Source organism: Acinetobacter sp. NS-4 (assembly GCF_037402435.1).
Taxonomy (GTDB): domain Bacteria; phylum Pseudomonadota; class Gammaproteobacteria; order Pseudomonadales; family Moraxellaceae; genus Acinetobacter.
Genome location: NZ_JBBEUE010000002.1, coordinates 171826 through 229496, shown reverse-complemented (window position 1 = coordinate 229496; position 57671 = coordinate 171826). Strand labels below are relative to the sequence as shown.

Genomic DNA, 57671 nt, shown 5'->3' with positions numbered 1-57671 from the left:
TTCTTTAAAGTTAATGTCATAGCCGCCTAAAGCCGCTGGGCCACCATAAGCTGCACCACGTAAAGAAACTTTACCTTCAACGGTTTGATAGACAGGGCCTGCGTAGAAATTCCAGTTTTTATTCGGTTGATAGCCTATTAATGCTGTTACATTATTGGTTTTAACTTCTACACGCGTACCTTGATTTACTGTTTTATCCGCAAATACACTGTTTTCCACAGCATATGTCGCATCAGCACCATAAGGTTGATCATATAATAGACCTAATGAAATTTGATCTGTTGCTTGAATTTTCACAGCTGCAGTAGGGAAATAATAGTCATCACCCATATCGCTGACTTGATTTCCAACAATGTCTTTACCTTCTACAGTTGGATCAATAACTGTAAAACCTGCTTCAGCATAATTTCCTGGCTGTAAAAAAGCAGAAATTGATTGGCCTGAACGGTCTAAACCACCCGCAATTACTGAAGTAAGTGGAAGAGTGCTAATAAAGATAGCCATAGATAAGGTGTTGAGCTTCATAGTTCTTTCCGTGATGCCATTTTGTAACTAAAAGTCATGGAAAAGTAACATAAATAAAAAAAGAGTAAATATTTAGTACCGTTTAAGAAATGAACTGATGAATCCAATGAAATGACTTGAATAGAGTAAAAATACTAATAAACAGTTGTATATTAATGATTTTTATATGAAAAATTAGAGTAATTAATTTAAATTCATGGATTTTGTGGAGAGTAACTGGTTGTTTAAATTACAAACATATAGTCATGTATCAATTTGAATAGTTGATCAATCTTAATTTGAAAGTGTAGAAAAAGACCATTGCGAACAATGGTCTTTACTGTTTAGCTCAATAAAATTAGAAGCGGTAACCAATTTTAAGACCGTAAGCCCATGCATCATTATCTTTGAAGTCTGCAATCGCTTTACTTGTTCCGAACATAGATGCTGGTTGAGCCTTAGCATCACCTAGCATAAAGTATTTTATACCACCTGCGATGAAGTAGTTTGGTGCTGGGCTGAATTGTAAACCTAAACCTACATTCCAGTAACCTTCAGTTGGACCAAGTGTAGATACTGGATTACCAGCACCAGTATCATAACCTACGGATACATTTCCTGCCCACTGATCATTCACTTTACGACCAACACCAACGGTTGCTGAGATTTGATCATCTGTATAAGCGACCAAGTCAAAGCCATTCGGATTATCAGGAGTTTGACCGGCAGCACCTAATTTTTCAGAAACTTTACCAAATTGTTCTGGACGAATGGAAAAATCTTTCCAGTTCACCCAGCGTAAATTAGCAAAAGCCACTGTATCTGCCATGATGCCTGTTTGAAAGTCAAGGTTTACAGATTGTGGCGTAGTAATCTTTGTATTGGTTTGGACGTCATAGGTAGGTAAAGCTGCTGGTGAACCTGGCAATGCGACACCAAGAATATTACTTTGACCATATTCACGAGTCGTCGATTCATGATCGATTTCTGATCGATAGGTTAAAGAAGCTTTTAATGCAATCTCTGGAATCTGGTAGGCAAAACCTGCTAACCAACCAACTGCAGAATCTTCTTTCATTGAAGCATTATATTTGCCTAAAGCATTTGCAGAACCATAGGCTGCACCACGGAGTTGTACATCACCTTTTACAATTTGATAAACGGCACCACCATAAATATTAATATTTTCAACAGGTTGGAAGCCTAGAATGAAAGATAAATTTTGTGTAGTAACCTCTACTTCTGTACTTTCGCCATTAAGATGGAATAAGCCAGTACCTGCTGCAACTAAGGGATCTGAACTTGAGTAAGCAGCATCTGCCCCAAATGGATGGTCATATAAAATACCTACCGAGAATTTTTCAGTTGGCTGGAACTTCAGGGCTGCTGAAGGAAAATAATAATCACTGGCCATATCAGATAATGAGCCACCCCCAGAAGTTGGTTTGGCTTTTCCGGATACATTCGGATCTAAAACAGAAATACCCGCTTCGAAATAGTTACCAGGTTGTAGAAATGCTGAAATAGATTGACCTGAACGGTCCAAAGCAGCTGCGAATACGCCTGTCATTGGTACGGTTGCAAGAATTATTGCTGTACTAAGAGTTTTTAATTTCATTCTTTGTCTTTCCTTGAGGTACAAATTTTTTTACTGCGGCTTTATGTTATTTATGGCTCAGTATTCATTTTTGGTAACAGTGGTTTTTTGACCGACTATCATTTGTTACTCCATGTGACAAAAATAGCACAATAAAAAAAAGAGTAAATGCTCTATAAAAAACTATTCAGTCTAAAAAAGCAGCTAAATAGAGTTTTTATACTAATAATTATAAATTTATGAATATAAATAATTGATTTTTATTGTAATAAAATAATAAGATGAAAAAGTTTTTTTGTTTAAAAAATATCCAAAACAATATGAAAATTAAAATTTTATTATGTGATTTTAGTCATGTTTTTATATTTATGACCTTAAGTATCCTTGATCTCAACTTTTGCATATCGAGCTAAAATAGAATAATCGTGAGTACTCTATTAAAGATCTCATTGTATAGAAATTCTTAATTGATAATAATATTCAATATTATTTAGCAGTATTCCTAATAGTTTTTTCCTCACTTAAAATATTAATTATTTATAAGTTGGATTCATATTAAATTTCACGTAATTCATATTATTTGAGATGTAAGTCACCTTATTGAATTGGCCTACAAATACCGATTTACTTGAAATCCGAGTAGTTTTATTGCCTTTATTTGCTGTGAAGTAGTTAATTTTATTTAAAAAAGTTATGTACGAGGCTATAAATCAAGCGTATATTCCACGGCTTAGCTTACTTATGAATACTTTTAATTGATTCTTGAGTGAAGTAAATCTTAATACTAAGGTAATTATCATGAAAAATTTTCTGTATGTTTCTCTTCTTGCTTCATCAATTTTAAGCGCAAGCTCAGTTTATGCCGTTGAAAAGACCACCACTTTTGAAGTGAAACTAACAATTAATGAATCATGTGAATTTGGTACTGCATCTGGTATTGATTTTGGAACATTCGATCGTTCAACACAAGCTACTAAAACTGCAAATGGTACCTTAGCAGCGACGTGCACTATGGGCACACCTTATAAGATCGTATTAGATAGTAATCGTGAAATGGCGAATACGAATGATGCTAGCTCAGTCGTGGCTTATGATTTATTTCAGGACTCTGCTAATCAGGTAATTTGGGGTAAAACTGTTGATCAGGCCGTGGCAAAAACCGGTACTGGTTCAGTCGAGAATTTAACCGTTTATGCACAACTTAAAGGCAATACAAACGTCAAAGCCGGTAATTACATAGATACAGTGACAGCCAGAATTAGCTATTAATTTAGAAGTTAAATAAGAGGGAAAGTCGGGATGCTGAAAACTGAGCTGCTCAATACCTGGAATAAAAAAAGCATACATATTTCTGGTATTTTGGCTATTTTAGCATTTTTGCCTTTATCTCAGGTGCAAGCTGCAAGCCTTCAGGTTGCACCTATCCTGATTGAGTTTTCTTCCGCTGATAAGGCTAAAGAACTTTGGCTCACCAATACTGGAAGTACCAATATTCGTGCTCAAGTTCGAGTGCAGCAATGGACCCAACAAAATAGCCAGGATAATTTAGCGGCCACAAAAAATCTAATAGCCAGTCCCTTGATTACTGAAGTTAAGCCAGGACAAAGACAACTCGTACGTCTGATTAAACCTGCAGCTACTCCTATCAATCAGGAACAGGCTTTTCGCCTCATTGTAGATGAGTTGCCTGATAATAAGTCGAATAATAATAAAACGGGATTAAATATACTGCTTCAGTATTCAATTCCTGTGTTTTATAAGACAAATCAGAAACCAATGATTAATCAGGGAATAACTTCAATTGATCGAGTACAGTTTAAATATGCCAAGGGGCAATTGACTGCTACTAATTTATCTAATTCATATATTCGCTTGAGTCAGCTTAGTTATGTATCGGGAAATGGGAAAAAATCACCACTATTTCCAGGATTAGTAGGCTATGTTTTAGTTGGACAAACCATGTCATGGATTTTACCCGCAGCGATCCCTTCGGATTCATCGGGCAAGTTTCAGGCGGTTATTAATTCCGATTTTAAAGAACAAACCTTACCTGTCCAAAAATAAATATATATGATGCGATGAAAAAGCCCATAAGCTGGTGGGGCATAGTCCTCATTATATTTTGCAGTATTCATAAAGTTCAGGCAGAAACGGCTTCTGTCTCCTCATCTCCTAATTTTATAAAGCAAGAATTAATTCTCGATATCATTCTGAATCAATCTCAGCAAGATATTTTAGGACAGTTTCTGCAAGAAAATAATCAGTTGCTGATTTCCCGAGAAACCTTGGAACAGCTCAAGATTCGTCTGCCTAACCGGACTGATAGTACTTCAACGCCTTATGTTCTTTTGGAAGACATTCCTTCTCTAAATTATGAATATGACAGTCTCAACCAGAGAATCTACTTAAATGTAGATGTGGAGGCATTAAACAGCATATCTCGCTATCAAGCCTATACTGCTATAGAGCCGGCAAAAATAGATCCCAATCAGGATAAGCCAGGTACGCTATTAAATTATGATTTTTATGGACAATATTCGGCTGATGCTTTCACTTTAAGTGGGGCAAATGAGTATCGTGTCTTTGGACTGGGGGAGGAAGGCATTTTTAGTTTATCGGCCAACTATAATTATAATCGTTCCGGTAAAGAGTCGAACTTTAATAGCCAAGTATTAGATGTTTTTTGGCAAAAGGATTTTCCTGAAGACATGTTCAGTTTAAAAATCGGAGATGATCAATCTCGACAATTGAACTGGTCTCGATCAACTCGTATCAGCGGATTAAGCTTGGCTAAAAATTTCTCATTACAGCCTTATCGAATTACTACGCCCTTAGAGTCGTTTAAAGGTCAGGTGGCTTTACCATCTACTGTCGATCTATTTATTAATGGTTTAAAACAAACCACCCAGCAGGTTGTTCCAGGACAATTTGAAATTGAAACCTTGCCTGTACTCAGTGGAACAGGAGAGGCGCAATTAATTTTAACCGATATAAATGGTCAACAACGTGTGATCAGCTTTTCCTTGTATGGTACGAATGAGTTGCTACAACAAGGTCTCGATGACTGGTCCCTGAATCTTGGTTATACCCGTTTAGATTATGGACAGCGCTCATTTCAATACGATCGGGATTTGGTCGCAAATGGAACCTATCGTTATGGTTTAACTCATGATTTAACCATTGAAAGTCATATGGAGTTTGCACCTGAACTTGCTCTGCTTGGAGGGGGCGTGATTCAGAAATTGGGGAATCGTGCCGGTATGCTCAATGCAGCATATTCATATAGCCAATACCAAAATACAGAAGGCTATATCTATCAGTTGGGTTATAACTGGTCATCCCGATATTTGAATTTCTTTTATAATACCTTGCGTCAGTCGGGGGAATTTTATGACATTGCGCGTATTCATGGGGCTACTTTCCCTGAACGTTCTGATCAGTTTTTTTTAGGATTTAACAATGCTTTAGGCCAGTTTGGTGCCAGTTATGTTCATCAGGAATATCCATCCTCTGTACCTGGTCAATATTTAACTTTTAACTGGTCTTATTCCTTTGCACATAATATTTTCCTGAATTTAAGTGCCAATCATGATTTGAATCAGCAAGATACGCGATATTTTTTAAGTCTTAATATTCCACTGGAAAAACGTCGAACCGCAAATCTGTCCTTGCAGCAAGAACAGAATCAAGAAAAATGGTCATTGAATGCAAGCCAGTCTATTCCCCGAGATACAGGCGGGTGGGGATGGCAAGTTCAAGCAGATGCAGGTCAAGATCTCCGAAATTTACAGGCACAAATCGGAAAACTCTACAATTATGGTGAATGGAGTATGGGAATTCAGGACTTTAATTCCGGTCAATCCTCTTCAACCTTCATCACCGGTACTGTTAATGGAAGTGTACTGATGATGAAAAATAGTTTGCTTCCAATGCGCCGAACTTACGATTCATTTGCACTGATTTCAACATCAGCGGTTCCAGATGTGCCGGTGAAATTAGAAAATCGTTATGTAGGTAAAACAAATAAAAAAGGAATTTTGGTGGTAGATGCACTCAATCCCTACCAGCATAACCGGATATCAATAGATCCTTTGGAACTCCCGGTAGATTATCATATTGAAACAACCAAACTGAATGCTGTGCCCCGATATGGAAGTGGCGTTTATGTTGAATTTCCGATTTATCGGGTTAAAACCGTACAGATGACTTTAAAGGATAAGCAAGGTCAGTTTATTGAGGCGGGCAGTAACGTTTGGGCATCGGATGACATGAATTCCGAGACCCAGCAACCTCTGACTATTGTGGCGCATGAAGGTATTGTATATTTGGAAAGTCCAACAGTTTCGAAATTATACATACAGCAAAAAAATAGTGTATGTCATGTTGAATTGCCAGATTTAAGTCAAAAAAGTGGTTTAATTGATTTAGGAGAGTTGCTATGCCAATAAAAAAACAGACAAATCCAGGCAATTTCTTTTGGTCAGCATCTGTTCTTAAAATTGCTTTTGGACTTTGTATTGCAGGTCTATATTCAAATTCAAATGCCGCTGAATGCAACATTTCTTCTTTATCTCTAGATTTTGGGGAGGTCAGCACAGCAGCAAATTTTGCCAGTACCAATGTCACTGTCACTTGTAACCCACCCAATAATGGTAAAACCAATTACACCCTATGTTTAAGCGCAGATAGCTGGGCCTATGCTAATAACTCACGCTATTTATATCGCGGTATTCCCTTACTGTCAGACAGTTTAAGATATGACCTGTTTTACGATGCAGCACGTACCCAATTAATAAAATCAAAAAATGAAACGGGTAGTTTGCAATGCTCAAACTTTACGGTGACTGGAAACCAACAATTAGCCATTCAAATTCCGGTTTACGGATTGGTTTATTCGGGTCAACAACCCGCAATGGGTCAATATACTTCTTCAACATTAAGTTTGGAGCTGTTGTATGCATCGTATAAGGGGGGGAGTCTTTATCCTGCTCTAAATGAGGTACTCACTTCAGGAAAAATTGCCTCAAGTAGTGGTTTGGTAACGGCCTACTATGAAAATAGTTGTGTGCTGCATAATGCGACAGATTTAGTTTTTGGCAGTTTTGATAATTTAAATACCGATAAAACATCATCTGCCCAGATTTCATTGCAATGTCCCAATAGAACTGCGTGGAAGGTCAGTTTAAATCAAGGTAAATATGCTCTAGGCAACGGTCAGCGACGTATGTGGAATGGTCAAGATTATATAAATTATGAATTATATTCTGATCCTGGCTTGAGTCGTATTTGGGGAGCAGATTCAAATAGTATGGTTCAGGCGAGTGGTACCAACCAAATTCAAACTATTGCGGTTTATGGCAAAGTACCCAAACAAAACGTGCAAAGTGCAGGTGATTATCAAGATACCATTACTGTGACCTTGACGTATTGATTAATAAGTTACTGTCGCTACCACAGTGTCGCTATAGGTGCCGGCGGGTACATTAGTTTTGCCATCTTCAATTTTTGCCCACACTTTAAATGGCTGGTCAGTTCCGGTACCTGATTGGGTGAAACTTTCCTGAGAACTTTCTCCCCATACCACTTTATAAGCTGCATCCTGATATAACTGGTAAGGAATTTGAATCGAGTTATCCTGGGTATTTTTTAAAGCTTTGTCGCTATGCAAGGTAATGGCATAAGGGGTACCTTCAGTACAGACGACATTTAATGACCCAGACGAGGTGAGTGCGCCTGAAGACCTTTGAATTGTACCAAAGTCGACATTTTGAGCTTGACCCGTTTCGATATCACATCGTTCAGTGACAGTCATTTGTACTTTGAAGGTGGTAGAGCTGTTATTCGAGCTTTGAGTATGGGCAAGAGTGGATAAGATGATTATGGCGAATAACGAATAATTTGATTTTTTCATAACCTTCCCTTTTTTAGTATAATTAATACTCTATACGTGAGTACGTTATTAGATGTCTTTCATGAATCATTGCTTGACCAATAACTGCTTATATTGAGCACCAGTAAAAGCAGTAATCGTGAACGCTAAGCAATAACATGGTTAGATAGATCAATAAAAATACAATTGTAAATGAATTCTAATATAAGTTACATGAATATTCTATAAATTTTTAAATAAAATTGTTCTGAAATTCACCCATAAAATATCTCAATTTGCACAAGTTTGATGCCCATATAGTATTGGGCAGGCGTTGTTATGCTGACCATTTTATTTGAATGGTTGAGCAACTCAACAATCAGATTTTAGGCCAGCCCTTAATAACATATCAACTGACTGTAAATTTCACTATCGATTTTTTAAATTGTCGCGGCATACAGTGGCTATAGTGCAATTGGCGGGCAATTGACCACAATGACCAAAGTGATAACTGGCATATGATTTGCCCAAATTTTGTTTAAAAAAATAGTTGAACCTGCATGATGGTTTTATCCAGATTCATAGAGGGTAGCGAATGGCTTCACTGTAACTGTTGTAGATGGTGTCTTTGTTGTAGGTAATATTGATATGGTGTTTACCATACAGTGATTAGTTCAGCCGGTTCAGGCTGTATGGCTACGCAGAATGCAGAAAAATCTCTGAAACAAGAACAGGGGGAAAAGCTTTGAATTATCAACAGACTGAAACTGAGGTAATCATTATTGGTGGCGGACAGGCAGCTTTATCTACGGCTTATTTTTTAAAGCGAAAGAAAATACCATTTATTATTTTAGATGATCAAAATCAAGCGGGCGGAGCCTGGCAGCATACCTGGGAGTCATTGCGCCTTTTTTCTCCCAATACCTAGAGCTCATTGTCAGGCTGGATAAAGATGCTCAAAATGTTAAAAGGAGAAATTGAACAAGATTTGCATCAGTTTAGGCTACAGGAAAGAAATAATAAAGAAAGCCTGCTGGAATATGTTGAACAGATATTCAATCACCATACAAAGGTGCTTATTGTTCGCGTTGACTTAGGGTATTTAAAGGATTCAAAAGAGCAAATCACAGTAGAGCAATTCTATCGGCATTTTGAAATTATGCGTAACCGCCTTTCTAAGGCTTTGTTGCATAAAGTTGTTCTTAAAGGCATCTTCAGCAATATAATTTCCAAATGAAGAAACCTGTATCCAAAATCTATCGAACAACTAATTGGTCCTCTTATAACCAAGCTTTAATAAACCGAGGGAATATTTCAATTTGGTTCGATCCTCAGACTCAATGGTATGCTCAGCGACAAGCGAAGCATGGAAGAAATCAAACCTATTCCGATACAGCCATTCAATGCTGTTTGATGATCAAATCTCTATTTCGACTTTCTTTACGTATGGTTACAGGCTTTGTTCAAAGCCTTATTAGGCTCTGTGGATTAGATTGGACAGCTCCAGATTATTCCACCCTCTGTAGAAGACAAAAGCATATTGATATTGCTATTAGTTATCAAAAAAGCATTCGTGGATTACATCTACTCGTTGACTCTACTGGTTTGAAATTCTTAGGTGAAGGTGAATGGAAGCGTAAAAAACATCAACCTGAATATCGCCGCCAATGGCGTAAACTTCATATTGGTATAGATGCTGAAACCCTACAAATACGAGCAGTTCAACTCACGACCAACAATGTGAGTGATTCACAGGTACTGAGTAATTTACTCGATCAGATTCCACAAGATGAGCAGATTGACTCCGTATATACCGATGGAGCTTATGACACCAAGCAGTGCCGTCAGGTAATTACAGATCGACAAGCACATGCTGTGATTCCGCCCAGGAAAAATGCAAAGCCATGGAAAGATAAGAAATTAAGCTTTTTAGAAAGAAACGAATTATTAAAAGCAGTCAAACATCTGGGTAGAACGCTTTGGAAAAAGTGGTCTGGTTATCATCGACGCAGTTTGGTTGAAACCAAGATGCATTGTATAAAACTATTAGGAGATAGACTCAGTGCTCGTAATTTTAGCAGTCAGGTCAATGAAATTCATGCACGTATAGCGGTCTTAAATAAATTTACAGAGTTAGGCCGACCTCATACCCAAGTTGTCACTTAAATTTGAGATGCTTAAAAGAACTCTATCTTTAAAGGCTTTATGCAACAAAGCCATTTCGTAGAGTCTGCTTTGATAGTTTTAATCTTGGTATCCGTAAGTGGAATAACGATTTTTGGCATTTTTACGGTAATCCATATTACCGTAAAAATTACCGCAAAAAAATATGTATTAAATTAGAATTTCATAGATTTACTTAGATTTGATTTTTATTAAGCTTATGAATTTTATTTATTTTTCATATTAACTTGGAGTGTTGTAGATAAAAATAAACCATAAAATGGTGCGCCCTGCGGGAGTCGAACCCGCGTCGGTCACTTAGGAGGCAACTGCTCTATCCAGTTAAGCTAAGGGCACAAAACGCAGCTAATTTAGCGCAAATAGGTATAAAAAAAAAGTTATTGTCGAAACAATAACTTTTTAAAGATTTTACTTGAGCGTATTTGCTTAAGATTTACTCTTATTCAATATTTTAAATAAGCCAAACATCACTACCACCCAAATTGGAATCATCAGTACGGATTCTTTAAAACCTTGGGTCCACATAATATAAAGCACAGTTGCAATAAAGATCAGGACTAAATAATTACTGATGGGTGCCCAAAGTGCAGGGAACTTGGTTTGAATTGAGGCTTGTTTAACTGCTTTTCTAAACTTCAAGTGAGTCAGGCTAATCATGGCCCAGTTGAGTACTAATGCACCTACCACTACATACATCAAGTGGCCTAAAGCATCTTCTGGAACAAAGTAGTTAAGTAGTACACAACCGAAAATTAACAGTGCAGAGAATAAAACAGCAGCAATAGGTACACCTTGTTTATTCACACCAAGGAATACTTTCGGTGCATTGCCTTGTTGTGCCAAACCATACAACATACGGCTATTGGCATACATACCGCTGTTATAAACAGACAGTGCAGCAGTCAAGATAATGAAGTTAAGTAAATGCGCTGCCCAGCCAATCCCGAGTTGACTGAAAATCATCACAAATGGACTTTTATCCAGACCGCCAAGTTCCAGCTGGTTCCAAGGCACTAAAGATAAAAGAATCGTGAGTGAACCGATATAGAAAATCAGAATACGGAACACCACCTGGTTAATGGCTTTAGGAATGGTTTTTTCCGGGTCTTTGGCTTCTGCAGCTGCCATACCAATCAGTTCAATCCCACCAAAGGCAAACATGAGGAAGGCAAGCATGTAAAATAGGCCTTCAAAGCCATTCGGGAAGAAACCGCCATGTGACCAAAGATTGCTAAATGAAGAAGTTGATCCTGCATCTGCGGTCAGTAATAAATACAAACCAAAAACAATCATGGAAATAACAGCGGTCACTTTAATAATCGAAAGCCAGAATTCAGATTCGCCATAAAATTTCACATTGCCGAGATTGACCAAGGTAATCACGATGAAGAAGAACAGTACCGAAGCCCATGCCGGAATATGTGGCCACCAATAGTTGATGTATTTAGCCACGGCAGTCAGTTCAGTCATGGCCACTAGAATGTACAAAATCCAGTAATTCCAGCCCGCCAAGAAGCCCGGGAATTTACCCCAATATTTATTGGCAAAGTGACTGAATGATCCTGCTACAGGCTCATGTACAATCATTTCACCCAGTTGGCGCATGATTAAAAAGGCGATTAAACCGCCAATGGCATAACCCAAAATGATGGAAGGACCAGCAGATTGGATGACCTGTGCGGACCCTAAGAATAAGCCCGTCCCAATTGCACCGCCCATGGCGATCAGTTGGATATGACGGTTCTTTAAGCCACGCTGAAGTTGAGAAGACTCTTTATTCAAAGTATTCAGCCCGACAATGTGTAAGGAAAGGATTGTAATAGATTGTAATAGATTGAAATGTATTAGCCTAGTACAGGGCTAGGAGGGAGGTTGTTAAAAAATAATCACAAAAAAAATATTCTATATATTTTGATTTTGAATCAAGCAATTAATTTTATTTTTAATTACATAAAATAAAATAATGGGAATTATAAAAAAAAGTTTAAAGTTTGTTTTTTATACTTAAGTCCAGAGAAGCATATATTTTATAAAAAAATCGCTATGATGCTTTTTAGCATTTTGCTGATGATGTACAACAATGATAAATGAAAGGACTAAAGAGAAATGAGTTTTGCTCCCCAGATTAAAATTGCGGCAACCTATATGCGTGGTGGTACCAGTAAAGGGGTGTTCTTTAAACTGGATGACTTGCCGGAAGCTGCACAGCAGGCTGGAAAAGTACGTGATCAGTTATTGCTGCGTGTGATTGGGAGTCCAGATCCCTACGGCAAGCAAATTGATGGTATGGGTGGAGCAAGTTCAAGTACCAGCAAAACCGTGATTTTGGCCAAAAGTGCCCAGCCAGATCATGATGTGGATTATTTATTCGGGCAGGTGGCAATTGATCAGCCTTTTGTTGACTGGAGCGGTAACTGCGGAAACTTAACCGCAGCGGTCGGTTCCTTTGCCATTTCCAATGGCTTGGTCAGTGCAGAGCGTATTCCTGAAAATGGGATTTGTACGGTACGCATTTGGCAAGCCAATATTCAAAAAACCATTATTGCCCATGTACCTGTCAGCAACGGTCAAGTGCAGGAAACTGGTGACTTTGAACTGGATGGGGTCACTTTTCCGGCAGCAGAAGTTCAAATTGAATTTCTCGACCCAGCAGATGATGGTGAAGAGGGTGGAGCCATGTTCCCGACAGGCAATGTGGTCGATACTTTCGAGGTTCCGAATATCGGCACTTTCCAGGCCACTTTTATTAATGCCGGTATTCCAACCATCTTTTTAAATGCTGAAGAGATTGGCTATGAGGGCACTGAATTACAGGATGCCATCAATGGAGATGCTCATGCACTGGCACGTTTTGAAACCATCCGTGCCTATGGCGCCAAACAGATGGGCTTGATTCAGGACATTGCCGAAGCGGAAAAGCGCCAGCATACCCCGAAAATTGCCTTTGTATCGAAACCTAAGGCCTACACATCTTCAAGCGGTAAAGATATTCAAACCACAGATGTTGATTTGCTGGTGCGAGCATTGTCGATGGGTAAACTGCACCATGCCATGATGGGCACGGCTGCTGTTGCCATTGGTACAGCTGCGGCAATTCCTGGAACTTTGGTTAATCTGGCAGCTGGCGGCGGTGCGCGTGAAGCGGTACGTTTTGGCCATCCTTCAGGAACTTTACGTGTTGGTGCACAAGCGGTGCAGGAAAATGGACAATGGCAGGTGAAGAAGGCAGTGATGAGCCGTAGTGCACGGGTACTGATGGAAGGCTGGGTTCGAATTCCAGAAGATAGCCTGAAATAACAAAGCAGATAGAGAATCTTGCGAGAAAGCAGTATCATGCTGCTTGTCATTGATTGGTAAGTTCGCTTAGCCAAAGCTTAAACGATCATGACTATCTAATTCTCATGCAGATGAGGAATCGCAAGTTCTCTGTCGATGGTGACAAGAGCATTGTATATTAGATCGGGCGCATTCTTAATTTTCCCGATCTATTAACCAAAGCAAAGTATTCGAGGCGAATGTGTCATCTTTAACTGACGTGCAAGCAAATGCATTAACCCAAGCACAACACCGTATCCAGCAGGATTTATTGACTGCATTAGACGCATTTTCCATTCCGGAGCCGCTGAAAGGTGCAGTGCATCATGCTGTTATGCTTGGGGGTAAACGTGTACGTCCGGCACTGTGTTATGCCACTGCAGCCTTAAAACCGAATGCTAATTTTGCAGCCGTTCGCCGTGCAGCCGTCGCCATCGAAATGATTCACTGCTATTCACTGGCGCATGATGATTTACCCTGTATGGATAATGATTTATTGCGTCGTGGCCAACCCACCTGTCATGTGGCTTTTGGTGAAGATACCGCATTACTGGCGGGAGATATCTTGCAGTCGATGGCCTTTGAAATTTTGGGCAGCCGCCTGTTTGATCAGGGGCCTGCGGTGAATCATTCGATTATTTTAAAACAGATGCAAATTTTGGCGACCGCCAGTTCAAAAATGGTCTGTGGCCAGGTGCTGGATTTGCAGGCTGAAGGCAAGCATGTCGATCAGCAGGCATTGGAAAATATTCATCGCAATAAAACCGGTGCCCTGATTTCTGCAGCGGTGATGATGGCAGCTGTTACCGTGTTTGAGGGCACCGATCAAGCGATTCCTAAATTGCGTGAATATGCACAATCCATTGGACTGGCTTTTCAGGTGCAAGATGACATTCTGGATATTATTTCCGATACTGAAGTATTAGGAAAAACAGCCGGTAAAGATCAGCAAGTAGAGAAATCGACTTATCCTGCACTCATGGGGCTAGACAAAGCTCAGGCCTATGCCCAAGAACTGCATGATCAGGCCTTTCAAGCCTTGGCTTTCTTTGGCGAAGATGCTGCTGAACTCAATCAGATTTCACAATTTTTACTGTCACGTAAAAGCTAATTTAATGTGAATCTAAAAAAAGAATTAAAAAATTGAATTAAAAAAAAGAGGACATATCGTCCTCTTTTTTATGCTTTAAAGATTATTTGGATTCGTTATACAAACGCTGACCTTCATCGAAACGTGCAGTGACTTCCTCTGTAGGTGCTTTACCCATTAAGCTGACCACTACAATCGCAATCATTGAACAAATGAAGCCCGGAATAATTTCATAGACTCCGGCAGGAATAAAACCAAGGCCCGTTTCCCCAATCGTATTTTTCCAGAGTACGACCATAATCGCACCCACCAGCATACCAGCCAGAGCGCCATTTAAGGTCATACGGCGCCAGAACAAGGAAAGAATGATCAGTGGACCAAAGGCCGCACCAAAACCTGCCCAGGCATAAGCCACCAGGCCTAGCACTTTAGATTCAGGATTTCCGGCCATCCAGATTGCAAGCAGGGCAATCATTAACACCATTAAGCGACCAATCCAAACCAGTTCGGTTTGGGTGGCATTTTTACGCAAGAATGATTTGTAGAAATCTTCAGTTAAGGTACTTGAACATACTAAAAGCTGACAACTCAAGGTACTCATCACCGCTGCTAAAATCGCTGCAAGAACAATACCGGCAACCCATGGATTAAACAGAATTTTGGTCAATTCCATAAATACGGTCTCAGGATTGGCTGTCACTGCGCCTGCAAGTTCAGGATGCTGCTGGAAGTAGGCAATACCAAAGAAACCTGCCGCAACTGCGCCGCCCAAGCATAAAGTCATCCATGCCATACCAATACGGCGTGCATTGGGAATCGATTTGACTGAATCTGCCGCCATAAAACGAACCAGAATATGCGGTTGTCCAAAGTAGCCCAAGCCCCAGGCAAGCAGGGACATGATGGCAACAAAGCTTAAATCCCCCATGACATTCATGGCTTGTGGACGTGCAGCTTCAAGTGCCAGGGTCATTTGCGACAGGTCCGAGAAACTAAAAATAGTCACAATTGGAGTAAGCAACAGGGCAAAAATCATCAATGATGCTTGAATGGTGTCGGTCCAGCTCACGGCCAGGAAACCACCAATAAATACATAGCTGATGGTGGCAATGGCACTGATCCAAAGCGCCGTGCTATAAGACATGTCAAACATGTTTTCAAACAGACGCGCGCCTGCAACCATGCCTGAAGCACAATAAATAGCAAAGAAAATTAAAATGATGAAAGCGGATGTAACGCGCAAAATTTTCTTTTGGTCATTAAAACGGTTAGAAAAATAATCCGGCAAGGTTAAGGCATTGTGCTGAACTTCGGTGTGTACACGTAAGCGTCCGGCAACCAGTAGCCAGTTGAGCCATGCGCCAATAATCAGGCCAATGGCAATCCACATTTCAGACAAACCTGAAAGATAAATTGCGCCGGGAAGTCCCATCAGCAACCAGCCACTCATATCTGAAGCACCGGCAGAGAGCGCTGTGACAAAACTACCTAAACGACGACCCCCCAAAATGTAATCAGAGAAGTTGGCGGTTGCGCGATAAGCCATCAGGCCAATCGCGATCATGGCGACAATATAAAAAAGAAAGGTAATCAGGGTCGGATTTAGGGAGCTCATACGGTATCCAGTTACAAGGTGGACAGTAGATCGAAACACAGGCTTTTAGGAGAGAAGCACAAATAATTTCAAAAAATAACGCGAAATTTAACCATAGATTAAAAAAAATTGCTGATATTTTTCCAGAACCCAAAAAAATAGACAGCCAGTGCTGTCTATTTTTTAATAAAGAACAGGTGCTTATGGATTACGGCCCATCACCCCACGAATGGTGCTGAGAATATCTGCAGGTAATACCACAGTTTTGGCATTCGGCGATTTCGCCATGTCTTGCATGGCTTTGACATATTGTTCACCCAGCAAATAGGCCACAGGAATTTCTTTATCCCCGACAGCCGAAGTGACCATTTCGATGGCACGTTGTGAGGATTCAGCCAATACCACTTGTGCTTCGGCATCACGACGTGAAGCTTCCAGGCGGCCATCTGCTTCTAAAATGGCGGCCTGTTTTTCACCATCTGCCTTGGTCACTGTTGCACGGCGCTGACGTTCAGCCGCTGCTTGTGCTTCCATGGCTGCCTGCATGGTCGATGACGGTTGAATATCCTGAATTTCAACGGTTTTTAGGGTAATGCCCCAGTCGGAAATATCATCGGAAATGGCAGCTTTCAGTTTAGCCTTAATGTGGTCACGTGAAGAAAGAGCATCATCCAGATCCATTTCACCGACAATAGAACGCAGTGAAGTTTGTACCAGGTTTTGAATGGCCCAGGTATAGTTTTCAATACCATACACCGCTTTTTCCGGCGTGGTGATATTGATATAGGCCACGGCATTCATTAGCAGTACCGCATTGTCACGGGTAATCACTTCCTGCGAAGGAATATCCAGCACGATATCTTTGGTGGTGACTTTATAAGCCACTTCATCAATATAAGGAATGACAAAACTGAGTCCCGGTCCCAGAGTGGTATGGTATTTACCCAGACGTTGCACGATCCATTTATAACCCTGCGGGACGATACGTACCCCTTTAAAAATGGTCACGCCGGCAAAAACCAGCAGCGCTAAAACAATAATCGTTCCACCAGACATGTTATTTCCTCACTTTATATATTTTCGTTATTTGGATTGTGGGGTTTCACCACAAGATCATTACCCGAAATTTCGATTACGCGTACCCGATCACCCACTTTGACCGGTGACAATGAACGGCAGTTCCATTCATCTGAACCTAAAACCGGCATCGGAAAACGCACGGTAATCAAGTCATGTTGCATATGAATTTGAATGACCATGCCGACTTGACCGATGGTTGCTTCACGCGATAAACCTGCTTTGGTTTTATCAATCGAAAGCGGTTTAATAAATTTAAACCACAGCAAAGTACACAGAACGGACAAGATAATCCAGGTGACCAGTTGGGTGGTAAGGCCCATCATCGGGAACATCCAGTATAAAACGCCCACCATGATGGCTGCGATGCCAAACCACAGTGCAGCGAAAGCGGGGATGACTAATTCAGAAAGCATGAGCAACACACCCAATACAAACCAATGCCAAGGTTCGAAAGCAAATTCCATACATCTACTCGTGTATTGTAAAAATGAATAGAGACCATTTCAGCCTCTATATCAATTTAGCAGATGAATAAGTCTTTGAATATTAAAAAAGCATAATTTTTAAATTCTAGATTTTGCAGCAGGCTTGAATGCAGCAGCTGATTTTTTAAAATCGCTAATCGCCTTGTCAATGGCAATGATTTTGAGCTGGGCTGCTTTCTCACCTTCCAGAATAGACTGATTGCTGGCTTTTAAATCCAGAGTTCCCAAATGCCCCACTTTAGGTTGAATCACCACATTGGCCTGATTGAGTTCTTCATTGATGCTTTGCTGTCCCATAATATTAATGGTCTGATCCAGCAGCCCCCACATATTCAGCGGTTTAGAGCCTTCTGGGCGCGCAGAAATATCCACGGCAATGACGATATCTGCCCCCATGGCTTTGGCTGTTTTTACTGGAATCGGACTGACCAGACCACCATCCACATATTGTTTTCCGCCAATGGTGGCCGGCACAAATACATTGGGGATACTGCATGAGGCACGCACGGCTTGACCGGCATTGCCTTTAATAAATTCCGCTTTAAGCCCGGTGTCCAGACGGGTGGCTATGGCGGCAAAGCGAATCGGGAACTGTTCAATCGGTTTATTGGCAATGTGCTGGTTCACATAATTCTGCAATTTTTGACCTTGTACAATGTCTTGACTGTTCAGGGTTAGGTCACGAATGTCCGATTCTTTTAAAGTAAGTGCAATTTGTTGTAATTGATACGGTGTTTTGCCACTGGCGTAAATACTGCCGACAAAACTGCCGGCACTGGTGCCAGTGACAATTTTCGGTTTAATCCCATGTGATTCTAAAACTTTCAGCACCCCGATATGGGCAAAGCCTTTGGCACCACCACCGCCTAAAGCGATGGCAATCACAGGTTCACGCGCTTTTATGCTTGTAGTTTGCGGTGGGGTTTGAGTGGCTTTATCACAGCCAATCAGGCTCAGTCCAAGTAAGCCAATACAGGAATAGTGTGCAAGTTTCATGGTTGAAATTGAACATCAAATCGCCAATGTTGCACACATCACAACAAATAAATTTCACTTTGGCTAGTTGTTTTTTAAACGATTTTGTAAAGGCTTGGCCAACCAGCCCGGATTTTTGGGAGAAAATTTTCCGGTATATTGATCCAGGATTTGTTCCAGATCCTGCTCATAATTTCCAGTCGGGTAGAACACGCCCAGGCAGTGAATGGCCTTGTTTTTGTAATCCAGTGAAAACATCACAATAGGGATGTGGGCACCCACTGCAATACGATAAAACCCGCTTCGAATCGACTCGGCCTGTTTGCGTGTTCCTTCCGGTGCCATACCGACCCAGATATGGTCTTGAGTATTAATGAAGTCAATAATTTGCTGAGTTGTACCTTGTTGAATACTGCGATTGACCGGAATCACGCCAATCCATTCCAGCAAGGGTTTAAGCGGTGTGTTAAATAAGGTGTGTTTGCCAAAAACGGTAATCTTGATACCCAGCCCAAGCAGGGCAGTAAAGCCATACCAAGCATCTATATTCGAAGTATGCGGAGAAATAATGGCCACCGCTTTAGGCAGGTTGGGAAATTCGCCATCAAAACTCCAGCCTTGGGCAAGAAATATCTTTTTGAAAATATTTCGGCTTAAATTTCCGCTACGGGCAGGAACTTGAGCAGGCAATGTAGGAAAATGTTTGATCATGGCCGTTGATTGAACTTCCTGACAAAATTTTATAGGCTTAAAAATATGCTAAGCTTTTGTAAAATAAGATGCATTGGCAAAAAGTAAACAACTATCCAACTGACTTGAGCACAATGATCAATCTGCTTGCAGTTTCACGATACGACTCTAAAGATATAATTTTAAAAGCCTGATTTTAAATGAATAACTTTAAATGAATAGTTTTAAAGGCAGGGATACTCAGGGAACAATATGCCGACTTCACCTAAGCTCTATATTTTATTGTTTTCTTTATATTGGGCCCAAGGTTTGCCAGTGGGCTTTATGACCCATGCTTTGCCAGTGATTTTACGTGCCCAAGGGGTATCGCTGGCACATATTGGCGGTTTTGGATTATTGATGTTGCCCTGGTCGATTAAAATTTTCTGGGCAGCCTGGGTCGACCGTTTTGGTCATGCAGCATTTGGACATTACCGTAGCTGGATTGTACCCACCCAGTTACTCAGTGTCGCAGTGTTGCTGGGTCTATCTTTTCTTCCCATCCAAGCTTTAAACCAACCTGAATATTTACTGGCTTTTTTTGTGGCTTTACTCAGCATGAATCTGGTGGGTGCCACCCAAGATATTGCAACCGATGGTTTAGCCGTCAATCTGCTGAATCACGCACAGCAGCATTGGGGCAACACTTTTCAGGTGATCGGCTCACGGCTGGGTTTTATTGTCGGTGGGGGAGCCATTCTGTGGGCACTGGAATGGCTGGATTGGCAAAGCACTTTTTTAATTTTGGCGGCATTGGTACTGCTTAATACATTGCCCATACTTTTTTTTAAAGAACCGCATAGACTGAAGCATACGCCGTCCATGACTGAAGCAGAAAGCTTTAGCTGGCAGAAAGTAAAAAATTATCTGGCTTATTTTTATCGGACTCCGAATCTTGCTGCATGGCTGGCAGTCCTGATCACATTTAAGATTGCCGATGGCTTATCCGGGCCTTTACTGAAACCCTTAATGGTCGATTTAGGCTTGAGCTTTTCGCAAATTGGTCTCTATGTCACCATGCTCGGTGCCGTGGCGGCATTAGCGGGAGCCGGGCTGGCCGGTTTTAGCCTCAAGTTTCTTTCCCGTGCTCAAGCACTGCTGGTCTTTTCCATATTCAAGATTTTGAGTTTGGCGGCTTATACCTGGTTGGCTTTTCAATATGAGGCTCAACGGCATATTGAGACCTGGGTGATTTATCTGATTAATGCTGCTGAAGACATGATTTCAGCGATGTTACTGGTGGTCATGCTTACCTTGGTGATGCAATACAGCCGTAAACATTTGGCCGGCACAGATTTCACTTTTCAGGTTTCGCTGATGGCAACCGTAAGTGGGGGATTGTATAGCTTAAGCGGAATTTTTGCCGATGCACTGGGCTATGCCGATTATTTGCTGGCCATTAATATTATTGCGATTCTGTCTGTTGTTTTTATCTTGCGCTGGATCAACTGTGTAACAAAACAGCCATCCTCCGCCATTTAATTGTCTGACAAGCTAAAGTACTAAAAAATATATATAAATATAAAATTAATCATTTTGTAAAATAAGATGCAGTTGTAACATTTGTTACAAGATAATTTAGGAATCTTAATAAATGAAAACCAAAATTGCAGCAGCGATTGCTTTAAGTGTATTAGCGGGATCAACTTTTGCAGCGCCAACTCTTTATGGAGAAATTGATGCAAGTATCGATTATTTACCAGAAGATAATGCGTCACCTGTTTCTGATCGTGACGTTGTTGAAGTAAGTTCAAACAGCTCATTTCTAGGTTTGAAAGGTGAGGAAAAACTTAACGATCGTTTAAGTGCAGTCTATGCGATTGAGTGGGGTCTAAGTGCAGATGGTGATAGCACCGACTGGACTACACGTAACCGTTTTGTCGGTTTAAAAGATGCTCAATTCGGTACTTTAAAAGTGGGTGCACATGACACTCCATTGAAACAGCTTTCAAGCCCAGTTGATACATTCAATAACTATGTAGCGAACAAAGCCGATGTGACTGGTATTTTTACTGGTGAAACTCGGGTTGCAAATGCAGTCATTTATGAATCTCCGGCAATTAAATTGCCTACAGGTGCCATTAAAGTGAATGCATTGTTGGCTTCTGGTGAAGATTTAGGCATTGCGAAAGGTAATGGGTCTTCAAAAACTGCAGGTCGTGGCTTAGGTGATGCATGGTCTGCATCTGTAGTATATGACAGCCCTGTGGTTGTAGCAGGAATTGCTTATGACAAAGCAATTCCAAGCACTTTTGCTGGCCGCGGTTTTTTAAATGCAGCTACACCTGAAGTAACTGCTGGGGCTGCCGGAACTGCTTTTGCTGCTGCAAATACACTTCGTGCCATTGGTCGTGTAAACCTGGATGGTGGTTTGGCACTTAAAGCGCTTTATCAAACTTCTGAAGTAGAAGATGCAGCCGGCAATGAACTACCAGCAGCAGATATCGATGATTCACAAGGCTGGTTAGTGGGTGCGGAATATAATCTTCCGACTGCGAAAGCCTGGACTGTAAAAGCGCAATATAGCCAAAATACCACCAGCTTTAAATCAGCAAAATCAGATTTTGATGCGCAGCAAATTTTTGTGGGTGCAGACTACGCATTTAACAAACAAGTAAAAGCGTATGGTTATGCCGGTTATTTAACGCTTGAACAAGGTGATTTGGAAACTAAACAACCTGTATTAGGTACAGGCTTAGAATACAAATTCTAATGAGTTAGATGCTATTATTTAAGAGAAGGCAATGTTTTTATTGCCTTTTTTTATTATTTTTTTATATTAAGTGAGTTTTAAGTTTGATATTTTAGATTAACACATCAGTAAAAAGTTTAGCCAACACTTATGTCCAATATCATCAATCCAATACGTAATAAGATAAAGCCGATTTCATTAAGCCAGTTTAATTTATTGCTGGCAATCTGGCTGGGCGCGATTTTAAATTTTGCATTTTTTCAAAAAATACAAAATCTAACGCCCTATCAAGGTCCTAAAGCCTATTTGTTTTTAATGGCAACCGTATTGGTGATTGTTGCGGCGTATAACTTTATTTTTCAGCTGATCCAGTGGAAATGGAACGCAAAAATATTTGCTTCAATTCTTTTAGTGGTCGGTGGTTTTACGGCATATTTTGTCAATAGTTTGGGCGTGGTGATTTCACCTGAACAGGTTCAGAATATGATGCAAACCGATGCACGTGAAGTCCGAGGTTTAATGTCTCTGCGCTTTGTGCTTTGGACTGTGTTCCTGGTGATCTGCCCGCTTATTTTTGTGGCTTTGGTGCGTATCAAGCCTGAAGCTTTCTTGCCTAAAGCAACAAAAAAACTCATTAATGGCATTGCTTCATTGTTATTGGTGGGCGGATTGTTATTTCTCTTTTATGTGGATTATGCTGCGATCTTTCGGGAGCATCGTGATTTAAAAGGCATGATTTCTCCTCAAAACACCATCGCATCAACACTTTCTTATTATCATAAATCTGCACCGAAACAGAATTTGCCTTTAATTCCTTATGGCGAAGATGCGCATTTGGATCAACCAGTCAGTACCCAGCATAAACCTAAATTGATGGTACTGGTGGTGGGTGAAACTGCACGTGCGGAAAGTTTTTCTTTAAATGGCTATGCTAAAAATACCAACCCTGAACTATCCAAACTGGATATTATCAATTTTAGCAATGTCAGCTCATGTGGTACGGCAACGGCAGTTTCAGTGCCTTGTATGTTCTCGGGCATGCCGCGTAAAGATTATGATGACCAGCTTGCCAGCCATCGTGAAGGATTGCTGGATGTTGCCAAACGAGCTGGCTACAAGGTGACCTGGATTGATAATAATTCCGGCTGTAAAGGGACATGTAACCGGGTGGAACAGTATCAAATTCCACAACAGTTAAAAGATAAATGGTGTGCCAAAGATGGAGACTGTTATGACGAAATTCTGGTGGACAGCCTAAAAGCCTATCTTGCAGGAATTCCGGCAACTGACCAAACGCCACGTTTAATTGTCTTGCATCAAATGGGCAGTCATGGACCGGCTTATTATCAGCGTTCCACTGCTGCATTCCAGCCGTTTAAACCGAGCTGTGATAGCAATGCCATTCAGGGCTGTAGCAGCACAGAATTATTGAACAGTTATGATAATTCGATTGTATATACCGACCATGTGTTAAGTTCGCTTATTCAAGTCTTAAAAACTAATGCCAGTTATCAAACCGGATTTTGGTATTTATCCGATCATGGCGAGTCAACCGGAGAGCATGGCTTATATCTACATGGTTCACCTTATGCGATTGCACCTGCACAGCAAACCCATATTCCCATGCTGATGTGGTTTTCACCTGAGTGGAGCCAACAAAATTCTGCGCAAATTGCTTGCTTGGCAAAGCAAAAAAGCCAAGAATTGAGCCATGATAATTTATTTCCAAGTCTGCTCGGCCTGCTCGATGTTCAAAGCCAGACCATGGATGAGCAATATAATATGTTGCAGCAATGTCAATCAAAAAAGAAACTATGAGTTGAACGCATGACTAAAATATTAATGATTGAAGATGATTTTATGATTGCTGAATCCAGCATGACTTTGTTGAAATATCAGCAAATGGATGCGGAATGGGTCAATAATGGCATTGATGGTTTAAAAAGGCTGACACAAGAAAAATTTGATATTGTTTTACTCGACCTTGGCTTACCGATGATGGATGGTATGCAGGTGTTGAAAAATATTCGCCAGCAATGGCCGACTTTACCAGTACTGATTATCTCTGCCCGTGATCAGTTGCAAAACCGTGTAGATGGATTAAATCAGGGGGCAGATGATTATTTAATCAAGCCCTATGAGTTTGATGAACTGTTGGCGCGTATTCATGCGTTGTTACGTCGTAGTGGTGCGGAATCCAGCCTGCAAGATAGTTTAAGAACCTTGGCTTATGGTGGTTTGGTGCTGGATGTTGAACAGCATATTGCCAAGTTTCAGGGGCAATATATAGACCTGTCCAATCGTGAGTGGGCCATTTTAATTCCTTTGGTCAGCCATCCGAACAAGATTTTTTCTAAAGCCAATTTAGAAGATAAGTTATATGATCTGGACAGTGAGATAAACAGCAATACCATTGAGGTTTATGTACACCATTTACGCGCCAAACTCGGCAAAGATTTTATTCGAACCATTCGCGGGTTGGGCTATCGACTGGGGCAATTATAAGGTTAATCATTGGTGCAACCACAGTATTCATTAAAAAAACGTCTGATTATCTATATTTCAATTTTCAGTATTGCTTTTGGCTGTCTGCTGGTGTTCTCGGCTTACCGGATTGCGCTGGACGAAATAAATGAAATTCTGGATGCCCAGATGCAAAATCTGGCAGAACGCGTCGCGCTACATGATCCTGAACCGATTCAAAGCCAAATCGATCAGTCCAAGCATTATCAGGAAGAAGATTTATTTATTGATGTCTGGTCTTATGCAGATCAGGATTATAAAACCCATGCCTTAAACCTGCTGGTTCAGCCCGTAAAAAAAGCCGGATTTTATACCCATAAAACCACACAGGATATTTGGCATACGTATGTCTTGCCTTTAAAAGATAAACAGATTCAGATTAGCCAGCAGCAATCGACCAGAGAGCACTTGGCTTTAGAACTGGCAGCCGGCATGTTCCTTCCTTATTTGCTGTTTATGTCTGTGGTAATTTTGGGGCTGAGCTGGATTATCAGTCGTAGTTTGCAGCCCTTAGATGACTTTAAGGCAGAATTGGCACGCCGTGATTCAGATGAATTAACGGCCATTCAAATGAATAATTATCCGGTAGAAATTGTTCCGACCATAGTTGAAATGAATCATCTGTTTGACCGTATTTCACAATCGCAACAGGAACAGCGCCAGTTTATTGCCGATGCTGCACATGAGCTGCGCACACCGATCACTGCCTTGAATTTACAGATCCAGATTTTGTTAAAACAGTCTCCGGAAGATCAGGATTTACAGAATTTAAGTCAGGGCTTAATCCGTATTCAGAATTTGGTCAGCCAGTTACTCAATCTGGCCAAACAGGATGCCTCTATCATGGAGGTTGAAACCAAACAGCAATTTTTGCTCAATCAGGTTGCGGTGAATTGTGTAGAACAACTCATACATTTAGCCATGCAAAAAGAAATTGATTTGGGGATGGAGCGACAAGAAGATCTGCTGCTGCACAGTCAGCAATCGGCTGTACATTCCATCATTTTTAACCTGATCGATAACGCGATTAAATACACTCCTCATCAAGGGGTGATCAATGTATCGGTGTTTAAACAAGCCGGTTTTGCCATGATTCAAGTTGAGGACAGTGGACCAGGTATCGCGCCAGAGATGTATGAAAACATACTTAAGCGCTTTTACCGGATTCACCATCATCTGGAAATAGGCAGTGGTCTGGGCTTGTCTATTGTAGACAAAGCCACTGAGCGTTTAGGTGGAAGCCTGTCTTTTTCCAAGAGTGCCAGTCTGGGCGGTTTACAGGTGAATGTGCAATTACCCTTGTAACAGGCTTTCGCCTTCGGTTTAAGAGGGATGTTGTACGGAAGCCGGTTTGAATTTTTTATAATTGAACAGATAAAAGCCAACATTCACCAGCCAGATCACCCAGGCAGTCCACAGGTTATGGCTAAGAAAATGTGCGCCGCGCATCATTTGTGCCCAGCCCATGGCAAAACCTAAAATCAGGCCAGCAACCAAATAAAAGTAGGCACGTTTTTTATCGGACTGTCTAAAAACAAAATATCCGGTCATTAGTGCAAAGCCAGTAGCAGCATGCCCTCCCGGGAAACAGTGACCCTTGGTGGCAGAAAAATCCCATAAGAAACCTTGAGGGGTGGGAATAGTAATATTCCATGGGCAGGCGTGAGCCGATTGTGATTTTAATAGCCCGATAATTGAGGTTGACAGGATCACCAGCCAAAAGAAATAGCCATAGCTCCAACCTAATGGTTTGAGTTTTTCAAGCTTGAATGATGCGAGCCAGAGCATACAGAAAATGACATAGACTAAAATGATTAAATCTTTAACATAGCGGTGATTTAGCTCGGCTAAATACCAGTTGTCACGGAGCAAAAATTTTCCCGACTCACTCACCCAAGGATGAATCAGTGCCAGATCCAGAGAGCCACCGATAGGGAAGCCCACCAAAAGTACACAGAAACTGATAATGAGGAAGCAGCCCTGATAGAGCATGAAGCGTTGCTTATCGTGCATAGTAAAGATGAATGAAGTAAAGTGCTCAGATTACAGCAATAAAAACTTAACTGAGACTTAAGTAATGGTTGAAGGTGAGTTAATTTTTAAATAGAGCAGGAAACCATGCCCCATTTTTCATGCAATACTGATAAGTATATCGAAGAAAGAGCATAATGGAATCAAGCTTCGGTGCTAGATTAGCGGCAAGATTTGTATAGGTATTCAAATGACTATTCGTGCTGTTTTATTCGATCTGGATAATACTTTAACGCATCGTGATCAAAGTATTCTGGCTTATAGTCAATATCTGGCACAAAGGTATCAGCATCAATTACAGCCTGAGCAAATCACGCAAATTCAAGCGATTATCCGCCGCATCGATAACGGAGGATATCCAAAAAAAGAATTTTTGACCCATCCCAGTATTGCCGCTTCTGTGGCTAATGCCTTATTGCAAGAATTAAAATGGCACAGCTTACCCGAGCTGGATGAACTGACCCAATTCTGGTTTCAGCAATTTGGGTTATCGGCAGTGGCCATGCAAGGGGCCAATCAACTGCTGATTGAATTAAAACAGCAAGGTTATAAACTGGCAGTAGTTTCTAACGGTGGTCATGCTACGCGTTTAACCATTTTACAGGGCTTGGGTTTTAGTCATTATTTTGATGAGATTGTCAGTTCGGAATTGGTTGGTATCAGTAAACCGAATCCTGAAATTTTTCTGTATACCAGTCAAAAGTTAGACATTGCGCCAGAGCATTGCCTGTTTATTGGCGATCATCCTGTTAACGATATACAGGGCGCAATTTGTGCAGGAATGAATGCATTATGGTTGCAAGGGTTTCATGACTTGGAAGTATCGCAGGAGATAGCACGCATTCAAGGTCTGGCCGAAATTAAGCAATTTTTATGATGTTAAATTTGATGCCAATGTAGGTTTTATCTCGCTATTGCATGGGGAATGAAGTTTAAAAAATAAAAAAAGCGACCCTTTCGAGTCGCGCTGAAAATCAAGATTCAGTTTAAACAGTCAAGTATTAAAAAATGGTTTCTTCTGAATTGGCTGAAATTTTATGAATCGATAAATCGGCACCACGGAATTCTTCTTCTTGTGATAAACGAATACCCATGATGGCTTTGAGTGAACCGTAAACTATAAAGCCGCCAGCAAGTGCAACAGAGATTGCAAGCAAGGTACCGATGATTTGGGAAATCATGGAAACACCCCCCAAACCGCCTAACCATTGTTGTCCAAAAATCCCCACAGCCAAGCCACCGAAAGTGCCACACACGCCGTGTAAAGGCCATACACCGAGTACATCATCTACTTTAAGTTTGTTCTGGGTATAGGTGAAAAGTTTGACAAAAATGATACCGGCAATAACACCAATAATCAGGGCGCCGACTGGGTGAACCACATCCGAACCTGCACAGATCGCCACCAGACCGGCTAAAGGACCGTTGTGCAAGAAGCCCGGGTCATTTTTACCTATGATATTGGCTGAAATGGTACCACCAACCATGGCCATGAGTGAGTTAATGGCGACCAGTCCGGAAATCACATCCAGACGTTGTGCACTCATCACGTTAAAACCAAACCAGCCGACAATTAAAATCCAGGAACCGAGGGCAAGAAAAGGAATGGAAGAAGGCGGATGTGCACTCACGCGACCATCTTTTTTATAACGACCGTAACGTGCGCCAAGTAAAATCACTGCAACCAGCGCAATCCAGCCGCCCATAGCATGCACAACCACAGAACCGGCAAAGTCATGGAAACTGGCACCAAATGTTTTGCCTAACCATGCTTGTAATCCCAAATTGCCATTCCAGGCGATTCCTTCAAAAAATGGGTAGACCAAGGCAACCAGCAATAAGGTGGCAATCGCTTGTGAACGCATTTTGGCGCGTTCCGCAATACCGCCAGAAATAATGGCCGGGATGGCCGCGGCAAAAGTGAGCAAGAAGAAGCAGCGCATCAGGTTATAGCCATGATCTGCGGCTAGTGTTGCCCCAATATGGAAAAAATGTTGTCCATAAGCAATGTAGTAGCCCACAAAAAAATAGGCGATAGCAGAAATGGAAAAATCTGTCAGGATTTTACTGAGTGCATTGACCTGGTTTTTGTGGCGTACTGTCCCCAGTTCCAAGAATGCAAAACCTGCATGCATAGCCAGAACTAAAATCGCACCAAGAAGGAGAAAGAGTAAATCAATATTTTGCATTTTATGGCTCCATTTTAGTGCTTAAAATCACAAAAAGATGTTCAGTATAACCGTGTGATTGTTTTCGTGAAGATGGTCGAAATTGGGAAATTTTGATTAAACCAGCTCAAAAAATCATAAGACTCGATATAAAGCAAAGAGTTATTGGAAATGTATTTTACGCACTATAATAGTGCAATAATTTTTAATATAAATTATATATAAATATATGATAATTGTGGGGAATTTACAGTTTTAAAAGAAGTTAATTTTGTTGAATTTTTATGGCACTGAATAGTGGCAATATTCTTAAGCGAAGATGTTAAAAAATAATTTAAACAATATTCAGTCAAAATGCATGCTGATAAAGCAAATTTAGATGATTTTATAATCAATTATAGTGCATAAAAAAATCTAATTCAGATTTGAGATGGGATAAAGAATATGGAATGAAGATAAAAGACAGAAATATTTAACATCCATTTCTGATGAATAATTACTCAATCTAGATACAAATAGCCTAAACAATTGGTAGTTTTAGTTTTGATCTCAAAATAGCAAGCCGACAAGATAAGTGCTCATTTTATATTGTATTTTAAGGATTAATCTATGAAACGGAGTATGGTTGCTTGCCTGGCACTGTTCGGAATTCATTCTACTTTCGCAGCCGAAGGTACAGTTTTTGATTGGGGATATGCAGCACAGTCAGCTGCACAGTGGAGCAAGATCAAACCAGAATATCGGGCCTGTGAGGGCTTGAATCAATCACCGATTAATATTGATCAAACCATAGCTGCTGAACTGCCAGCCTTAAAATTCAATTACAGTTCTAAAGCTGAAACCATCATCAATAACAACCGTACGGTACAGGTCAATTTTCATGAAGGAAGTTCGCTAGAGCTGGATCAACAAAGCTTTCAGTTAAAACAGTTCCATTTACATAGCCCAAGTGAAAATACCATTTATGGGAAAAGCTATGCCATGGAAATGCATTTGGTGCATGCCAATGCACCAGGGGAGTTGGCTGTAGTTGCCGTGATGTTCGAACAAGGACAGGAAAATAAAAAACTGAAAAAATTATGGAAAGAATTGCCGAAAAAAGCGGGTGATGCTGTTCAGTTAAAACACCAAGACATGGCCGCTGCATTTTTGCCTGAGCATTTAGATTATTATCGTTTTAATGGTTCATTGACCACACCACCTTGTTCTGAAGGGGTGCGCTGGATTGTACTGAAAGACATTCAACAAGCCTCGAAACAGCAGATACAGGCCTTTTCCAGTTTAATGGAACATCCGAATAACCGACCTGTACAGGCCACCAATGCACGTTTAGTTCTAGAATAACCAAATAAAAAGCAGATCATCCGATCTGCTTTTTATTAATCTTTCATAATTAAATCTTGCAGGATTAGTGCAAAATTTTATTCAGGAACTGCTGGGCACGTTCACCACGCTGGGTATTAAAAAACTCATCTTTGGTACAGTCTTCGACAATTTTGCCCTGGTCCATAAAAATCACCCGGTTGGCCACCTGACGGGCAAAACCCATTTCATGGGTCACACACATCATGGTCATGCCTTCTTTGGCCAGTTCGACCATCACGTCCAGCACTTCATTGATCATTTCCGGATCTAGCGCAGAAGTGGGTTCATCAAACAGCATTGCAATCGGGTCCATGCTCAAGGCACGGGCAATGGCTACGCGTTGCTGCTGTCCTCCTGAAAGTTGCGCAGGAAACTTGTTAGCTTGCGCACTCAAACCCACTCGATCCAGATAGGCCAAGCCTTTTTTCTTGGCTTCTGCTTCAGATCGCCCCAGCACTTTAATCTGGGCAATGGTCAGATTTTCCATGATACTTAAATGTGGAAACAGTTCAAAATGCTGAAATACCATGCCGACACGGCTGCGTAGTTGGTTTAAATTGGTTTTCGGGTCTTTAATTGAAATGCCATCGACCAAAATATTGCCTTGCTGAAAAGGCTCCAGACCATTGACTGTTTTAATCAGGGTAGACTTTCCCGAACCGGAAGGGCCACACACCACCACCACTTCGCCTTGGTGAATCTGGGTGGTACAGTCGGTGAGTACCTGAAAATCTTTGTACCATTTACTGACATTTTGCAGATCAATCATCACTTTACCATCAGTCATACAGTTAACTTCCTTTGTAATTTTTTAACGGCATAGGTCGCGATCATACTTACGCTAAAGTACACCAGACCGGCAAATAGGATGTATTGGGTCAATAACGACATCAGGTCGCCGCGTACGTAGTTGGTTCTGAAAAAGTCCAGTAAACCAATGGCATAAACCATGGTTGAATCCTGGAACAGAATAATGGTTTGCTGTAACAGTAAAGGGGTCATTTTACGGAAGGCCTGCGGCAAAATAATCAGGTGCATGGACTGACCATAGCTCATGCCAAGCGCATAGGCGGCCGCAGTTTGCCCCTTGGGAATGGACTGAATCCCGGCACGGACAATTTCCGAAAAGTAAGCTGCTTCAAACAGCATAAAGGCCACGATACTCGATACCAGTGCCGTATCAATGGTCAGGTAATTTCCGGTGACTGCGGTATAGATAAACGGCACTGCAAAATAGAACCACATCAGCACCAATAACAATGGAATTGAACGGAACAGATTGACATAGCCTTGCGCAAATAAATTCAGCACCTTAAAGGAAGACAGGCGCATCAAGGCCAGCAGGGTACCAATCAAAATACCGCCGATGGTGGCACTGATGACCACTTTTAAGGTAATGCTCATACCATGCCACAAGGCTGGAGCAGAGAGTTGCAAGTCATTTAAAAATGCAGTGAGCCATTCCATTATTTATCTCCTGCAATCAGACCGGGAACACGTAAACGTTTTTCCAGCATATTCATTGCCTGAATTAAACAGAAGTTAATCACAATAAAGATGATGGTCACAAAGGTATAAATTTCGATAGTATTCTGGGTATATTCACTGATGGTTTTCATCTGGGAAATAATTTCTGCCACACCGACCAATGAAGCGATAGAGGTATTTTTGACACAGTTGGTTAGTTCGGAACTGAGCGGTGGCAAAATCATGCGGAAGGATTGTGGCAAAATCACATAACGGTATAGCTGAGCAGTGCTAAAGCCCATGGCATAACCGGCATTGACCTGACCGACCGGCAAAGCTTCGATGCCAGTACGCACCTGTTCACACACCCGTGCTGCGGTAAATAGCCCCAGACCGACACTGGCGGAAATGAGTGCCGTGGTATTCGCGCCCAGATCATTCATCCACCATAATTTGATGGGTGCAGGTAAAAAATTAGGAACCACATAAAACCAGATAAACAATTGAATTAATAAGGGGACATTACGAAAGATGGTTACGTAAGCCGTACCAATACCCCGTGCGGTCTTGCTGGGCAATGTGCGCATGATGCCCAAAATACTGCCCAGAACCATGGCAATGCTCCAGGCCACTACCGCAATGACCAGCAGCCAGCCCAGACCGGTTACAATCCAGTTCAGGTAGGTCGTGTCACCCACTCCGGTAGACTGTAATAAAACTCCCCAGTTCCAACTATAATTCATAGTAACTCCTGAGTAGCATCAGACAAAAAGTCCTTTTTCTGCCTGATGTATAAAGTTGTTGTTCTAATGCTTATTGGTCACGATCATGTGGATTGCTGATTAAAGCCTTCAACTGATCGGACATCTGGAAGTTCAGGTTAATATTTTTCGGTGGAATTGGCTGCTGGAACCATTTCTCATACATTTTGTTGATTTCACCAGAGCTATAGGTGGCTTTAATGGCATCATCTACGACCTGCTTAAAGCCGGTATCGCCTTTACGCAGCATACAGCCATAAATTTCGTGAATTGGCGCCGTACCGACAATTTCCCATTTATTCGGGTTAGCCGCCTTGGATTTTTCACCGGCCAGCAAGATGTCATCCATCATAAATGCCATCGCACGGCCATTTTGCAGCATCAGAAAAGATTCGGCATGGTCTTTGGCTGAAATGATTTCGCCAATACCCAATTCCTGCTGATGCTGGCGGATATAACGTTCCGATGTCGTCCCCGCCGTAGTGACCAGTTTTTTACCTTTAAGGTCGGCAAAATCTTTCACTCCGGAATCTTTAGCGGTAAGCAGGCGAGAACCGACTTCAAAGAAACCGACCGAGAAATCGACCTGTTGCTGACGCTCCTTGTTGTTGGTGGTTGAACCACATTCCAAATCCACCGTACCATTAGCCACCAGCGGAATCCGGTTTTGGCTGGTCACCAAGTTATAGCGAATTTTTAAATCCGGCATATTCAGCTTTTTCTTCACCGCATCTACAACTTTTAACTCTAAATCGTGTGCATAACCCACCGGCTGATTTGGATTATCGGCAATATAAGAGAAGGGAATGGAAGAATCGCGATAGCCCAGAACAATGGTGCCAGACTTTTTAATTTTATCCAGCGTGCCTGAAGCAGAGGCATCTCCGCCGGCAGGCTTTTCAGAGGATGGAGCTTTATTGTCAATACACGCACTCAGACTGAGCATGAGTGTGCTTGCACAAAGTAGGGAAGTGATATTACGTTTATGTGTCATGTATAAAACTCCGTTTTTATTTCATTATCATCAAGTGCCTAGCGGTTAATAAAAGCCGCTTATATTGTTATGCAAAAGATGTTTTTCTTTTCTGTACATAAATAGATCAGATTTCATCTTAAGCGAGTTTTCAATGCTTGCTCAAGCAAGTTTTTTTTACCGTTTTGTTACCGATAAATGATTATGAAATAAATGTTTTTTGCGATGATATTTAGTGTGAAAGCATCTTTTATTTCTATGTGTTTTTAGAATGTCGCGGGCAGGCTAAAAAATAAAAGAGCAGTATTTAAGATGTTTTTAACTTGCAGATCTAATCAAAATTTACAACAGATGCCATTCCTTTATGGGAAGAGTGATAGGTAATATAAATAAGCTATAATTTCCCTTTTGCCTTTCTCTTGCTATGTCATTTGATTTAAAAACCACGATTCAGACTCAAGTTGAACAATCCAAGCCTGAGAAAAAGCTGAATCGTTTAATTGATGAGATTGAGCGTCTTAAGCAGCAGCTTGAGCAGTGGCAACAGGCGCAACATGAGATTCGTGCTTATAGTCAAAAAGCATTAATGCCTGCCTATCGTGAGTTATATACTACGCTCTATGAGCAGATGCAGACCCTTTGGAATAGCCTAAGTTCTTATGATTTAAGCAAGTCGGATACGGCACAAGTGGAAGATAAAATCCAAGCGCTTGCTCGTTTGCTACAAGGCTCACGCATGCTGAATCAAAAGCAGATGGATGAAGTTGATAAAATGCATACTTATTATCAGCAGGCGAGTGAATATAGCCAGAAAAAGAAACCTAAAAAGAAAATAGCAGAATCTTTTGATGAGTCTGAAAATCAAGGTATTGAAGAAGATCATTATGAATCTGAAGGTTGGAATAGTGAGCAATACCAACACGCGCGAGAGCAAGCTAAGCTCAAACGTCAGCAAGACAAACAAGCGCAAGCCGAAAAGTTAGTCAGTCAATCACTAAAAACGGTTTATCTAAAAATTGCCTCGATGATTCACCCTGACCGTGAACCTGATGAATCTAAGAAGGCTGCAAAGACAGAGCTGTTACAACGTGCCAATGAAGCTTATGAACAAGAAGATTTGTTCTTTTTACTGAAACTTCAATTGGAAGTTGAGCAAAGTAAAACTGGTTCAAATAAGGGTTTAAGTACGGAGCAAGTGAAGTTTTACCAACAGGCTTTAGAAGCGCAAAGCCAGTCGTTAAAGAAGCAGATTCAGGAATTGATTGACCCGCTCGTGTGGTTGGACAAAGCCAAAATTGCGGTGCAGAAGTCGAAAGGGCAACTGAATATTATGGATTTGTATAAGCAGATTGATGCGGATGTATCTGCTGTGAAGCAACAGCTTAAAACGGAGAAGCAAAGGCTGATGTATATGGGGAAAGAGAGTGGGTTGGAGATGTTGTTGAAGAATGGGGCGTTATAGGTCTTTTCTCCCTCTCTCTTTGGGAGAGGGTCGGGGTGAGGGAAGAAGTTATAAAGAAAGAAAATCAAAAGCACCTCTCCCTAACCCTCTCCTGAGAGGAGAGGGAACTTCATTAGAGAATGATTGAAGACATGGAGCATTTTTTGCTATTTTTGAAAAAATAATAAAAATTAAATCCAAAATGAATAAGAAACTCGATCCCCAATTACTCGCTTTCGCCAAATCCATGCGCCACACCGCCACAGATGCCGAACACCTGATGTGGCAAATACTCCGCGCCAAGCGTTTTATGAATCTTAAATTTCGCCGTCAGCATGTGATTGAACCTTATATTGTGGATTTTTACTGTCATGGCATTGGTTTGGTGATTGAGTTGGATGGCGGTCAGCATGGAACGGATGATGCTATTGAATACGATGCTGAACGCACCAAGTTTTTAGAGGCTTTGGGTTTAACCATTGTACGATATTGGAATAATGATGTGTTGGGAAGGATGGATGTGGTATTCGAGGATTTATGGCAGGTGTGTTCACAACTGAAAAAAGATTAGTAATGAAAGCTCCTTCTCCCTATGGGAGAAGGCGGGGGGATGAGGGTTTCTTAATTGGATAAAAGCACCTCTCCCTAGCCCTCTCCTAGAAGGAGAGGGAGCTTCATTAGAGAATTATTGAAGGTATATAGAGTTATTTGATATTTTTGAAAAAACTATAAAAACAAAATTCCATGAATCAAAAGCTCGATCCACAATTATTAGAATTCGCAAAATCCATGCACCACACCACCACCGATACAGAACAACTCATGTGGAAAATACTACGTGCCAAGCGTTTTATGAGTCTTAAATTTCTTATTTGATTTTAATAACCTTCAGCTTTTAAAATAATTTTTGTAATGGAATCATGTTCATATTCAAATATATTGTCAGGAATTCTTTTTCTAAAATATGTATGTTTCCAGATTATATCTATCTTTTTTTCTAAGTATTCGCCATATTCTATATGGGCATTATAATTTTCATAGCTTACAATGCCGACACTGTAAATTTTATTATTTTGCGAAGATGTATTATTAAAAAATTTTGTAATTTCTTCTTGTTTTTTTCGTTCTTTATTAAATTCTTGAAGTAATTCTTCTACAGAAGAAATTTGATATTCATCATAACTCCAAAAATTTTCATCTTTAAGTTCTAAATAATTATGAAGATATTGATAGTATTCTTCATACAGAAAATTTACATGTTTAATTTCTCCTTTTGAAGTTATACATATATTATAAATCTGAACTATAGATTCTTCATATTGACCTTGTTCTTGACCAAGAATTCCTATATTAAAAGAAAAAGATCGACATTTTGAAATATGGCAATTCTGTTTTAAACTTAATGTATGACCAATAAAATATTCTTTTAGATCGAAAAATTCGTGTAAATACCCTTTAATGACTTCATAATCATTTCTAATTATTAAAATGTTCTCAAAATGATTTTGAGCATTATAAGTCCAATTGAAGCTTCCAGTTATAAGAGTATTAAAGTCGATTATACAAAACTTATTATGCATATAGCCTGTATAAATATGTATAGGAAATAATTGAATATTTGATTTTTTTAAATTTTCAATACTATCAACCCATTTAGTATTAGTTGGGGTGTAATAGTAAATGATTTCGATTGAAATGCCTCTATCTGCTGCTTTTAAAAGTTCTTTTTCTATTATTTCGAAAGAAATCCACGCTATACATATTTTTATATCTTTTTGCGCTTTGTTAATCTCTTTTTTTATTTTGTGAATAATATTTTCAAAATACGCTTCTGTCTCAATTTGATTTTTTAATATTTTAAACTATAAAGGGCTGAATAATCAGCCCTTTATACACAAATTAGTTTAAACTAACAACACCTTAAAGCGCCGCAATTTGCTCCATATTCGCTTTAATCTTCGCTAACTGGTCAGCAAACTCAGCAAGTTTCACTTTCTCGCCTTCAACCACAGCAGCAGGTGCTTTCGCTACAAAACCTTCATTCGAAAGTTTGTTGGCAATCTGGTCATGTTGCTTTTGAACCTTGTCCAAGTCTTTTTGCAGACGACCCAATTCCGCTTTAGGATCAATTAAGCCCTTCATTGGAACGTACACAGATACGTGACCGACTACAGAAGAAGAAGACAATGGTGGTTGTTCGCCATCAGCCAAGAAGGTAATGCTTTCAACTTTCGCCAATGCTTTAAATAACGGTTCAATACGAGCAATTTGTGCTTTTTCAGCATCAGTCGTGTTTTGAAGCAGAACAGGTAATAAACGCGCATTACCTAGACCCATCTCACCACGAATGTTACGTACCGCACCAATCAAACCTTGCAGCCATTGCATATCAGCTTCAGCCTGGTCGTTCATCAATGCTTGGTCAGCAACAGGGTATGGTGCAAGCATAATGGTTTCAGCACCTAGACCAATCATTGGTGCAAGCGTTTGCCAAATTTCTTCAGTCAAGTACGGCATGATTGGGTGAGCAAGACGTAAAGACGCTTCCATCACTGCCAATAACACACGACGAACTTCAGCTTTACGCTCTTCAGAAACGTTTTCATCATTTAGAACAGGCTTAGTCAGCTCTACATACCAGTCACAGTATTCATTCCAGATGAATTCATAAATTGCTTGTGCAGCCAGGTCTAAACGATAAGTCGCAAATGCTTGTTGAACTGCAGCTTCCGCCTTTTGCAGACGACTTACGATCCATTGTTCAGGCAATTCCCAAAGATCAGGACGCGCAGTTTGACCTACCGTTTGACCTTCAACGTTCATCAATACGAAACGGGTACCGTTCCAGATTTTGTTGGCAAAGTTACGGTAACCTTCCACACGTTTCATGTCGAACTTGATGTCACGACCGGTGTTTGCAAGCGCACAGAATGTGAAACGAACAGCATCGGTACCGTAAGCCTGAATACCTTCCGGGAATTCTTTACGGGTAGATTTTTCAATCTTCGCCGCTTGTTTCGGGTTCATCAAACCAAAGGTACGTTTTTGTACCAAGGTTTCAAGGTCAACACCGTCAATCAGGTCTAATGGGTCAAGTACGTTACCCTTAGATTTAGACATCTTCTGGCCTTCGCCGTCACGTACCAAACCGTGTACATACACAGTTTTGAACGGAACTTGTGGCGTGCCGTCTTCATTTTTCATGAAGTGCATGGTCATCATGATCATGCGGGCAACCCAGAAGAAGATGATGTCAAAGCCAGTCACCAATACATCAGTCGGGTGGAAGGTATTTAAGAAGTAGTTGGCTTTGTCTTTTGCTTCGTCGCCAGTCCAACCTAAGGTTGAGAATGTCCAAAGACCAGATGAGAACCATGTATCTAACACGTCTTCGTCTTGGTTGAGTTCAACGTCAGCAGGGATGTTGTTTTTCGCACGAACTTCAGCTTCGTCACGACCTACATATACGTTGCCTTCTGCATCATACCAAGCAGGAATACGGTGACCCCACCACAATTGACGCGAAATACACCAGTCCTGAATGTTGTTCATCCAAGCCATGTACATGTTGCTGTATTGCTCAGGAACGAATTTAATCTCGCCATCTTTCACGGCTTTAATTGCAGGCTCAGCAAGTGGCGCAATTTTTACGTACCATTGGTCAGTCAATAATGGCTCAACGATCACACCTGAACGGTCACCGCGAGGTGGTTTCAAGGTGTAGGGTTGGATTTGATCTAACCAGCCTTCAGCTTCAGCTTGTTCAACCAGTTTTTTACGTGCTTCAAAACGCTCTAAACCAACATATTCTGCAGGCGCAGGGATGGTTTTAGAAATTTGCTCGCCCGCTTTTGCGATGTATTCAAACTCAGCCAACACTTCAGCATTTTTGTTAAAGATGTTGATGATTGGCAATTCGCAGCGTTTACCCACTTCGTAGTCATTGAAGTCGTGCGCAGGGGTGATTTTCACACAGCCGGTACCGAATTCTTTGTCTACATATTCATCTTTTACAATCGCAACTGCACGACCGGTAATTGGCAGGATGATGTTTTTGCCAACGAGGTCTGCATAACGTTCATCATCCAGTGCAACTGCAACAGCGGTATCGCCTAACAATGTTTCCGGACGAGTCGTAGCAACAACGATGTAGTCTTTACCGTCGTGGGTACGCAGTGATTTATCTTCAAAGAAATATTTGAAATGCCACAGCGAACCTGCTTCTTCTTTATCAGACTCTACTTCTAGGTCAGATAGGGCAGTTTGTAGTTTTGGATCCCAGTTAACCAGACGTTTACCGCGGTAGATCAAACCTTGTTCGTGAAGTTTGACGAATACTTCTTTAACCGCATTCGATAAGCCTTCATCCATGGTGAAGCGTTCACGTGACCAGTCTACAGATGAGCCTAGACGACGGATTTGATGGGTAATGTTGCCGCCAGACTGTTCTTTCCATTCCCAGACTTTTTCGATGAACTTTTCACGGCCCAAGTCATGACGGCTTACACCTTGAGCACCCAGCTGACGTTCTACAACCATTTGCGTAGCGATACCGGCATGGTCAGTACCGGGTTGCCACAAGGTGTTTTTGCCAGACATACGGTTGTAGCGCGTCAAGGCATCCATAATGGCATTGTTAAAACCATGACCCATGTGCAAACTACCGGTGACGTTTGGTGGCGGAATCATGATACAGAATGAATCGCCTTTCTGAGATGGCTTGAAGTAGCCGTTCTCTTCCCAAGTCTTGTACCATTTTTTCTCGATCTCGGTAGGATCGTAGGTCGTAGCAATATTTTGCGCAGAATCAGTCATAGTGAAAACAGATCGAAAGTGAATAAAAAATTGCATCTATTGTAGCAAAAAAAAACACAGATTAGGCAGCTAAAGAAAATGCAAAAAATAAGCATTTGGCACATACACAATTAGGTTCTATGATGAGAGTATTATAAAAACAGCGCAGATGATCGCAGAACAATTCTAAAAGGAGATAATTATTATGAGTTATATGATTTCTTTAAAATTAAAGGCCGAAACGCATCAACGGTTCCAGCAAATACACCAGCAACTGAATCAGGGCGAAAACGAAAGTCTGGCCAAACCGCTGGGTGAAGTGCTGGCAGATATCTCCTGTGAAATTGTCGATCAGGTGTTTGGTGAAATTGCCCGTTTATCTACCTCCGGTGATCAAGAATCTGAAAAGGCAGTTCAACAAATTATCGATACCGTCCGTAAATATATGCCGTGGTCGGTTTCATTTTTTGGTAATGACCGCTTGATTCCTATGGTCAATTATTTGATTAAGATGGCACACGAAAAAAATGGTCAAAACTATATTTCCTATCGTGTTGATCATGTGTTGGTGGTGGAACTGCTAGGCTGTGTGGAACAAGTCAAAAGCGGCAATAGCCAATATATTTCGCCTGCTTTGAAAGCTTTTACCGAAATGGTCGATCAGGGCGTGACCCATTTGGTACGTGAGCCTAAAAAAATGTTGAAATTCAATTTTGTGGTTGATAAAACCTTAAATGGTGTTATTAGTTTTACCACGCAAATAGGCTATAAACGTTTAGAAAAAATCGGGACTTATTACGATGCTCACGAAACCCATCGTTACTTTGACCATTTTCTGATGTTTTTGAATCCAGAGCCTAAAAAAGACAGCTCAAACAATTCTGAATCGTAACTTAAAACAGGAACCATCACATGGCGCAGCAGGGCAGTTTAGACAATAAAGTAGTATGGATTACCGGTGCATCTTCAGGCTTGGGTAAGGCACTTGCTCAGGAATGTGCCTTGCAGGGTGCGCAGGTGGTACTGACTGCACGCCGCGTGGAGGAGCTGGAAAATGTCCGTTTAAGTCTTGCCCATCCTGAACAGCATATTTGTATCAGTGCCGATATTACCGATGAAAATCAGGTTCGCCATGCCTATGAACAGGTGCTGAACCAAAAAAGTCGTATTGACTGGCTGATTAACAATGCCGGTTTAAGCCAGCGTGCCTTAATTGCCGATACCACCATGCAAACTGAACGCGCGATTATGGAAGTAGATTACTTCTCGCAAGTTTTTCTGACCAAAACCGTTTTGCCGACTTTCCTGAAACAGAAGTCGGGCCGGATTATCTTTGTTTCCAGTGTGGCGGGTTTATTGGGTACCCAATACCGTGCCAGCTATTCGGCGGCAAAAGCGGCTATTCATATGTGGGCCAATAGCTTGCGTGCAGAGGTGGCACAAGATGGCGTGAATGTGAGTGTGGTATTCCCGGGTTTTGTCAAAACCAATGTGTCGTTTAATGCCTTAAATGGCGAAGGTAAAGCGCAGGGACATCAGGATGAAGCCATTGAAAATGGTCTGGAACCGGACGTTTTTGCAAAAACCGTGGTCACAGCTTTGTTGAACAATGAAGAATATATTGTGGTGGGTGGGACTAAAGAAAAACTGGGTGTATGGGTATCGCGCTTATCACCAAGCACACTGTATAAAATGATCCGTAAGATGAAGGTGAAATAATTCAAGCGCCCTCCTTTTTAAAGGAAGAAGCTTGATAATCCCCCTTTGAAAAAGGAGGATTATCAAAATGGTAAAACTTGGTCAAAGATATAATCTTTCCCTTGCGCACTTAGAATATATTCTGAGGATGCTCACCTCTTAGAAGGAGAGGGATTCCATTATGTAACTCAAACATTTATGAAATAATATGATGCCCCTTTCTCTGAAAAAGTTTAAAGCAGAGCTTTAAACGAAGTGCAAGAGAGGAGTGGGATGAGGATATTTTTTATAAAAACTTAATCCCTCCCAACCTCCCTTTAAAAAGGGAGGAGCTATGCTTCTTGAAAGCCAATGAAATACATGGCAAGTCCCCCTTTGAAAAAGGGGGGATTTAGGGGGGGAGATTCAAACCTTATTTAATTTACTTAACCCTGAATCGCCGTGCCATAAGCAAACACTTCCACCATGCCGCCTTGCATCCCCATCTCGGTTGTACTTAGGCGTAAGCCCATAATATGGGTGGCGCCCATTTTTTCTGCTTCCAGCTTTAAGCGGATAATGGCTTCACGGCGGGCACGTTCAACCATACTTTCATAGCTGGTTAAGCGACCACCAAAAAAATTCTGGATATTGGCAATCACATATTTAAAGTAGTCATGGGAAATCACCACATTGCTGCTGACCAGTTGCCCCGGATGTGGAGAGGTCTTAAAACGGTTATTGTCCAAGGTGATATAGGCCAAACGCCGTTCTTGTTCATCCAGTTCAGTTAAATGCTTTGTTTCAGTATGGCGACCAAAGCCCCAGCCTATCGCAAATAAAATTACAAAAATGACGACTTTTAAAATAAAGGCATCCATGGCTTAGCCTTGCGTCGGGAAAGGATCAGGCAATTTTTGTGCATTCGTTTCAACCACCACCGCAGTGCCATAAACAAACAGTTCCGAAGCACCTTGGGCAATATTTGAAGTTGAAAAACGGATACCCACCACGGCATTTGCACCTAGAGATTTCGCTTTCTCAATCATGCGGTTCATGGCTTCCTGACGCGATTCTTCCAGCAGTTCGGTATAAGCGGTCAGTTCACCACCGACAATATTTTTTAGACCTGCCAGAAGGTCACGCCCCACGTGTTTACTACGCACAGTGCTGCCATAGACCACGTCAATTTGACGGAGAATGGTATGTCCCGGAACAGTTTCTAAATTACTCAGCAGCATTTTTTGATATTCAAATGAAATAGATTCTAGTGAAGATAGAAAATCAGGCTTTAAAAAGCAATAAAAAAGCCTGCATGGCGCAGGCTTTTTTATCATACTTGAAAATTATTGAGCGCTGTTTGCAGCTTTACGTTCAGCCGAAGAAGGTGCCTGTTGAACGGCATCACCGGTGTTGGCTTTAAGACCGCCGCCCAGTGTTTTATACAATTCAACCTGGTTATTCATGTTGGCCTGTTCAAGCAACAATAAACCTTGTTCAGCTGCATAAGAGGCACGTTGTGCATCCAGTACCGTCAGGTAACTGTCAATACCGGCACGGAAGCGGGCATTCGACAGTCGATAAGTGGTATTGGTTGCATCCACCAGACGGCGCTGCGCTGCTAAACGGTCACCAATATTTTGACGTACTGCCAAGGCATCATTCACTTCGCGGAAAGCGGATTGAATAGATTTTTCATAATCAGACAAGGCAATTTGCTGATCTGTTTCTGAAATCTTGATGTTGGCCTTACGTGTGCCCCAATCGAAGATTGGCAGGTCAATACTTGGACCAATAGACCAGACAAAACCACCTGATTTAAACAGGTCGCTTAAGCTGGTTGACGCATAGCCTGCATTACCGGTCAAACTGATGGTCGGGAACATGCGTGCCTTAGCTGCACCGATATTGGCACCTGCTGCAGAAAGTTTATATTCGGCAGCACGCAGGTCAGGACGGTTATTTAACAAATCACTTGGTAAGCCTGCAGTTAGGGCACTGCTGCTGGTAATACGTGTTACGCGTTGGCTTGGCAACAGGTTCGCTGGAACCGCTTGACCGACCAGCAGATTCAACAGGTTCCGTGCCTGTGCAATCTGGGTCTTGTAATTGGCAACGTCGTTACGCGCCGTTTCTACAGAAATCTGTGCCTGACGGACAGGAACTTCACTGTCGATGCCGACATCGAAACGTTTTTTGTTGAGATTATAAGACTCCAGTTGAGCTTTTAATGTTTGGTCTGCAAGTTTTAAATTTGCATTGGCAAACGAATAGTTCAACCATGCCTGAGCCACTTGACCAATCAGCGCAATCTGAGTGGCATCACGTGCACTCGACGTTGCCAGGTAAGTATCTAAAGCATTGTCTTTTAAGCTACGAACACGACCCCAAAAATCCAGCTCATAGGCAGTTACACCTAGACCTACATTGTAGCTGGTCATGGCACCACTGGTGTTGAGCGTGTCTTGACGAAGCACGCTACCACTGGCACCAATAGTAGGAAGCTGGTTGTTCTGGGTGATTTGATACTGTTGCTGCGCACGTTGAATGTTTAAGGTCGAAGTACGCAAGTCACGGTTATTGGCTAATGCCAGATCAAGCACTTGAAGCAAGCGTTGATCGGCAAAAAAGTCTTTATAACCTTGCTCAGCAATTGAAGGTCCAGAATTAGCAGTTAGATAACCTTGTTCTGGAATATTTGCTTGAGCTACGGGCTCTGGGCCACGCATGCTTTGACATGCAGTCAAAGCAAGCGCAAGTGCAGATACCGCAATGCTACGACCTGAAATAGACCATACCTTTTGCATCACGATGTTTGCTCCTGATCATTTCGTTTTTTAGGTTTGTATTTAAAGATACTTCGAATCCAGACATAGAACACAGGAATAAAGAAGATACCCAATAAAGTTGAACTGATTACGCCACCCAGTACACCATAACCGACCGAGTGCTGGCTACCTGCACCGGCACCTGAAGCAATGGCCAGTGGAAGTACACCAAAACCGAAGGCAAGGGTGGTCATAATGATTGGACGTAAACGCATTTTTGCAGCATGCAAAGTGGCTTCAAGTAAAGGCTCGCCTTTATCTTCTTGCAGCTCCTTGGCGAATTCTACAATCAGGATCGCATTCTTCGCGGCCAAACCAATGACGGCAATAATCGCGACCTGGAAGTAAATGTTATTCGACAAGTTTGGATCTTTCAGTACCACCATGCCGAGGAAAGTTAAGCCAATTGCACCGACAATACCTAAAGGAATCACCAACAGTACCGAGAATGGAATAGACCAGCTTTCATACAATGCAGCAAGACACAGGAACACGATTAACATAGAAAGTCCGTATAGACCCGCAGTTTGCGAACCTGCTTCACGTTCTTCTAAAGATAAACCTGTCCATTCATAGTCGAATCCAGCCATGCCCATTTGCGGGAGCTTGGCAATAATTTCTTCCATGGCAAGCATCGCATCACCTGAGCTGACGCCCGGTGCAGGAGTACCCTGAATGTTCACCGATGAAATACCGTTATAACGTTCAAGACGTGGCGAACCATATGTCCATTCACCGGTTGCAAAGGCAGAAAACGGCACCATTTGTCCCAGGTTATTACGTACGTACCATTTGTTTAAATCTTCCGGCATCATACGCGCATCAGGTACGGCTTGAACATAGACTTTTTTCACGCGACCGCGGTCAATAAAGTCATTAATGTATGAACCGCCCCAGGCAATACGCATGGTGTTGTTGATTTCAGCAATGCTTACGCCCATAGAGCTGGCTTTTTCGTTATCCACATACACTTTGTATTGTGGCGTATCTTCCTGACCGTTTGGACGTACACCGGCAAGGCGTTTGTCTTGCGCAGCCATACCCAAGATCATGTTACGTGCAGTAATCAGTTTTTCATGACCGCTACCTGCAGCATCTTTCAACTGTAAGTTAAAGCCGGCAGAAACCCCCAGTTCTGGCATTGCAGGAAGCTGCAACGGCATTACATAAGAAGCATCTTTGGCAATCACGTTCAATGCCATACCACGCTGGATAATGGCACCGATTTGTGATTCAGGCGTAGTACGTTCGCTCCAGTCTTTCAATTTAATGAAGGCTAAACCGGCATTCTGACCAACACCGGTGAAAGAGAAGCCTGCGACACTGAATACAGAATCGACGTTGGCTTTTTCACCTTCCATAAAGAAGCCAGTCATCTGATCAATAACTTTTTCTGTACGGTTAAGTGTCGCATTCGGCGGTAATTGAACCAGAGTCATCACCACACCTTGGTCTTCATTCGGCAGGAATGAGCTTGGCAGGTTCTTGAACAGGAACAATAGACCAGCAATCACCACAGCATAAATAACGCCGGCAATCACTTTATGGATAAGCAGTTTGCCAACCCATTTCTGGTAACCACCCGACATGCGGTCAAAGCTATGGTTAAACCAGCGGAAGAAGCGGGCGAACACACCATTACTTTCCGGCTTGTCTTTATCATGCTGTTTGAGCAAGGTTGCACAAAGGGCAGGGGTAAAGGTCAGGGCAATCGCCAGAGATAAAATCATCGCGGTCACAAGCGTGATCGAGAACTGGCGATAAATTACACCGGTCGTTCCACTAAAGAAGGCCATCGGTACGAATACAGCGGTTAATACTGTGGTAATCCCGATCAGGGCACCCGAAATCTGATGCATCGACTTTTCAGTCGCGCTAACCGGATCGAGATGTTCTTCCTGCATGACACGTTCAACGTTTTCGACCACCACAATCGCATCATCCACCAGCAGACCAATGGCCAGTACCATGGCAAACATGGTGAGCGTGTTAATCGAGAAGCCAAACAGGTTGATGATGGCAAAAGTACCCAATACCACCACTGGAACGGCCATGGTTGGAATCAGGGTTGCACGCCAGTTCTGCAAGAACAGGAACATCACCAGGAATACCAGGATGATCGCTTCAACTAAAGTGTGAACCACACTTTCAATAGAGAGTTTGATAAATGGAGTAGTATCAAACGCCAGTTGGTCTTTCAGATCACTCGGATAGTTTTTACGAAGTTGTTGCAAGCGTTCTTCAACAGCTGTAGCTGTGTCGAGTGCGTTTGCACCGGTAGCCAATTTAATCGCTACACCACCTGCAGGTTTGCCGTTAAATTTAGAAGTGAACTGATAGTTATCAGAACCCAATTCAACTTTAGCGACATCACCAATCGTCACTTTTGCACCGGAACCGATATTTTTCAGGAAAATAGAACGGAACTGATCAGCTGTTTGTAACAGGCTTTGCGCGTTTACAGTCGCATTCAGTACCTGACCTTCAACAGCAGGCGCACCACCCAATTGACCTACGGCAACCTGTGCGTTTTGAGTACGCAGGGCAGCCACCACATCACTTGGAGTCAGTTGATAACTGCTGAGTTTCGCCGGATCCAGCCAGATACGCATGGCATAAGAGCCACCAAACACCTGCACTTCACCCACACCTGCCACACGGCTCAGCGGTTCAGAAATATTGGAGTTTACATAGTCTTTAATGTCGGCGTCAGTCATTGAGCCATTCGGTGAATAGAATGCTAAAACTTGCAGGAAGCTGGCACCTGATTTGGTCACCTTGAGGCCCTGACGCTGTACATCTTCAGGCAGTAGCGCAGTTGCAGACTGCAATTTGTTTTGTACCTGAACTTGGGCAATATCGGGATCGATCCCTTGTTCAAAGTTCAAGGCAATCGATGCCTGACCGTTACCCGCACTATTTGAAGAAATATAGCGTAAACCGTCAAGACCGTTCATTTGCTGTTCAATAATCTGGGTCACTGTATTTTCTACAGTTTCAGCAGATGCACCTGGATAGGTCGCAGCAATGGTCACCGTTGGCGGCGCAATAGTCGGATATTGTGCAATCGGCATTTTGCTGAGGGTTAAAATACCCGCCAGCATAATCACCAATGCAATCACCCATGCAAAAATCGGGCGATGAATAAAAAAGTGAGCCATTTAGTCTACCCCTTATGCATTTGAAGTAGATTTTTGTTCAGTTTTCGGTTGTGCTTGACCGGCTGGCTGGCCTGCTTTATTTGCTTCTGCTGCAGGTTGACCTGCACCTTGAGGCGCAGCGGCTTGAGGTTGGTAAGGCTTCGCAACCACAGTTGCACCTTCTTTCACCTTGGCAATACCATCCACAATCACTTTTTCACCAGTTTGCAAGCCCTTGGTCACAATCCAGTCTTTAGCTTGAACGCCGGCAGTTTCTACCGGACGTGTTTCAACCACACCTTTGGCATTCACGACCATGGCAATGGCTTGACCTGTTGGAGTACGGGTAATCGCTGCCTGAGGAATCAGCATGGCATTCGGAATCACACCTTGCACGATTTGTGCAGTCGCATACATACCTGGAAGTAATAAATGATTCGGGTTCTGGAACACCGCGCGTAAAGTTACCGTCCCCGTTTCCGGATTTACACTGGCATCCGAGAATGCAAGACGGCCTTCAACCGGGTAATAGCTGCCATCTTCCAGTTTAAGCTTCACTTTAGTGTTGTTGCTGCTACCTAAGCTGCCTTGATTCAACTGCTGGCGTAAACGCAAGAGTTCTGCACTAGACTGGTTAATGTCGACATAAATCGGGTCTAAACGCTGAATAGTCACCAATGGACTTTCTTGGTTCATTGTTACCAAAGCGCCTGAAGTAACTGTTGAGCGGTTAGTCTGACCAGAAATCGGTGCACGTACAGTTGAGTAGCCCAAGTTGATTTCGGCATTTTTCAAGGTTGCACGGCTTGCATTCAAGGTTGCTTCAGCCAGTTTTACTTGTGCAGCGATATCGTCATATTCTTGTTTTGAAATGGCATTTGTACCGACCAATTGGCGGTAACGGCCTTCTTTGACACGTAGAACATTCAGATTTGCTTCAGCACTGGCAATAGAAGCACGGGCATTATCGACGTTTGCACGGTTTGTGCTGGAATCAATTTGATAAAGCGCCTGACCTTCACGTACATAACTGCCTTCAGTGAATAGACGCTTGAGAATCACACCACTGGTTTGTGGGCGGACTTCAGAAATTTCAAATGCCGTGGTACGGCCTGAAAGTTCTACAGATTGCTCTACGCTTTGTGGTTGGGCAACAATGACACCGACTTCAGTAGGTGGCATTTGTTGGGCTGCTGCAGCTTGCTGCGCATCCTTAGGATCTTTGCTACAACCAACAAGTGCAATACTTGTTGCTAATGCGCAAGCGGTAAGGGCGGGCGCCCAGAGCTTTGCAGACATCATTCTTCCACCTCGATTAGATTATTATCTAAAAACTAATTTGTTCTCGCCCTACTCAATTTGGCATACAGCCGATAAAGTAGTGTGATCCAAATAAAACTTATGCTCCAACCGGCTAAGACATCAGAGAAAAAATGCACGCCAAGGTAAACCCTGGAAATTCCCATGATCAACAACCACATAAAAGCAACAATAACAATGATGTGCTGTTTGGAATGTCGAAGGCTTAGATAAATTGCAAGACAACCCAAGGTAGCGGCATAAACACTATGAGCGCTGGGAAATGCAGCACCATAGCTGTTGACCAGATGATACATTTCGGGTGGGCGAGGTCTTGAAATTACATATTTGAGCAGCCAAACCGTGGCTATACTTCCTATCAGTCCTAAACTAATGAAAATAACATTTGCATATTTTTTATACCAGGCTTGGTGGAAACACCAGACTGTGGTTAAAAATAATACAAATGGCATGCCGCCTATAGTCGAAAGTGTGATGAATATCTTATTCAAAGGCAGGCTACGATGCTGGCTCAGCCATTCCGTGATCACCCAGTCGAAGTGATTCAAGGATGGATTTACTAGCATTAAAATGCTGAAAATAAATAAGAAAAATCCTACACCAAGCAACAAGTAAGGCATGTAAGGAACCCGGGTTATGTTAGCCGATTAAAGTATGACTAATTCATGGTTAAAGTGTACTCATCAGTACACTTTATTTCAAGTGTGTGTAAATTATACTAATTTCTTTTTACCCATTTTTAACCAAGAAGTAAAACAAAAATAATAGATTACTTCTGTGAATATTTTTGTACCGGGCTAAGTTCATCGACTTCCAATGGGGTCTTCGGTGGCCAGAAAAAGTCACTGGGACGGGTCAGGAAGTGCATGAGTACCAGTTTGGCTAAGGGCTTCCATTGTTCAAAGCGAACACGCCGGGCACGTAATGCCACAATAATGGTCAGGCTAAAACTGACAAACAGGTTGGTGAGACCAATCAGCAGTACGCCTAAAAATGAAACAATAATTAAACCAATTTCTGGGCTGCCATTCACACAGAGTGTGCCTTGGATAAAGTTGGCCGCAGCAAAGGCAATATGGCGAATATCTAAAGGCAGGCCTAAAATAAAACCAATGGTTCCCATGCTGCCGAGCATAATCCCAAACAGGAAATTCCCTGCCAATGCTCCTAAATTTCGTTCGATATAGGCAGAAAATCTATTCAGGCGTTCTTGTCCCAATAGTTGCTTTAACTTGGCATGTGCTTTTAAACGTGGCCCAACTTTACGGTACACCGCCATATTGTCAAAGTAACCGGCGATCAGTCCCGAAAAGAACAAACACACACCGGCAATGGCAGCATGCGGAATCGCTAAGGATGTAAACGGATTCAGTGAATGTAAGGTCTTGGTGGCTTTGGCATAGCTTAAAAGAGGTTCATCCATGCCGTATTGCCAGAGCAGGGTAATCACTGCAGCAGTCGGAATGGCAATCGAGATATTGCCGAGAATGGCAATAAACTGGGTGCGAATAATATTGATAATCAGCGCAGCCAGTTCAGCAATCTGTGCATTTTTAGAACCTTTTTGCTGCTGTACCGTGGCTGCCAGCGCGGCTGCCGTCATGGCTGGCTGTTTGGTGGCGACGGTGAAATGCAGGACATGAATCAACATGAAACCCAGTGAATAGTTCATGCTAAAAATAAACGCCTGCATCATCGGTGCCATGACCAGACGTGCAGCCAGAATTTTCAGGGTCGCCATGGTGGCAATAATCACACCCGCACCAGCGGCGGATTTGTACATTGACCAGAAGCCTTGCTTGTCGGTACTTACATAATGCTCACCGGTTTTACTGGCATTTTCGGTCACTTGCAAGGCAATTAATTCACTGTTATTTGCCAGTAAAGACCGCACACTCCGTTCACTATAAATGGCAGAGGTGATATCGACCAGCAAGGCACTGAGTGATTGATAACGAATTTTATCTTCTTCAACAATCAAGTTAATGAGCAGTTCGATCCGGTCTAAACACTGTTCCAGCAGTGACAATAAATAAGTCAGACTGATACTTACGCCAATGCGTTTAATGGCACGACGAATTTTTAACACTACATCACGACATTGCTCAATCATCACCAAGGCTTGTGAGGCATCGGGTGAGGCAATAATTGCCAGAGGATCGGTGTTTTGATGCAGTACCTTGTAATGTTGAATGAATTCATTGATTTCCCGGTTCTGTACCAGAAAAGGCGATTCATATTCGGTCAGATCAGGCTGGGCATTAATAAATTCGGGATAAAGCCCAATACCGCTAATCCGGTAAGATAAAACAGTAATGGCTTTAATCAGTTCACTTTTAATTTGAAGTTTTTCTTGCTGATTGCTATGCCCCTGATTGACTAAGGCAAACAGCTTTTGCCAGTCTTCATCGGCAATACTGTCCAGCCAGTATTTATCACTGCGTTGATAAAAAACCCGACGGACCAAATCTTGCAGCTGGCTTTCATCATTAATCAGGGGAAGAAAATGAGCACCCAGGCGTTGTGCCAGCTGATTCCAGAAACCATCCAGCGACAAAATACCGGTATCGGCATATAGACTGGTTTGTTTGTAGTGGCTGATTAATTTTAAGATGAAATTTTGCAGTGTGGTGACTGCATGGGGAGTAATCAGTAAGGCTTGAATAAAAGCCTGAAATTTGCGGCTAATTTCTTCAAGATCAGCCGGATCATCTGGCCGAATACGGTTCACTAATTCAATCAGCAGTGAACCATCCAGCACAGCCTGATTGGACTCAAGCTGTTGCTGCATTTTTGAAAATAAATCATTAAAATTGATATGCATAGGCAAGGGGTAAATATCTTCTTTCTAATCCCATCATTGAATTCGGTTTAAAGCCAGCTGGGTCAGGTTAATCAATGCCTGGCGATATTCGCTGTCAGGAAGTGCATCTAGGGCATTCAGCGCAAACTGGGTTTCTTCGGTTGCACGTTGACGGCAATAATCCAGAGCGCCACAGGTTTGCACAATCTCGATCACACGTTCTAATTGGGCTGTACCACCCGTTGCAATACTGCGACGAACAATTTCATGTTCTTCATCGGTGGTTTTTTGCAATGCAGAGATTAATGGCAAAGTCGGTTTGCCTTCCATTAAATCATCGCCAATATTTTTACCTAATGTTTCAGCATCGGAAGTATAGTCTAAAATATCATCAATAATTTGAAAGGCATTACCAAAGTGACCGGCAAAGACGCGCAAAGGTTCACGGTATTGGGGTGTGCCCGATAAAATCGCAGCGCCTTCGGTGGCCAGTTCGAATAAACGTGAGGTTTTCCCGTGGATAATATCGAGATAAGTCTTTTCCGTGGTTTCTGGCTGATGCTGGGCTTGTAGCTGCAACACTTCACCTTCGGCAATTTCACAGGTGCCGGTAGAAAAGTCTTTCAGTAAGGTCATGTCGTTCAGATCGACCAGCAAATCGAAAGCACGGGAGATCAGGAAATCACCCACGAGAACCGCGGTCTGGTTATTCCATGTGGCATTGGCTGTAGGACGACCACGACGCAAGCCTGATTCATCGACCACATCATCATGGACCAGCGTTGCAGTATGCAGCATTTCAATAATGGCCGCCAGTTTACGCTGACGTTCGATATCTTCTGCACCGCAGGCTTTTGCCGCCAATAAGCACATGATGGGGCGCATACGTTTGCCGCCGGCTTCAACCACGTGTTTACTCACCGCCATTACTAAGGCAACTTTTGAAGTGATCCCTTCATTAATAAAAGTGTCCATCGCAGCAAAGTCTGAAGCAACAGGAGCGAGAATGTCTTGCTTAAAGTCGATGGCCATGTGAAGAGAAACCTCTAAAAATTGAATTGCTTATTATAGTGTAACAACTATAGCGGATATAAAGCCAAGATCTTAATATAGTTGTTTAAATCCTGACTAGGCAAATGGTTTTAAATTTGACTGGATTCTACTATTACACCAGATATGTGATCAAACTAGCATTGGGTGTTTTATAGTAGCGAATTGATTTTAAAAATCTATTACATTTTATAAAATGTCAGCTTCAAATCTTCATGGTTATTTTTAATCAGCCTTAATCGTTTATAAAATCAACAACAGCTGTGTGCAAAAAAACGCTGAAATGGCTTGTTGTTTGATTTATTATCACTTAATATGTTTGCCCTTAGATATCCCCCAGTGGCGTTCGTATTAAGATCGATATATTCCTTTATCGGCACGACGACACGGGCATGTTTGGAGTACATTATGTACGCAGTAATCCAAAGCGGTGGTAAACAACACCGTGTTGTTGAGGGTGAAACCCTTAAAGTAGAATTGTTGAAAGCTGAAACTGGCTCAACCGTTACTTTTGATGACGTGTTGATGCTTGTAAACGGCGAAAGCATTCAAATTGGTGCTCCAGTTGTTGCTGGTGCTACAGTAACTGCTGAAGTAGTTAGCCACGGTCGTCACGACAAAATCCGTATTGTTAAAATGCGTCGTCGTAAACATTACCGTAAACAACAAGGTCACCGTCAATGGTTTACCGAGTTGAAAATTACTGCTATTTCAGGCTAATTACGAGGAGTAAATAGACATGGCAACTAAAAAAGCCGGTGGTTCGACACGTAACGGTCGTGACTCAAACCCTAAAATGTTAGGTGTTAAAATGTACGGTGGTCAAGCTGTGACTGCTGGTAACATTATCGTTCGTCAACGTGGTACAGAATTCCACGCTGGTGCAAACGTAGGTATGGGCCGTGACCATACTTTATTTGCTACCGCTGATGGCGTGATCAAATTCGAAGTGAAAGGTCAATTTGGCCGTCGCTATGTATCTGTTGAAACTGTATAAGTTTTAATGGTACGAAAAACCCACATTTGATGTGGGTTTTTTTATGTCTGTAAATCGGTGAAATAATGGTTACCATCTTCATCATGATGTAGAAATGGCTACATTGGCTATTAATAACAATACAAAACTTCTTATTTTCTCAATTATTAGGATTAAAAATTGGTTTAAGATGGACGCATTGAACAAATTGCGATACCGCAAATAAAAAAAGGTGATGATATGAAAATGCTTCGTAAAACCCTGTGTGCGATGACCTTGGGTGCTGCAACGCTTGCACCGGTAATGAGTACAACTGTTTTTGCTGCCCCTGTAGCAGCATCGGAGCAGCAAGCAACCAACAATCTGGTTAAGCAGTTAAGTAATATTCGTACTTTGTCAGCTAACTTTGAACAAACCACTAAAGCGACTTCGGGCAAAGCGCCGCAGAAAAAAGGTTTGACCGGACAACACATGAACCAGACCTTTAAAGGGGTGATGAAAGTTGCACGTCCTGGCAAGTTCTTCTGGGAAACCACCAGCCCATCCAAACAGACCATTGTGACTTCCGGTAAAACCGTATGGATTTATGATCCCGATTTACAGCAAGCAGTCCGTCAAAGTCTGGATGAACAGGTGGCAAATACGCCTGCGTTATTATTGTCGGGGAATACCAGTCAGATTATGAAGTCTTATCGGGTGACTCAGCCCGATAAAGCCAAGACCTATTACACTTTGTACCCTAAAGTGAAAGACAGTGCATTCCAAAGCCTGACCATTAGTTTTGGCGCGAACAAGGCCCCAAGTTTGATGATCTTGCAGGATTCATTGGGGCAAACCACCTATGTGCGCTTTAATAATGTGAAATTGAATCCATCGATTGCTTCTTCAACCTTCAATTTTACACCACCAAAAGGCACCGATATTATTGATCAATAATCAATTGATTGATCACTATTGAATTAAGTACTTATATCATTTAAAAAGCAGTCCTACGTGGCTGCTTTTTTAAATTTTATTGGCTAAAAAATACGAGGCATTTCGGGTAAAGCCTAATTATGCAAAAAGTTATGCAAAAATAAACACAAGATGTCTGGTTCATACAGCCATGTAGCCTATATACAGATAAGTAGATAGACATAAGCAGCAAAGGGAAAAATACAAAAAATAAGCTTGACCTAAAACAAAGACAAAAGCTCAGGAGGAATAAAAAGTGGAAAATAACAATACAGGTGCCTCAACCTTGGATTACCCACGTTTCACCAAATTAAAATCTAAGTTCAATACGTATCGTCAAAAAGTCATGGGGCTGGGTGTGACTTGGCTGCAAAGAAGATCAAAAAATTCAGCTAAAAACTCATCTAAAGCTAAGGCAGAAAATCCTTATCTGCATGGCATATTTGCTCCGGTAGAGGAGGTTGAGAAAAGTGAATTTAGTGTGATTGGTGAAATTCCACAGCACTTAACCGGACTGTTATTAAGAATAGGTCCTAATCCCGTTCATGTTGAGAATCAAGATTTATATCACTGGTTTGCTGGTGATGGAATGCTGCACGCTTTAAAAATTGAACAGGGTCGAGCAGTGTGGTTTAAGAGCCAGTATATCGAAACGGATTCCGTGCAAAAGCTAAAGCATGAACCAGTTAAAGCCGGATTTCGCCGTGGTCCAGGGGATGTAGTGAATACTAATGCTTTTTATCATGCCAATAAAATCTGGGCTGCTGTTGAGGCGGGAACTTTGCCAGCACGTTTAGATCTGGAACTTAATACGGAACAACATTGTCTGTTTAATACCGATGCAGACCTGCCCTTTACCGCACATCCGCATAAAGACAATAACACAGGGCATTTACATGCTGTTTGTTATGATGCGATGGATATTAAACATGCCTATTATGAAGTGATTGATCAGCAAGGAATGTTGCTGCATTGGGCTAAAATTCCTGTCCAGCACGGCCCCATGATTCATGACTGTGCCATTACCGAGCAAGATGTTTTAATTTTTGATTTGCCGGTCACCTTCTCTTTAAAGCAACTCATCAAAGGAAATCCGTTGCCTTATGCATGGAATGAAAAGCATGTAGCACGAATTGGCATTTTGCCTAAATATGGCCGTGCCGATGAAGTACAGTGGATCAATATAGAACCGTGTTTTATTTTTCATGCCGCCAATGCTTATCGCAATGATCAACAGATCATTATTCTGGATGTAGTCGTTCATCGCTCCATGTTTAAAAAGTCCCATCAAGGTCCGTTTGAGCAGCAAAAAACACAATTGCAGCGCTGGACCATTGATCTGAAGAAACAGATCGTAGATCGACAGGTATTAGATACACAGGCTCAAGAATTTCCACGAATTGATGAACGCTCTACGGGTGAGCAGCATCGTTATATTTATAGTGTCAGTTTTGATCCTTTAAACATAAGCAAAGCCAATCATTTGATTTGCCATGACCTGCAAAGCCATGAAAAAACTACTTATGAATTTGGGGAGCACTGGGTGACTGGAGAAGTGGTGTTTCTTCCAGAATCAGTTGATGCAGCAGAAGGTGAGGGCTACCTGTTATCTTATGTGCATCATATCCATAAAGAATCATCCAAAGTGGTGATTCTAAAAGCGCAAGGTTTAACGCTTCAGCCCCAAGCTGAAATTGTCCTTAGCGTACATGTGCCCTTGGGCTTTCATGGTAATTGGGTAGATTTGTCTTAATTTAAGCTGATTTTCATCTTTTTATGGATATATAAGTCTATCTTTTTTGAAGATACATATTTTAAATTTCATTTAGTTACTGAGCTTTGTATAGTGAAGCCGCATGATAATAGGCACTAGGTTGTAAAAATAAAATGGAAATACGCACGAATCAACAATGGCTCTGGGCTGTTCCAATTTCTTTGGCAGCACTCGTCATAACGGGTTGTCAGGAGCGACCAGCTCCAAAAACAGAACAGGCAAGTACTACAAAACAGGAAAACGTTCAGACAATTCCATTAATTCAAGCCAAAGTTGTTCCTGTGAAACTGAGCAAACCGGAAGCATGTGATGCAGAAGGATGTACCCAGTATGAAATTCAGACGGTAAAGAGCAACCTGAAATGGGTGGATGATTATTTTATCGATCGGGTAAAAAAAGCCGATCCGATTGCATTTTCCACCGCTCCGAATCAAAAGGTCAATACTGCCGAAGGGGCGGCACCCAATTTAAGTCAAAGCTCGACCTATATCCGCTTTGTCAGTCAGCAGTATGACCGGGCAACTTTTGCCATTCAAACCTATACCTATTCATCCGGTGCTGCGCATGGCATGTATCATCAGGAATTTGTCAATTTCGATTTGAAAAACAAAAAACGTCTGGCGCTGCAAGATATTATGCTGAAGGGCACAGAGCAGCAATTGTTGAATACTTTGTATGATTCAAACAGCATCTGGCTGGAGCAGCACAGTATCGAAAGAGCGAAACTGAAATTAAGTGATAATTTTTATTATGGTGCCAATGGTATTGTATTTGTTTATCCCTTGTATGAGCTGGCTTCCTATGCAGAAGGCATGACTGAGCTGACCTTGCCTTATTCGGCCTTGAGCAAACTGATTAAAGCGGAATATCTGCCAAGTTTGCCCAAGTATCCAACGTCATAATTTCAGCTTAAATCGGGTAAATTTGCTCTAATAAGCCCCAGCTGTCCGCTCGATCACTGTCTTTTTTAGTGTTTAGCGCTTACACTATAGCCAGTTTTTTTCTTTGCAAAAGATTGGCTATGATCGACCCGAAATTAATCAGAAATAATATTGAGGCTGTAAATTTAGCCTTAGCAAAACGTGGTGTACAGCTTAATGTAGAAGAGTGGGCTTCACTCGAAGCTCGCCGTAAAGAGCTCCAATCGAAAACAGAAGCTTTACAGGCAGAGCGTAATTCGGGTGCTAAACAAGTTGGCCAAATTAAAAAATCTGGTGGCGATGCATCTGAAATCATGGCACGTATGGCAGCCATTGGTGATGAAATTAAAGCTGCTGAAGTTGCGCTTGCAGAATTGCAAACTGAAATTGAAACCAAGTCTTTAACCATTCCCAACATGCCGCATGAATCTGTACCTGAAGGTAAAGATGAAGATGATAATGTTGAAATTTTAAAATGGGGCACACCACGTCAATTTGATTTTGAAATTAAAGATCATACTGACTTAGGTGAATGGATGGGCGGTTTGGAGTTTGAAACTGCGACCAAATTAACCGGTACACGTTTCAGTGT

Annotated in this window: 50 protein-coding genes, 1 tRNA gene and 2 pseudogenes (2 of these 53 only partly in view); 27 read left to right on the top strand and 26 right to left on the bottom strand. The window is 41.8% G+C overall.

The genetic code is table 11. The features are described 5' to 3' along the window. Both WAE57_RS02575 and WAE57_RS02570 read right to left on the bottom strand, forming a co-directional pair. Positions 1-525, bottom strand: the 5' end (the start) of a protein-coding gene (locus WAE57_RS02575; RefSeq protein WP_337707937.1) for an outer membrane protein transport protein. It extends 618 nt beyond the left edge of the window; only the first 525 of its 1143 coding nucleotides appear in the window; the start codon lies at positions 523-525; its stop codon lies beyond the left edge, outside the window. Positions 526-862: 337 nt separating this feature from the next. Next, positions 863-2122, bottom strand: a complete 1260-nt coding sequence (locus WAE57_RS02570) for a transporter (RefSeq protein ID WP_337707935.1) — start codon at positions 2120-2122, stop codon at positions 863-865. A gap of 777 nt (positions 2123-2899) precedes the next feature. Between WAE57_RS02570 and WAE57_RS02565 the strand changes: the two genes are divergently transcribed. The 4 genes from WAE57_RS02565 to WAE57_RS02550 are packed head-to-tail and all read left to right on the top strand — an operon-like array spanning position 2900 to position 7532. After that, positions 2900-3370 (top strand): spore coat U domain-containing protein, encoded by a 471-nt coding sequence (locus WAE57_RS02565; protein WP_337707933.1) that lies wholly within the window; start codon positions 2900-2902, stop codon positions 3368-3370. A gap of 30 nt (positions 3371-3400) precedes the next feature. Beyond that, positions 3401-4165 (top strand): molecular chaperone, encoded by a 765-nt coding sequence (locus tag WAE57_RS02560; protein WP_337707931.1) that lies wholly within the window; start codon positions 3401-3403, stop codon positions 4163-4165. 14 nt (positions 4166-4179) lie between these two features. Continuing rightward, a complete protein-coding gene (locus WAE57_RS02555) occupies positions 4180-6549 on the top strand; it encodes a fimbria/pilus outer membrane usher protein (RefSeq protein ID WP_337707929.1) in 2370 nt (789 codons plus the stop codon). Beyond that, entirely contained in the window at positions 6540-7532 is a 993-nt protein-coding gene (locus WAE57_RS02550; RefSeq protein WP_337707927.1) for a spore coat U domain-containing protein, read from the top strand. Before WAE57_RS02555 ends, WAE57_RS02550 begins: the two co-directional genes overlap by 10 nt. Here WAE57_RS02550 and WAE57_RS02545 read toward each other — a convergent pair whose 3' ends face one another. Further along, a complete protein-coding gene (locus tag WAE57_RS02545) occupies positions 7533-8012 on the bottom strand; it encodes a spore coat U domain-containing protein (RefSeq protein WP_237786656.1) in 480 nt (159 codons plus the stop codon). A gap of 673 nt (positions 8013-8685) precedes the next feature. On the opposite strand from WAE57_RS02545, the pseudogene WAE57_RS02540 reads away from it, so the two are divergent. The 3 genes and pseudogenes from WAE57_RS02540 to WAE57_RS02530 all read left to right on the top strand — a co-directional run. Next, positions 8686-8895, top strand: a pseudogene (locus WAE57_RS02540) (NAD(P)-binding protein); the annotation flags it as partial. 27 nt (positions 8896-8922) lie between these two features. After that, positions 8923-9207, top strand: coding sequence for a hypothetical protein (locus tag WAE57_RS02535; protein ID WP_337707924.1), 285 nt, complete (start codon positions 8923-8925; stop codon positions 9205-9207). After that, positions 9204-10136, top strand: coding sequence for an IS5 family transposase (locus tag WAE57_RS02530; protein ID WP_337707923.1), 933 nt, complete (start codon positions 9204-9206; stop codon positions 10134-10136). Before WAE57_RS02535 ends, WAE57_RS02530 begins: the two co-directional genes overlap by 4 nt. Positions 10137-10414: 278 nt before the next feature. On the opposite strand, the gene WAE57_RS02525 is transcribed toward WAE57_RS02530, so the two are convergent. Both WAE57_RS02525 and WAE57_RS02520 read right to left on the bottom strand, forming a co-directional pair. Further along, a tRNA-Arg gene (locus tag WAE57_RS02525) sits at positions 10415-10490 on the bottom strand. 90 nt (positions 10491-10580) lie between these two features. Then, on the bottom strand, positions 10581-11936 hold the full coding sequence (locus tag WAE57_RS02520) for an amino acid permease (RefSeq protein WP_337707922.1): 1356 nt from the start codon (positions 11934-11936) through the stop codon (positions 10581-10583). Positions 11937-12260: 324 nt separating this feature from the next. Here WAE57_RS02520 and prpF point away from each other — a divergent pair, with 324 nt between their 5' ends. Both prpF and WAE57_RS02510 read left to right on the top strand, forming a co-directional pair. Further along, positions 12261-13451, top strand: a complete 1191-nt coding sequence (gene prpF, locus WAE57_RS02515; protein ID WP_337707921.1) for a 2-methylaconitate cis-trans isomerase PrpF — start codon at positions 12261-12263, stop codon at positions 13449-13451. A 220-nt stretch (positions 13452-13671) separates the two neighbouring features. Further along, the gene (locus WAE57_RS02510) at positions 13672-14580 is read left to right on the top strand and encodes a farnesyl diphosphate synthase (RefSeq protein WP_237786659.1); all 909 of its coding nucleotides are present in this window, start codon (positions 13672-13674) and stop codon (positions 14578-14580) included. Positions 14581-14662: 82 nt separating this feature from the next. On the opposite strand, the gene putP is transcribed toward WAE57_RS02510, so the two are convergent. From putP to WAE57_RS02485, 5 genes are all read right to left on the bottom strand, one after another. Beyond that, positions 14663-16174, bottom strand: coding sequence for a sodium/proline symporter PutP (gene putP / locus WAE57_RS02505; protein ID WP_337707919.1), 1512 nt, complete (start codon positions 16172-16174; stop codon positions 14663-14665). Between the two features lie 180 nt (positions 16175-16354). Beyond that, positions 16355-17209, bottom strand: a complete 855-nt coding sequence (locus tag WAE57_RS02500) for an SPFH domain-containing protein (RefSeq protein WP_337707916.1) — start codon at positions 17207-17209, stop codon at positions 16355-16357. Positions 17210-17223: 14 nt separating this feature from the next. Beyond that, the gene (locus WAE57_RS02495; protein WP_086174728.1) at positions 17224-17697 is read right to left on the bottom strand and encodes an NfeD family protein; all 474 of its coding nucleotides are present in this window, start codon (positions 17695-17697) and stop codon (positions 17224-17226) included. Positions 17698-17796: 99 nt separating this feature from the next. Continuing rightward, positions 17797-18714, bottom strand: coding sequence for a patatin-like phospholipase family protein (locus tag WAE57_RS02490; RefSeq protein WP_337707911.1), 918 nt, complete (start codon positions 18712-18714; stop codon positions 17797-17799). A 63-nt stretch (positions 18715-18777) separates the two neighbouring features. Further along, positions 18778-19404, bottom strand: coding sequence for a lysophospholipid acyltransferase family protein (locus WAE57_RS02485; RefSeq protein ID WP_337707910.1), 627 nt, complete (start codon positions 19402-19404; stop codon positions 18778-18780). A 231-nt stretch (positions 19405-19635) separates the two neighbouring features. On the opposite strand from WAE57_RS02485, the gene WAE57_RS02480 reads away from it, so the two are divergent. The 5 genes from WAE57_RS02480 (at position 19636) to WAE57_RS02460 (ending at position 25942) form a co-directional block, all read left to right on the top strand. Beyond that, on the top strand, positions 19636-20904 hold the full coding sequence (locus WAE57_RS02480; protein WP_337707908.1) for an MFS transporter: 1269 nt from the start codon (positions 19636-19638) through the stop codon (positions 20902-20904). 112 nt (positions 20905-21016) lie between these two features. Next, entirely contained in the window at positions 21017-22135 is a 1119-nt protein-coding gene (locus WAE57_RS02475) for a porin (RefSeq protein WP_337707906.1), read from the top strand. A 129-nt stretch (positions 22136-22264) separates the two neighbouring features. Further along, on the top strand, positions 22265-23932 hold the full coding sequence (locus WAE57_RS02470; protein WP_337707904.1) for a phosphoethanolamine--lipid A transferase: 1668 nt from the start codon (positions 22265-22267) through the stop codon (positions 23930-23932). Between the two features lie 9 nt (positions 23933-23941). Continuing rightward, positions 23942-24619: a response regulator transcription factor gene (locus tag WAE57_RS02465; protein WP_237786667.1), complete on the top strand. Its 678-nt coding sequence runs from the start codon at positions 23942-23944 to the stop codon at positions 24617-24619. 12 nt (positions 24620-24631) lie between these two features. Beyond that, entirely contained in the window at positions 24632-25942 is a 1311-nt protein-coding gene (locus WAE57_RS02460) for an ATP-binding protein (RefSeq protein ID WP_237786668.1), read from the top strand. A gap of 18 nt (positions 25943-25960) precedes the next feature. Here the strand turns inward: WAE57_RS02460 and WAE57_RS02455 are convergent, their stop codons facing one another. Further along, positions 25961-26650, bottom strand: coding sequence for a phosphatase PAP2 family protein (locus tag WAE57_RS02455; RefSeq protein WP_337707899.1), 690 nt, complete (start codon positions 26648-26650; stop codon positions 25961-25963). A 208-nt stretch (positions 26651-26858) separates the two neighbouring features. Here WAE57_RS02455 and WAE57_RS02450 point away from each other — a divergent pair, with 208 nt between their 5' ends. Then, positions 26859-27545, top strand: a complete 687-nt coding sequence (locus WAE57_RS02450) for an HAD family hydrolase (RefSeq protein WP_337707897.1) — start codon at positions 26859-26861, stop codon at positions 27543-27545. Positions 27546-27669: 124 nt separating this feature from the next. Here WAE57_RS02450 and WAE57_RS02445 read toward each other — a convergent pair whose 3' ends face one another. Further along, positions 27670-28857 carry an ammonium transporter gene (locus tag WAE57_RS02445; RefSeq protein ID WP_337707895.1) on the bottom strand — a complete coding sequence of 396 codons (1188 nt, stop codon included), beginning with the start codon at positions 28855-28857 and terminating at the stop codon, positions 27670-27672. Positions 28858-29445: 588 nt separating this feature from the next. On the opposite strand from WAE57_RS02445, the gene WAE57_RS02440 reads away from it, so the two are divergent. Beyond that, on the top strand, positions 29446-30180 hold the full coding sequence (locus WAE57_RS02440; protein WP_337707894.1) for a carbonic anhydrase family protein: 735 nt from the start codon (positions 29446-29448) through the stop codon (positions 30178-30180). 64 nt (positions 30181-30244) lie between these two features. Here the strand turns inward: WAE57_RS02440 and WAE57_RS02435 are convergent, their stop codons facing one another. The 4 genes from WAE57_RS02435 to WAE57_RS02420 all read right to left on the bottom strand — a co-directional run bounded on the left by WAE57_RS02435 (position 30245) and on the right by WAE57_RS02420 (position 33423). Next, a complete protein-coding gene (locus WAE57_RS02435) occupies positions 30245-30970 on the bottom strand; it encodes an amino acid ABC transporter ATP-binding protein (RefSeq protein WP_337708050.1) in 726 nt (241 codons plus the stop codon). 14 nt (positions 30971-30984) lie between these two features. Beyond that, positions 30985-31668, bottom strand: a complete 684-nt coding sequence (locus tag WAE57_RS02430) for an ABC transporter permease subunit (RefSeq protein WP_337707892.1) — start codon at positions 31666-31668, stop codon at positions 30985-30987. Continuing rightward, on the bottom strand, positions 31668-32411 hold the full coding sequence (locus WAE57_RS02425; protein WP_337707889.1) for an amino acid ABC transporter permease: 744 nt from the start codon (positions 32409-32411) through the stop codon (positions 31668-31670). The genes WAE57_RS02430 and WAE57_RS02425 overlap by 1 nt, the downstream gene beginning before the upstream one ends. A 70-nt stretch (positions 32412-32481) precedes the next feature. Beyond that, positions 32482-33423: a transporter substrate-binding domain-containing protein gene (locus tag WAE57_RS02420; protein WP_337707887.1), complete on the bottom strand. Its 942-nt coding sequence runs from the start codon at positions 33421-33423 to the stop codon at positions 32482-32484. A gap of 403 nt (positions 33424-33826) precedes the next feature. Here WAE57_RS02420 and WAE57_RS02415 point away from each other — a divergent pair, with 403 nt between their 5' ends. From WAE57_RS02415 to WAE57_RS02405, 3 genes and pseudogenes are all read left to right on the top strand, one after another. Beyond that, the gene (locus WAE57_RS02415) at positions 33827-34864 is read left to right on the top strand and encodes a molecular chaperone DnaJ (protein WP_337707886.1); all 1038 of its coding nucleotides are present in this window, start codon (positions 33827-33829) and stop codon (positions 34862-34864) included. Positions 34865-35045: 181 nt separating this feature from the next. After that, positions 35046-35414, top strand: coding sequence for an endonuclease domain-containing protein (locus WAE57_RS02410; RefSeq protein WP_337707884.1), 369 nt, complete (start codon positions 35046-35048; stop codon positions 35412-35414). A 173-nt stretch (positions 35415-35587) separates the two neighbouring features. Next, a pseudogene (locus WAE57_RS02405) lies at positions 35588-35710 on the top strand (DUF559 domain-containing protein); the annotation flags it as partial. Positions 35711-35721: 11 nt separating this feature from the next. Here the strand turns inward: WAE57_RS02405 and WAE57_RS02400 are convergent. Together WAE57_RS02400 and WAE57_RS02395 are read right to left on the bottom strand one after the other, a co-directional pair. Beyond that, positions 35722-36657, bottom strand: a complete 936-nt coding sequence (locus WAE57_RS02400) for a phospholipase D-like domain-containing protein (RefSeq protein WP_337708048.1) — start codon at positions 36655-36657, stop codon at positions 35722-35724. A gap of 106 nt (positions 36658-36763) precedes the next feature. Then, on the bottom strand, positions 36764-39658 hold the full coding sequence (locus WAE57_RS02395; protein ID WP_337707882.1) for a valine--tRNA ligase: 2895 nt from the start codon (positions 39656-39658) through the stop codon (positions 36764-36766). A 184-nt stretch (positions 39659-39842) separates the two neighbouring features. On the opposite strand from WAE57_RS02395, the gene WAE57_RS02390 reads away from it, so the two are divergent. Both WAE57_RS02390 and WAE57_RS02385 read left to right on the top strand, forming a co-directional pair. Then, positions 39843-40529 (top strand): hypothetical protein, encoded by a 687-nt coding sequence (locus tag WAE57_RS02390; RefSeq protein ID WP_237786680.1) that lies wholly within the window; start codon positions 39843-39845, stop codon positions 40527-40529. A 20-nt stretch (positions 40530-40549) separates the two neighbouring features. Continuing rightward, positions 40550-41356 carry an SDR family oxidoreductase gene (locus tag WAE57_RS02385; protein WP_337707880.1) on the top strand — a complete coding sequence of 269 codons (807 nt, stop codon included), beginning with the start codon at positions 40550-40552 and terminating at the stop codon, positions 41354-41356. Positions 41357-41760: 404 nt separating this feature from the next. Here WAE57_RS02385 and WAE57_RS02380 read toward each other — a convergent pair whose 3' ends face one another. The 8 genes from WAE57_RS02380 to sdsA all read right to left on the bottom strand — a co-directional run bounded on the left by WAE57_RS02380 (position 41761) and on the right by sdsA (position 52437). Continuing rightward, the gene (locus WAE57_RS02380; RefSeq protein WP_337707878.1) at positions 41761-42195 is read right to left on the bottom strand and encodes a heavy metal-binding domain-containing protein; all 435 of its coding nucleotides are present in this window, start codon (positions 42193-42195) and stop codon (positions 41761-41763) included. A 3-nt stretch (positions 42196-42198) separates the two neighbouring features. Next, the gene (locus WAE57_RS02375) at positions 42199-42555 is read right to left on the bottom strand and encodes a YbjQ family protein (RefSeq protein ID WP_337707876.1); all 357 of its coding nucleotides are present in this window, start codon (positions 42553-42555) and stop codon (positions 42199-42201) included. Positions 42556-42660: 105 nt separating this feature from the next. After that, positions 42661-44121, bottom strand: coding sequence for a multidrug efflux RND transporter AdeIJK outer membrane channel subunit AdeK (gene adeK / locus WAE57_RS02370; RefSeq protein ID WP_337708046.1), 1461 nt, complete (start codon positions 44119-44121; stop codon positions 42661-42663). Beyond that, positions 44121-47303 carry an efflux RND transporter permease subunit gene (locus WAE57_RS02365; RefSeq protein ID WP_337707874.1) on the bottom strand — a complete coding sequence of 1061 codons (3183 nt, stop codon included), beginning with the start codon at positions 47301-47303 and terminating at the stop codon, positions 44121-44123. Before WAE57_RS02365 ends, adeK begins: the two co-directional genes overlap by 1 nt. 12 nt (positions 47304-47315) lie before the next feature. Next, positions 47316-48584, bottom strand: coding sequence for an efflux RND transporter periplasmic adaptor subunit (locus WAE57_RS02360; protein WP_237786685.1), 1269 nt, complete (start codon positions 48582-48584; stop codon positions 47316-47318). 32 nt (positions 48585-48616) lie between these two features. Beyond that, positions 48617-49222, bottom strand: a complete 606-nt coding sequence (locus WAE57_RS02355) for a phosphatase PAP2 family protein (protein WP_337707871.1) — start codon at positions 49220-49222, stop codon at positions 48617-48619. A gap of 149 nt (positions 49223-49371) precedes the next feature. Then, positions 49372-51426, bottom strand: a complete 2055-nt coding sequence (locus WAE57_RS02350; RefSeq protein ID WP_337708044.1) for a site-specific recombinase — start codon at positions 51424-51426, stop codon at positions 49372-49374. Positions 51427-51459: 33 nt separating this feature from the next. Further along, complete coding sequence (sdsA, locus tag WAE57_RS02345; protein ID WP_337707869.1) at positions 51460-52437, bottom strand: All-trans-nonaprenyl-diphosphate synthase; 978 nt, start codon at positions 52435-52437, stop codon at positions 51460-51462. 426 nt (positions 52438-52863) lie between these two features. On the opposite strand from sdsA, the gene rplU reads away from it, so the two are divergent. The 6 genes from rplU to serS form a co-directional block, all read left to right on the top strand. After that, positions 52864-53175 (top strand): 50S ribosomal protein L21, encoded by a 312-nt coding sequence (gene rplU, locus WAE57_RS02340; protein ID WP_086176296.1) that lies wholly within the window; start codon positions 52864-52866, stop codon positions 53173-53175. Positions 53176-53194: 19 nt separating this feature from the next. Then, entirely contained in the window at positions 53195-53452 is a 258-nt protein-coding gene (gene rpmA, locus WAE57_RS02335; protein WP_166325924.1) for a 50S ribosomal protein L27, read from the top strand. Between the two features lie 219 nt (positions 53453-53671). Then, complete coding sequence (lolA, locus tag WAE57_RS02330; RefSeq protein WP_337707864.1) at positions 53672-54367, top strand: outer membrane lipoprotein chaperone LolA; 696 nt, start codon at positions 53672-53674, stop codon at positions 54365-54367. A gap of 274 nt (positions 54368-54641) precedes the next feature. Further along, positions 54642-56138, top strand: coding sequence for a carotenoid oxygenase family protein (locus WAE57_RS02325; protein WP_337707861.1), 1497 nt, complete (start codon positions 54642-54644; stop codon positions 56136-56138). 134 nt (positions 56139-56272) lie between these two features. Next, positions 56273-57061: a DUF3298 domain-containing protein gene (locus tag WAE57_RS02320; RefSeq protein WP_337707859.1), complete on the top strand. Its 789-nt coding sequence runs from the start codon at positions 56273-56275 to the stop codon at positions 57059-57061. A gap of 119 nt (positions 57062-57180) precedes the next feature. Continuing rightward, on the top strand, positions 57181-57671 hold the start of the coding sequence (gene serS, locus WAE57_RS02315) for a serine--tRNA ligase (protein WP_237786693.1). The gene runs 781 nt beyond the window's last position; 491 of the gene's 1272 nt are visible here — the first part of the coding sequence; it begins with the start codon at positions 57181-57183; its stop codon lies off the right edge, out of view.

Coding starts and splice junctions, on each gene's coding strand:
- WAE57_RS02385 (WP_337707880.1), top strand. CDS start 40,550: ATGGCGCAGCAGGGCAGTTTAGACAATAAAGTAGTATGGATTACCGGT.
- WAE57_RS02450 (WP_337707897.1), top strand. CDS start 26,859: ATGACTATTCGTGCTGTTTTATTCGATCTGGATAATACTTTAACGCAT.
- WAE57_RS02475 (WP_337707906.1), top strand. CDS start 21,017: ATGAAAACCAAAATTGCAGCAGCGATTGCTTTAAGTGTATTAGCGGGA.
- WAE57_RS02365 (WP_337707874.1), bottom strand. CDS start 47,303: ATGGCTCACTTTTTTATTCATCGCCCGATTTTTGCATGGGTGATTGCA.
- putP (WP_337707919.1), bottom strand. CDS start 16,174: ATGAGCTCCCTAAATCCGACCCTGATTACCTTTCTTTTTTATATTGTC.
- WAE57_RS02545 (WP_237786656.1), bottom strand. CDS start 8,012: ATGAAAAAATCAAATTATTCGTTATTCGCCATAATCATCTTATCCACT.
- WAE57_RS02410 (WP_337707884.1), top strand. CDS start 35,046: ATGAATAAGAAACTCGATCCCCAATTACTCGCTTTCGCCAAATCCATG.
- WAE57_RS02445 (WP_337707895.1), bottom strand. CDS start 28,857: ATGCAAAATATTGATTTACTCTTTCTCCTTCTTGGTGCGATTTTAGTT.
- WAE57_RS02355 (WP_337707871.1), bottom strand. CDS start 49,222: ATGCCTTACTTGTTGCTTGGTGTAGGATTTTTCTTATTTATTTTCAGC.
- WAE57_RS02380 (WP_337707878.1), bottom strand. CDS start 42,195: ATGGATGCCTTTATTTTAAAAGTCGTCATTTTTGTAATTTTATTTGCG.
- WAE57_RS02470 (WP_337707904.1), top strand. CDS start 22,265: ATGTCCAATATCATCAATCCAATACGTAATAAGATAAAGCCGATTTCA.
- lolA (WP_337707864.1), top strand. CDS start 53,672: ATGAAAATGCTTCGTAAAACCCTGTGTGCGATGACCTTGGGTGCTGCA.
- rplU (WP_086176296.1), top strand. CDS start 52,864: ATGTACGCAGTAATCCAAAGCGGTGGTAAACAACACCGTGTTGTTGAG.
- WAE57_RS02320 (WP_337707859.1), top strand. CDS start 56,273: ATGGAAATACGCACGAATCAACAATGGCTCTGGGCTGTTCCAATTTCT.
- WAE57_RS02350 (WP_337708044.1), bottom strand. CDS start 51,426: ATGCATATCAATTTTAATGATTTATTTTCAAAAATGCAGCAACAGCTT.
- WAE57_RS02360 (WP_237786685.1), bottom strand. CDS start 48,584: ATGATGTCTGCAAAGCTCTGGGCGCCCGCCCTTACCGCTTGCGCATTA.
- WAE57_RS02465 (WP_237786667.1), top strand. CDS start 23,942: ATGACTAAAATATTAATGATTGAAGATGATTTTATGATTGCTGAATCC.
- WAE57_RS02430 (WP_337707892.1), bottom strand. CDS start 31,668: ATGGAATGGCTCACTGCATTTTTAAATGACTTGCAACTCTCTGCTCCA.
- WAE57_RS02530 (WP_337707923.1), top strand. CDS start 9,204: ATGAAGAAACCTGTATCCAAAATCTATCGAACAACTAATTGGTCCTCT.
- WAE57_RS02500 (WP_337707916.1), bottom strand. CDS start 17,209: ATGTCTGGTGGAACGATTATTGTTTTAGCGCTGCTGGTTTTTGCCGGC.
- WAE57_RS02425 (WP_337707889.1), bottom strand. CDS start 32,411: ATGAATTATAGTTGGAACTGGGGAGTTTTATTACAGTCTACCGGAGTG.
- prpF (WP_337707921.1), top strand. CDS start 12,261: ATGAGTTTTGCTCCCCAGATTAAAATTGCGGCAACCTATATGCGTGGT.
- WAE57_RS02570 (WP_337707935.1), bottom strand. CDS start 2,122: ATGAAATTAAAAACTCTTAGTACAGCAATAATTCTTGCAACCGTACCA.
- WAE57_RS02455 (WP_337707899.1), bottom strand. CDS start 26,650: ATGCACGATAAGCAACGCTTCATGCTCTATCAGGGCTGCTTCCTCATT.
- WAE57_RS02390 (WP_237786680.1), top strand. CDS start 39,843: ATGAGTTATATGATTTCTTTAAAATTAAAGGCCGAAACGCATCAACGG.
- rpmA (WP_166325924.1), top strand. CDS start 53,195: ATGGCAACTAAAAAAGCCGGTGGTTCGACACGTAACGGTCGTGACTCA.
- WAE57_RS02550 (WP_337707927.1), top strand. CDS start 6,540: ATGCCAATAAAAAAACAGACAAATCCAGGCAATTTCTTTTGGTCAGCA.
- WAE57_RS02555 (WP_337707929.1), top strand. CDS start 4,180: ATGAAAAAGCCCATAAGCTGGTGGGGCATAGTCCTCATTATATTTTGC.
- WAE57_RS02490 (WP_337707911.1), bottom strand. CDS start 18,714: ATGAAACTTGCACACTATTCCTGTATTGGCTTACTTGGACTGAGCCTG.
- WAE57_RS02440 (WP_337707894.1), top strand. CDS start 29,446: ATGAAACGGAGTATGGTTGCTTGCCTGGCACTGTTCGGAATTCATTCT.
- WAE57_RS02480 (WP_337707908.1), top strand. CDS start 19,636: ATGCCGACTTCACCTAAGCTCTATATTTTATTGTTTTCTTTATATTGG.
- WAE57_RS02420 (WP_337707887.1), bottom strand. CDS start 33,423: ATGACACATAAACGTAATATCACTTCCCTACTTTGTGCAAGCACACTC.
- WAE57_RS02535 (WP_337707924.1), top strand. CDS start 8,923: ATGCTCAAAATGTTAAAAGGAGAAATTGAACAAGATTTGCATCAGTTT.
- WAE57_RS02485 (WP_337707910.1), bottom strand. CDS start 19,404: ATGATCAAACATTTTCCTACATTGCCTGCTCAAGTTCCTGCCCGTAGC.
- WAE57_RS02395 (WP_337707882.1), bottom strand. CDS start 39,658: ATGACTGATTCTGCGCAAAATATTGCTACGACCTACGATCCTACCGAG.
- WAE57_RS02435 (WP_337708050.1), bottom strand. CDS start 30,970: ATGATTGATCTGCAAAATGTCAGTAAATGGTACAAAGATTTTCAGGTA.
- WAE57_RS02560 (WP_337707931.1), top strand. CDS start 3,401: ATGCTGAAAACTGAGCTGCTCAATACCTGGAATAAAAAAAGCATACAT.
- WAE57_RS02565 (WP_337707933.1), top strand. CDS start 2,900: ATGAAAAATTTTCTGTATGTTTCTCTTCTTGCTTCATCAATTTTAAGC.
- WAE57_RS02375 (WP_337707876.1), bottom strand. CDS start 42,555: ATGCTGCTGAGTAATTTAGAAACTGTTCCGGGACATACCATTCTCCGT.
- sdsA (WP_337707869.1), bottom strand. CDS start 52,437: ATGGCCATCGACTTTAAGCAAGACATTCTCGCTCCTGTTGCTTCAGAC.
- WAE57_RS02415 (WP_337707886.1), top strand. CDS start 33,827: ATGTCATTTGATTTAAAAACCACGATTCAGACTCAAGTTGAACAATCC.
- adeK (WP_337708046.1), bottom strand. CDS start 44,121: ATGCAAAAGGTATGGTCTATTTCAGGTCGTAGCATTGCGGTATCTGCA.
- WAE57_RS02495 (WP_086174728.1), bottom strand. CDS start 17,697: ATGGAATTTGCTTTCGAACCTTGGCATTGGTTTGTATTGGGTGTGTTG.